The sequence below is a fragment of the Brevibacterium epidermidis NBRC 14811 genome, from assembly GCF_001570805.1.
GTDB classification, from domain to species: Bacteria; Actinomycetota; Actinomycetes; order Actinomycetales; family Brevibacteriaceae; genus Brevibacterium; species Brevibacterium epidermidis.
Genome location: NZ_BCSJ01000015.1, coordinates 230687 through 288357, shown reverse-complemented (window position 1 = coordinate 288357; position 57671 = coordinate 230687). Strand labels below are relative to the sequence as shown.

The 57671-nt window shown below is 64.1% G+C and carries 51 protein-coding genes, 3 tRNA genes and 3 pseudogenes (2 of these 57 running past the window's edge); 33 read left to right on the top strand and 24 right to left on the bottom strand.

The genetic code is table 11. The features are described 5' to 3' along the window. The 3 genes from BEP01S_RS12440 to BEP01S_RS12430 all read right to left on the bottom strand — a co-directional run. Positions 1-1181: the 5' portion of a hypothetical protein gene (locus tag BEP01S_RS12440; RefSeq protein ID WP_244882219.1), read on the bottom strand. Its footprint begins 493 nt before the window's first position; the window shows 1181 of its 1674 coding nt (coding positions 1-1181); its start codon is at positions 1179-1181; its stop codon lies beyond the left edge, outside the window. Between the two features lie 167 nt (positions 1182-1348). After that, on the bottom strand, positions 1349-2314 hold the full coding sequence (locus BEP01S_RS12435) for a tetratricopeptide repeat protein (protein ID WP_062243731.1): 966 nt from the start codon (positions 2312-2314) through the stop codon (positions 1349-1351). A gap of 158 nt (positions 2315-2472) precedes the next feature. Next, a complete protein-coding gene (locus BEP01S_RS12430; protein WP_083532704.1) occupies positions 2473-4092 on the bottom strand; it encodes a DUF8094 domain-containing protein in 1620 nt (539 codons plus the stop codon). A gap of 310 nt (positions 4093-4402) precedes the next feature. Between BEP01S_RS12430 and orn the strand changes: the two genes are divergently transcribed. From orn to BEP01S_RS12415, 3 genes are all read left to right on the top strand, one after another. Then, complete coding sequence (gene orn, locus BEP01S_RS12425; protein WP_062243722.1) at positions 4403-4987, top strand: oligoribonuclease; 585 nt, start codon at positions 4403-4405, stop codon at positions 4985-4987. A gap of 117 nt (positions 4988-5104) precedes the next feature. Further along, a complete protein-coding gene (locus tag BEP01S_RS12420) occupies positions 5105-5476 on the top strand; it encodes an ArsR/SmtB family transcription factor (protein WP_062243718.1) in 372 nt (123 codons plus the stop codon). Further along, positions 5473-7137, top strand: coding sequence for a SulP family inorganic anion transporter (locus BEP01S_RS12415; RefSeq protein WP_062243714.1), 1665 nt, complete (start codon positions 5473-5475; stop codon positions 7135-7137). The genes BEP01S_RS12420 and BEP01S_RS12415 overlap by 4 nt, the downstream gene beginning before the upstream one ends. Before the next feature lie 7 nt (positions 7138-7144). Here BEP01S_RS12415 and BEP01S_RS12410 read toward each other — a convergent pair whose 3' ends face one another. Beyond that, positions 7145-8065 (bottom strand): SCO6745 family protein, encoded by a 921-nt coding sequence (locus tag BEP01S_RS12410; protein ID WP_062243711.1) that lies wholly within the window; start codon positions 8063-8065, stop codon positions 7145-7147. Positions 8066-8360: 295 nt separating this feature from the next. On the opposite strand from BEP01S_RS12410, the gene BEP01S_RS12405 reads away from it, so the two are divergent. From BEP01S_RS12405 to BEP01S_RS12370, 8 genes are all read left to right on the top strand, one after another. Then, the gene (locus tag BEP01S_RS12405) at positions 8361-9356 is read left to right on the top strand and encodes a (Fe-S)-binding protein (RefSeq protein WP_062243709.1); all 996 of its coding nucleotides are present in this window, start codon (positions 8361-8363) and stop codon (positions 9354-9356) included. Next, a complete protein-coding gene (locus BEP01S_RS12400) occupies positions 9353-10876 on the top strand; it encodes a LutB/LldF family L-lactate oxidation iron-sulfur protein (protein WP_235355047.1) in 1524 nt (507 codons plus the stop codon). The genes BEP01S_RS12405 and BEP01S_RS12400 overlap by 4 nt, the downstream gene beginning before the upstream one ends. Further along, on the top strand, positions 10873-11595 hold the full coding sequence (locus tag BEP01S_RS12395; protein WP_083532702.1) for a LutC/YkgG family protein: 723 nt from the start codon (positions 10873-10875) through the stop codon (positions 11593-11595). Before BEP01S_RS12400 ends, BEP01S_RS12395 begins: the two co-directional genes overlap by 4 nt. A gap of 73 nt (positions 11596-11668) precedes the next feature. Then, complete coding sequence (locus BEP01S_RS12390) at positions 11669-12403, top strand: LmeA family phospholipid-binding protein (RefSeq protein ID WP_062243706.1); 735 nt, start codon at positions 11669-11671, stop codon at positions 12401-12403. 66 nt (positions 12404-12469) lie between these two features. Next, a complete protein-coding gene (locus BEP01S_RS12385; RefSeq protein ID WP_062243703.1) occupies positions 12470-14053 on the top strand; it encodes a SulP family inorganic anion transporter in 1584 nt (527 codons plus the stop codon). A gap of 238 nt (positions 14054-14291) precedes the next feature. Continuing rightward, a complete protein-coding gene (locus BEP01S_RS12380) occupies positions 14292-14603 on the top strand; it encodes an antitoxin (protein ID WP_083532701.1) in 312 nt (103 codons plus the stop codon). Between the two features lie 249 nt (positions 14604-14852). Further along, on the top strand, positions 14853-16184 hold the full coding sequence (locus BEP01S_RS12375) for a glutaminase (RefSeq protein WP_062243700.1): 1332 nt from the start codon (positions 14853-14855) through the stop codon (positions 16182-16184). Between the two features lie 168 nt (positions 16185-16352). Then, positions 16353-17174: a siderophore-interacting protein gene (locus tag BEP01S_RS12370; RefSeq protein ID WP_062243697.1), complete on the top strand. Its 822-nt coding sequence runs from the start codon at positions 16353-16355 to the stop codon at positions 17172-17174. A gap of 112 nt (positions 17175-17286) precedes the next feature. Here the strand turns inward: BEP01S_RS12370 and BEP01S_RS12365 are convergent, their stop codons facing one another. The 5 genes from BEP01S_RS12365 to BEP01S_RS12340 form a co-directional block, all read right to left on the bottom strand. Continuing rightward, positions 17287-19446 (bottom strand): choice-of-anchor I family protein, encoded by a 2160-nt coding sequence (locus tag BEP01S_RS12365; RefSeq protein ID WP_083532700.1) that lies wholly within the window; start codon positions 19444-19446, stop codon positions 17287-17289. Between the two features lie 177 nt (positions 19447-19623). Continuing rightward, a complete protein-coding gene (locus tag BEP01S_RS12360) occupies positions 19624-20544 on the bottom strand; it encodes a dihydrodipicolinate synthase family protein (RefSeq protein WP_062243694.1) in 921 nt (306 codons plus the stop codon). A 55-nt stretch (positions 20545-20599) separates the two neighbouring features. Continuing rightward, positions 20600-21445 carry a PfkB family carbohydrate kinase gene (locus BEP01S_RS12355; RefSeq protein ID WP_062243692.1) on the bottom strand — a complete coding sequence of 282 codons (846 nt, stop codon included), beginning with the start codon at positions 21443-21445 and terminating at the stop codon, positions 20600-20602. A gap of 87 nt (positions 21446-21532) precedes the next feature. Continuing rightward, a complete protein-coding gene (locus tag BEP01S_RS12350) occupies positions 21533-22174 on the bottom strand; it encodes a hypothetical protein (RefSeq protein ID WP_157070569.1) in 642 nt (213 codons plus the stop codon). A gap of 622 nt (positions 22175-22796) precedes the next feature. Next, on the bottom strand, positions 22797-23444 hold the full coding sequence (locus BEP01S_RS12340; RefSeq protein ID WP_062244344.1) for an ankyrin repeat domain-containing protein: 648 nt from the start codon (positions 23442-23444) through the stop codon (positions 22797-22799). Between the two features lie 265 nt (positions 23445-23709). On the opposite strand from BEP01S_RS12340, the pseudogene BEP01S_RS17150 reads away from it, so the two are divergent. Then, positions 23710-23941 (top strand): annotated as a pseudogene (locus BEP01S_RS17150) (hypothetical protein); the annotation flags it as partial. On the opposite strand, the gene BEP01S_RS17145 reads toward BEP01S_RS17150, so the two are convergent. After that, on the bottom strand, positions 23938-24129 hold the full coding sequence (locus BEP01S_RS17145) for a hypothetical protein (RefSeq protein ID WP_244882252.1): 192 nt from the start codon (positions 24127-24129) through the stop codon (positions 23938-23940). The pseudogene BEP01S_RS17150 and the gene BEP01S_RS17145 sit on opposite strands and share 4 nt — an antisense overlap. Here BEP01S_RS17145 and BEP01S_RS12335 point away from each other — a divergent pair. Then, positions 24085-26086, top strand: a pseudogene (locus BEP01S_RS12335) (heavy metal translocating P-type ATPase). The gene BEP01S_RS17145 and the pseudogene BEP01S_RS12335 sit on opposite strands and share 45 nt — an antisense overlap. Further along, entirely contained in the window at positions 26070-26381 is a 312-nt protein-coding gene (locus tag BEP01S_RS12330) for a metal-sensitive transcriptional regulator (protein WP_062243683.1), read from the top strand. The pseudogene BEP01S_RS12335 and the gene BEP01S_RS12330 overlap by 17 nt, the downstream one beginning before the upstream one ends. Before the next feature lie 22 nt (positions 26382-26403). Here BEP01S_RS12330 and BEP01S_RS12325 read toward each other — a convergent pair whose 3' ends face one another. From BEP01S_RS12325 to BEP01S_RS12295, 7 genes are all read right to left on the bottom strand, one after another. Next, positions 26404-28281 carry a heavy metal translocating P-type ATPase gene (locus BEP01S_RS12325; protein WP_062243678.1) on the bottom strand — a complete coding sequence of 626 codons (1878 nt, stop codon included), beginning with the start codon at positions 28279-28281 and terminating at the stop codon, positions 26404-26406. A 58-nt stretch (positions 28282-28339) separates the two neighbouring features. Then, complete coding sequence (locus BEP01S_RS12320) at positions 28340-29062, bottom strand: Crp/Fnr family transcriptional regulator (protein ID WP_167348279.1); 723 nt, start codon at positions 29060-29062, stop codon at positions 28340-28342. A gap of 54 nt (positions 29063-29116) precedes the next feature. Further along, entirely contained in the window at positions 29117-29704 is a 588-nt protein-coding gene (locus BEP01S_RS12315) for a class I SAM-dependent methyltransferase (RefSeq protein ID WP_241897420.1), read from the bottom strand. Between the two features lie 77 nt (positions 29705-29781). Next, positions 29782-30687 carry an NADP-dependent oxidoreductase gene (locus BEP01S_RS12310; RefSeq protein ID WP_062243668.1) on the bottom strand — a complete coding sequence of 302 codons (906 nt, stop codon included), beginning with the start codon at positions 30685-30687 and terminating at the stop codon, positions 29782-29784. A gap of 35 nt (positions 30688-30722) precedes the next feature. Then, a complete protein-coding gene (locus BEP01S_RS12305; protein ID WP_062243665.1) occupies positions 30723-31154 on the bottom strand; it encodes a cupin domain-containing protein in 432 nt (143 codons plus the stop codon). Positions 31155-31169: 15 nt separating this feature from the next. Further along, complete coding sequence (locus BEP01S_RS12300; protein ID WP_062243662.1) at positions 31170-33209, bottom strand: heavy metal translocating P-type ATPase; 2040 nt, start codon at positions 33207-33209, stop codon at positions 31170-31172. A gap of 51 nt (positions 33210-33260) precedes the next feature. Beyond that, on the bottom strand, positions 33261-33497 hold the full coding sequence (locus tag BEP01S_RS12295; RefSeq protein ID WP_017791819.1) for a heavy-metal-associated domain-containing protein: 237 nt from the start codon (positions 33495-33497) through the stop codon (positions 33261-33263). A gap of 744 nt (positions 33498-34241) precedes the next feature. Here BEP01S_RS12295 and BEP01S_RS12290 point away from each other — a divergent pair. Continuing rightward, complete coding sequence (locus BEP01S_RS12290; RefSeq protein ID WP_280512736.1) at positions 34242-35714, top strand: recombinase family protein; 1473 nt, start codon at positions 34242-34244, stop codon at positions 35712-35714. 40 nt (positions 35715-35754) lie between these two features. Here the strand turns inward: BEP01S_RS12290 and BEP01S_RS12285 are convergent. After that, positions 35755-35830, bottom strand: a tRNA-His gene (locus BEP01S_RS12285). Positions 35831-36055: 225 nt separating this feature from the next. On the opposite strand from BEP01S_RS12285, the gene BEP01S_RS12280 reads away from it, so the two are divergent. The 6 genes from BEP01S_RS12280 (at position 36056) to BEP01S_RS12255 (ending at position 41157) form a co-directional block, all read left to right on the top strand. Next, the gene (locus tag BEP01S_RS12280; RefSeq protein ID WP_062243656.1) at positions 36056-37744 is read left to right on the top strand and encodes a hypothetical protein; all 1689 of its coding nucleotides are present in this window, start codon (positions 36056-36058) and stop codon (positions 37742-37744) included. Between the two features lie 189 nt (positions 37745-37933). Further along, positions 37934-39511, top strand: a complete 1578-nt coding sequence (locus tag BEP01S_RS12275) for a hypothetical protein (RefSeq protein WP_062243653.1) — start codon at positions 37934-37936, stop codon at positions 39509-39511. 6 nt (positions 39512-39517) lie between these two features. Next, entirely contained in the window at positions 39518-40240 is a 723-nt protein-coding gene (locus tag BEP01S_RS12270; protein WP_062243649.1) for an ASCH domain-containing protein, read from the top strand. A gap of 96 nt (positions 40241-40336) precedes the next feature. Then, the gene (locus BEP01S_RS12265) at positions 40337-40621 is read left to right on the top strand and encodes a DUF3618 domain-containing protein (protein ID WP_062243646.1); all 285 of its coding nucleotides are present in this window, start codon (positions 40337-40339) and stop codon (positions 40619-40621) included. Continuing rightward, a complete protein-coding gene (locus BEP01S_RS12260) occupies positions 40614-40934 on the top strand; it encodes a GroES family chaperonin (protein WP_062243643.1) in 321 nt (106 codons plus the stop codon). Before BEP01S_RS12265 ends, BEP01S_RS12260 begins: the two co-directional genes overlap by 8 nt. 150 nt (positions 40935-41084) lie before the next feature. Then, positions 41085-41157: transfer RNA gene (locus tag BEP01S_RS12255), tRNA-Lys, on the top strand. Between the two features lie 84 nt (positions 41158-41241). Here BEP01S_RS12255 and BEP01S_RS12250 read toward each other — a convergent pair. Further along, the gene (locus BEP01S_RS12250; protein WP_062243640.1) at positions 41242-41880 is read right to left on the bottom strand and encodes a GntR family transcriptional regulator; all 639 of its coding nucleotides are present in this window, start codon (positions 41878-41880) and stop codon (positions 41242-41244) included. A gap of 205 nt (positions 41881-42085) precedes the next feature. Between BEP01S_RS12250 and BEP01S_RS12245 the strand changes: the two genes are divergently transcribed. The 8 genes from BEP01S_RS12245 to BEP01S_RS12210 all read left to right on the top strand — a co-directional run bounded on the left by BEP01S_RS12245 (position 42086) and on the right by BEP01S_RS12210 (position 49883). Then, positions 42086-43390 carry an NRAMP family divalent metal transporter gene (locus tag BEP01S_RS12245; protein ID WP_157070568.1) on the top strand — a complete coding sequence of 435 codons (1305 nt, stop codon included), beginning with the start codon at positions 42086-42088 and terminating at the stop codon, positions 43388-43390. Between the two features lie 2 nt (positions 43391-43392). After that, positions 43393-44178, top strand: a complete 786-nt coding sequence (locus BEP01S_RS12240; protein ID WP_244882217.1) for a LamB/YcsF family protein — start codon at positions 43393-43395, stop codon at positions 44176-44178. Next, entirely contained in the window at positions 44175-44990 is an 816-nt protein-coding gene (locus BEP01S_RS12235) for a putative hydro-lyase (protein ID WP_244882216.1), read from the top strand. The genes BEP01S_RS12240 and BEP01S_RS12235 overlap by 4 nt, the downstream gene beginning before the upstream one ends. Then, a complete protein-coding gene (locus BEP01S_RS12230; RefSeq protein WP_083532699.1) occupies positions 44987-46699 on the top strand; it encodes a 5-oxoprolinase subunit B/C family protein in 1713 nt (570 codons plus the stop codon). Before BEP01S_RS12235 ends, BEP01S_RS12230 begins: the two co-directional genes overlap by 4 nt. Before the next feature lie 3 nt (positions 46700-46702). Further along, positions 46703-48457 carry an acetyl/propionyl/methylcrotonyl-CoA carboxylase subunit alpha gene (locus BEP01S_RS12225; RefSeq protein WP_062243637.1) on the top strand — a complete coding sequence of 585 codons (1755 nt, stop codon included), beginning with the start codon at positions 46703-46705 and terminating at the stop codon, positions 48455-48457. Positions 48458-48595: 138 nt separating this feature from the next. After that, a complete protein-coding gene (gene bcp / locus BEP01S_RS12220) occupies positions 48596-49069 on the top strand; it encodes a thioredoxin-dependent thiol peroxidase (RefSeq protein WP_062243634.1) in 474 nt (157 codons plus the stop codon). Positions 49070-49205: 136 nt separating this feature from the next. After that, positions 49206-49290: transfer RNA gene (locus BEP01S_RS12215), tRNA-Leu, on the top strand. Between the two features lie 128 nt (positions 49291-49418). Further along, positions 49419-49883, top strand: a complete 465-nt coding sequence (locus BEP01S_RS12210) for a GNAT family N-acetyltransferase (protein WP_062243631.1) — start codon at positions 49419-49421, stop codon at positions 49881-49883. A gap of 90 nt (positions 49884-49973) precedes the next feature. On the opposite strand, the gene BEP01S_RS12205 is transcribed toward BEP01S_RS12210, so the two are convergent. The 3 genes from BEP01S_RS12205 to BEP01S_RS12195 are packed head-to-tail and all read right to left on the bottom strand — an operon-like array spanning position 49974 to position 51924. Further along, a complete protein-coding gene (locus tag BEP01S_RS12205; protein ID WP_062243628.1) occupies positions 49974-50603 on the bottom strand; it encodes a maleylpyruvate isomerase family mycothiol-dependent enzyme in 630 nt (209 codons plus the stop codon). Further along, entirely contained in the window at positions 50600-51121 is a 522-nt protein-coding gene (locus BEP01S_RS12200; protein WP_083532698.1) for an ASCH domain-containing protein, read from the bottom strand. Before BEP01S_RS12200 ends, BEP01S_RS12205 begins: the two co-directional genes overlap by 4 nt. After that, positions 51118-51924: a FadR/GntR family transcriptional regulator gene (locus BEP01S_RS12195; protein ID WP_082819402.1), complete on the bottom strand. Its 807-nt coding sequence runs from the start codon at positions 51922-51924 to the stop codon at positions 51118-51120. Before BEP01S_RS12195 ends, BEP01S_RS12200 begins: the two co-directional genes overlap by 4 nt. A gap of 100 nt (positions 51925-52024) precedes the next feature. On the opposite strand from BEP01S_RS12195, the gene BEP01S_RS12190 reads away from it, so the two are divergent. Both BEP01S_RS12190 and BEP01S_RS12185 read left to right on the top strand, forming a co-directional pair. After that, positions 52025-52906: a carbon-nitrogen hydrolase family protein gene (locus BEP01S_RS12190; protein WP_244882214.1), complete on the top strand. Its 882-nt coding sequence runs from the start codon at positions 52025-52027 to the stop codon at positions 52904-52906. A gap of 109 nt (positions 52907-53015) precedes the next feature. Next, on the top strand, positions 53016-54383 hold the full coding sequence (locus tag BEP01S_RS12185) for an APC family permease (protein WP_062243621.1): 1368 nt from the start codon (positions 53016-53018) through the stop codon (positions 54381-54383). A gap of 124 nt (positions 54384-54507) precedes the next feature. On the opposite strand, the pseudogene BEP01S_RS17345 reads toward BEP01S_RS12185, so the two are convergent. After that, a pseudogene (locus BEP01S_RS17345) lies at positions 54508-55065 on the bottom strand (HAD family hydrolase); the annotation flags it as partial. A gap of 163 nt (positions 55066-55228) precedes the next feature. Between BEP01S_RS17345 and BEP01S_RS12180 the strand changes: the two are divergent. Together BEP01S_RS12180 and BEP01S_RS12175 are read left to right on the top strand one after the other, a co-directional pair. After that, positions 55229-55576 (top strand): PadR family transcriptional regulator, encoded by a 348-nt coding sequence (locus BEP01S_RS12180; RefSeq protein ID WP_062243618.1) that lies wholly within the window; start codon positions 55229-55231, stop codon positions 55574-55576. Next, positions 55573-56544, top strand: coding sequence for an HAAS signaling domain-containing protein (locus BEP01S_RS12175; RefSeq protein WP_062243615.1), 972 nt, complete (start codon positions 55573-55575; stop codon positions 56542-56544). The genes BEP01S_RS12180 and BEP01S_RS12175 overlap by 4 nt, the downstream gene beginning before the upstream one ends. Before the next feature lie 29 nt (positions 56545-56573). On the opposite strand, the gene BEP01S_RS12170 is transcribed toward BEP01S_RS12175, so the two are convergent. Further along, on the bottom strand, positions 56574-57671 hold the 3' portion of the coding sequence (locus BEP01S_RS12170) for a class I SAM-dependent methyltransferase (protein WP_062243612.1). The gene runs 207 nt beyond the window's last position; only the last 1098 of its 1305 coding nucleotides appear in the window; its start codon lies off the right edge, out of view; its stop codon occupies positions 56574-56576.

Here is a 57671-nt window from a genome sequence, read left to right as displayed (position 1 = left end):
GTCGGCATCTGGTCGGTCGGGATATAGGACGCCGAGCGCACGAGCGGATCGGACGATGCCGATTCGCGCGTCACCAGCATCACCTGGGTCAGCTGCTTGTCCCCGTCCGTGGACTTCTTGTCTGCGGTGCCGAAAGCGTAGAACCACATCGGGTATTCGGTGAAGCTCGGGCTGCCGGCGACGACCTCGGTGAAGTTCGGTGCGCGCAGCTTCTGCTTCGCCTTGTCCGCGATCTGGATCTGTGCGCGGGTGTGGTCGATGAGCGGTGCCGCCTGGATCTTGTCGAGGTCGGTGCCCTTGTCGCCGAGGGTCTTGTCCAGCGACTCCGTGTAGTTCGTCATGAACTTCCCTGCCTCACCGGGGCGCACCGCGGCGCGCTCGTACGGGGTGACGTCCGGGTTGCTGGGTTTGGCGATCGGCATGTTCGCACAGCCGCTGAGCACGAGTCCCGAGCCCAACATCGCGGCCGTCACCGTCCGAAGGGAGCGACGGTTCCGCAGATCCCGTCGCCGAGGCGGGGCTTGGCTTGCGGTTCCCGGCTGCACTGTCGAGATCGGCTGGGTCGCCGGTCCCGGCTCGCCCTTGCCCGCGCGAGCATCGGTGGATTTGCGGCGGCCACGGCGGGAGTCGTCGTCGGAGCCGCGTCCGCTGCCCGGCCCGTTGCCGTCGTTGGGGCCATCGCCGCTCTTGGGTCCGCTGCTGTCTGGGCGTCCGGCGCCCTTCTTCGGCGGGCGGATGCGTGAGGCCCACCAGCGCATGAAGAAGAACACCGAGAACCCGGCAAGGATGATCGTGCCGGCAATGCCGAGCAGGCTGAGTGCGAACACACCCTTGACGCGCATCTGGAGGCTCACCGTCGTTCCGTCGAGACTGTCATCGGAGTTCGCAGGGGCGATGACGAGCACCTGCGGTTCGGCATCGAGGTCGAAGGTCTTCGCGACCGTCTTTCCCGTGTCCGTGCTGATCCACCAGTCGCGGTCGGCGATATCGGCTTCCGGCTTCTCATCGCCGGGAGTGAACCGGTGGGAGGCAGCCTTCGGGAACGACACATCACTGATCTGCTCCTGCGCCACTCCGTCGAGGTAGCTGTCTGCGTCCACCCCGCTGGCGGTGCCCACGAACAGCTCAGTGCCCTTCGAGTTCTTCGCCGTCACGGTCACGCTCGAGCCCGAATAGGGCACGATCGCTTCATCGAGGACGACGGCGTAGGCCCCGTCCTTGACCTTGAAGGCCGGCGTCTCGGTGATCTCGTCGGTGCCGACGACCGAGAGTGCGGAGATGACCAGTCCGGCGAGCGTGAGTGCCGCTACGCCGAAGAGGATGGCAGTGATGAGTCGGATTCGCTGGATCAGAACAATGCCCTCATGAGTGCGGTCCGTGCCTTGGTCACGGCTGGGTCGTCGGCGCCGAGGACCTCGAAGAGATCGAGGACGCGCAGGCGCAGGGATTCCTTCTCATCACCCGCGGTGGTGCGGATGAGAGAGATGAGTCGGTTGAAGGCGCTGCCGGCATTTCCGCTGGCGATCTCGGCGTCGGCGGCCGCCTTCGCGGCTTCGACGTCCTTGGGGTCGGCATCGGCGGCGGCGATGAGGTCGGCCGGTTCCTTGTCGATGAGGCGACGGCCCAGCCCTGCCCGGGCGAGACCGAACTTCGCCTCTTCGTCGGCCGGAGAGTTCGCCAGGGCGGCCTTGAACAGGCTCTCGGCGGTGTCGAAGTCGCCCTTGGAGAGTGCCTCTTCGGCCTCCGGGTGGGCGGGACCGGCCGGTTCCGGCTCGGCTCCCCCGACGGCCGCATAGCCGGTCACGCCGTTCTCACCGGCGAGCTTGAGCAGTTCGTCGAAGTACGCCTGGACCTGCGGTTCGGGCAGAGCGCTCTGGAACAGCGGCACGGGCTGGCCCTTGATGAGGGCGACGACCGTGGGGATCGACTGGACACCGAAGGCCTGCTGCAGACGCGGGTTCGCGTCGACGTCAACCTTCGCCAGCACGAGGCGTCCCCCATAGGAGGTGACGACGCGTTCGAGGACCGGAGAGAGCTGCTTGCAGGGTTCGCACCATTCGGCCCACAGGTCGATGACGACGGGCACGCGATCGGAGATCGCGACGAGGCTAGTGAAGGTCGATTCATCGACATCGAAGACCAGTCCCGGAACGGCAACCGCGTTCGGGTCCTGACCACCGGCGCCACCTGCGCCACCGGCACCGGGAGCCGCACCGCCGGGCTGCCCGCCCTGGTCGGCAGGCATATTCTTGCTGCGCACTGCCGACAGGTCGAGTCCCTGATTGGGCTGCGCGTTCTCCTGCGAGGGATCCATTGACACGTGGTCTCCTTTGTGACGCGGTCGGTGCGCTCGGCGATAACCGTGACGGCACCTGGTCCATGCTTATCCAACAGAACGTATCAACACCGGTGCGTCCACGGCTATTTCCTCAGCCGTCAGGGAAGGGACGCCGCGGTGTCGACCCTTCCGACTCAGCCTGCTTCGGCTCCGGCGAGAGTCTCGAGACCGCCGATGAGCTTGACCTTGCCGTCCTTGGGCACGAGGAAAGTGAGCACCTGAGTGGTCTTCGTCGTCACCGGTTCCCTGGTCGTTGCGGAACCGACGAGATCCTTCTGCGGCGACGACAGGGTCAGGGTGCCCGTGCGTCCTTCCTTCGACTCGGGACTGATCGTCGACTCGGCGTCGATGACTCCGGTGACGATAGCGGCATCGCCGGCAGTGCCCTGGGCGACGAGCTCCTTGCCCGGGGTGTACTTGTAGTCCACTTCGGCCTTGCCGGCTGCGGCGCTGTCCTTCTGAGCCTTCTGGTTCTTCCAGATGGACTTCGAGAAGTCATCGGAGGCGAACTTCTTCGCTTCCTTCGAGTCCGCTCCGCTGCCGAGTGCCTTCGCGTAGTCGGCGACGGCCTTCTCCGGAGTCGTGGCGAAGCCCTTGGCGCCCGGTTCGAGCATCTTCGCGCCCTGACGCGAGTCAGGCAGCTCGGGCAGCTTCGTGCCGGCCGTCAGCTGGGTCTGCGACCACAGTTTGTAGTTGCTGCGCGGATCCTCCTGGGTCAGCACCAGCAGCTGCGAGTTTCCGCCCGCAGAGGTGATGAGGCTGGTCACGCGCGGCCAGGCATCGGTGGCGGAGGTGTAGTTCGCGACGATCTCTTCGCTGGCTACGGCCGGCGCCATCTTCTGGTCTTCGACCTTCTCCTTGACCTTGTACAGGTCCTCACGCTGTTTGAGGGCGGGACCGGCGGCACGTTCTGCCAGCGCCTTCTTATCGGTCTTCTTGTCCGCGGCCTTGACGTCGGCGGCCACGGAGTCGAGGATCCGCTTCGCCTGGTCGTCGGTGACTCCTGCGGCGGCCGAGCTCGGCGCCTCGGAGGGTTCGGGCTTCGGCAGCTCTTCCGGCCCGCAGGCGCTGAGCGCGAGCACGGGGACGACGGCGAATGCGGTGCCGTATTCGGCGAGCTTGCGGCGGCGTTCCTGACGCGCCTTGCGTCGGTTCGCTTCCTTCTTCGAATTGTTCGCACCGAGGAAGAGGAGGACGACGCCGATGACGAAGACGACGCCGCCGATGATCATCAGCGGGATCGCCCATGGTGTCTCGGCGTGGTTGGGCCAGGTCACGGTCACGGAATTGACCTGTCCGGCTTCGCCGTCGCCGGCGACGAGGAATCCGGTCCGGTTGGCGTCATCGTTCCATTCGAGTTCCACCGAATCGGTGCCGGTGACTTCGGACTGCCAGAGGTCGGCTCCGGCGGGGTCGGGAACCTTGCCCTCACCGTCGGTGCCCTTGACCGTGAGCTTGCCGCCTTCGGCGAGGCCGGTGACGCGGTCATAGGCGGACTGTCCTGCCCAGGCTTCGACGTTTTCGATCGGGGCTTGGGCGATCGTGAGATCACCGCTGCCCTTGACTGTCAGGGTCGCAGGCGTTTCGTAGAGGTTGAGCATTCCGGGGTCGACGATGACTGCCGGTTTGTCGGCGTCGATCTGCGCGGTGGCAGTGATCGTATCCTCCGGCGCCCACAGGGTCTTCTGCAGGATGCCGAGGCCACCGACGACGACACCCACCACCATGAGAATCACAGCGATTGTGTAACGCACGTGCGTACCTTCCCTCAGCCGAGCAAAATGGCACCCCTGGTTCGGGGACTCTTCAAGTTTAGGTCACATGACGGACATAGCCTTTGTGCGCACACTCAGTGTGTGTCGACGTTCACACGCCAACCCTTTCCCTGAACGTCGCCGAGGCGGCCCTCCGACGGCCGTCCGCACTCCGTCCTCCGCCCTCGCCGAGGCGGCCGTGACCCGGCCGTGGATGTGCACAGATTCCACCCCAGAATGTCCCTACCGCCTTTCCCTGCCCTAAGCTGGGCGGGTGAGCAACAACAGAATTGTGTGGATCGACTGCGAAATGACCGGCCTCGACGAGGTGCGGGATGAACTCATCGAGGTGGCTGCGATCGTCACCGACTTCGAGCTCAACCCCCTCGACGACGGAATCGACATCGTCATCAAGCCCTCGGCGGATGCACTGGCGAACATGAACGAGTTCGTCACGAATATGCACACCACCTCGGGCCTGATCACCGAACTCGACGCGGGCACCACCGTCGCCGAGGCGCAGACCCGAGTCCTCGAATACGTGAAGAAGCATGTCCCCGAGTCCGGGAAGGCACCGCTGGGCGGAAACTCGGTCGGCACCGACAAGGTGTTCCTCAATAAGCAGATGCCCGAACTCGTCGAGTACCTGCACTACCGGATCATCGACGTCTCCTCGATCAAGGAACTGTCCAAGCAGTGGTTCCCCCGCGCCTACTTCCAGGCACCGGCGAAGCACGGCGGGCACCGCGCGCTCGGCGACATCATCGACTCGATCATCGAGCTCCAGTACTACCGCCGGGCCGTGTTCTCCGCCGATGGGCCGAGTTCCGACGAAGCGAAGTCGATTGCCGCCGAGGTGGCCGAGAACTACCCGAAGCAGACCGACGAGGACTGACCGCCGCCCGGCGAGGCGATCGTGAGCACAGCCCGGTTCCGCAGCTGCGGAACCGGGCTTTTCATCCCCTGAGACCAGCCGGATCCCAAGCCGGGCATTCGATATGATGATTTCATCATGCCATTGAATCAGCTTCAGCGCCCCCTGTACGAGGTCAAGGCGAACCTCTTCAAGGGCCTCGCCCACCCGTTCCGCATCCGCATCCTCGAGCTCCTCTCCGGCAACGACGAGGTCAGTGTGGCCGATCTGCAGGCCGAGACCGCACTCGAGGCCTCCCACCTCTCGCAGCATCTCGCGGTGCTGCGGCGCCACCGTCTCGTCGAATCCGAACGTCGAGCCAGCCATGTCTACTACCGTCTGGCCGACCGCCGCACCGCAGAGCTCCTCGCGGTGGCCAGGAGCCTGCTGCTGACGATGCTCGAAGACGATGAGCAGCGGCTCGCCGAGGCCCGGTCTCTGCCGACAATCCCGGGCGCGGAAACCGCATGAGCCCCGCATCGCTGCTGCGCCACACCCGGTCTCTGCTGCCGTCGCTCGCCGACTACCGTGAGACCCGCCGCTCCTGGCCGAAGGACCTGCTGGCCGGTGCCACCGTCGGCATCGTCGCCCTGCCCCTGGCTCTGGGCTTCGGGGTCAGTTCCGGGCTCACAGCCGAACAGGGACTCATCACCGCGATCGTCGCGGGCTTCCTCGCCGCGGTCTTCGGCGGATCCCACCTGCAGATCTCCGGTCCCACCGGCGCCATGGCCGTCGTCCTCGTGCCGATCGTGGCCAGCCACGGCGCCGAGGCGGTCATCGCCGTCACTCTCATCGCCGGCCTCATCGTCGTCGCCGCCGGTCTGCTGCGTCTTGGCCGAACCGTGTCGTTCATCCCGTGGCCGGTGATCGAGGGATTCACTGTCGGCATCGCCGCGATCATCTTCCTCCAGCAGGTGCCGTTCGTGACGACCCCTGATGATCTGGCTCCGGGTGAAGTGAGCACGAATGCCTTCGCCGCCGCCGTGCAGCTCGTGTCCTCGGCGGACTGGTCGTATCTGCCCTATTCTCTGGGCGCCGTCGCGATCGTCGCCGTCTGCATGGTGGTGGCGCCGAAGATCCATGAGTCGATTCCCGGATCGCTCGTCGGCATCATCGTCGTCACCGTGCTCGCCGGAATCGTGCCCAACCCCTTGGCCACGATCGAAGCAATCCCGCAGTCGCTTCCGGCCCCCAGTCTGCCGGTCATCGATCCTGCCGCCCTGCCGACTCTGCTGCCGGCGGCGGGCACGATCGCCGCACTCGCGGCCATCGAATCGCTGCTCTCGGCCAGGGTCGCTTCGTCGATGTCCGACGCCGGCGCGTACCAGCCCGACCGTGAGCTCGTCGGTCAGGGCGTCGCTTCGATCGGGTCCTCGCTCTTCGGCGGCATTCCTGCCACCGGTGCCATCGCTCGCACCTCAGTGAACATCCGTGCCGGCGGTCGCACGCGCTTGGCCTCGATCGTTCACGCGCTCGTGCTGCTGCTCATCGTGTTGGTGGCAGCGGCGCCGGTGAGCAGGATTCCGCTCGCGGCTCTCGGCGGAGTCCTCTTCGTCACCGCGGTGCGGATGGTGAACGTCGATACGATGCGCTCGATTCTGCGGTCGACGAGATCCGATGCCTTCGGGTTCATCATCACCGCGCTCATCACCGTCTCGTTCGACCTCATCGTCGCTGTGGGCATCGGTGTCGTCGTGGCAGCGGTCTTCGCTCTGCGGAAGCTGTCATCGATGACGTCCGTGCGCATCGAACGCCTCTCGGAATCGGAGTCCGCGGATCCGAGTGACGAGAGGATCGCGATCGTCCATTTCCGAGGACCGCTGTTCTTCGCCTCGGCCGATCGCATCTCGAATGAGGTTCTGGACCTCCGGGGAGTCGAGGTCGTCGTCCTGCGCATGTCGCAGCTCGAACTCGTCGACGCCACCGGCGCCCACATCCTCACCGATATGGTCACGGCTTTCGAGCGTCGCGGGATCACGGTGCTCATCAAGGGAGTCAGGGACAGCCAGGCCGGTCTGTTCGAACAGGTCGGGGTGCTCGCCGCACTGCGCCACCACCGGCACCTCTTCGACGAGCTGCCGGCCGCCCTCGACCATGCCCGCTCGCATGTGGAGCGGGCACGGCAGAGCTGACGGGGTTTCAGCCGGCCTTCTTCTCGGGGCGGGCGAAGATGTTCGACGGGAAGGCACCGGACTTCGCGATGACGCGCAGCAGGTCACGGCTCGGCGAGAGCAGCGATTCGATCGTCTCGTCATCGAGGACCGACCATGCGGCCACGACTGTGCCGTCGGTGAGGACTTCGACCTGTTCCTTCAGGTCACGTCCCGCCTCGGTGATGGTGGGAAGGTCAAACCCGCGGTCGTCCTTGTCCACGGTGATCAGCCCCGCCTCGGCGAGCCTGGTTTGCGCGGTCTGCCATTCCTCGTCGGTGTAGCCGCGGGTCTTCTGCGCGGCCCGGGGACGGAATCCGGCGCCGGTCGCGACGTCGAGCATGAGGGCGTCGATTCCGGGCACACCGGCGGTGACGAGGGAGGCGACGTGGCCGTCGCCGCGGAATTCGCGGGCCACGGTCGCCACGTCCCACATCTTCTCGAACGCGGTGGTCGCCTGGTGGCCGCCGATGACATCGGCGGTGGCGGCGGCCAGGGTGCGGCCGGAGAAGTCCATGGTGGCGAGCACGGGAGCCAGCGTCTCCGTCATCTGGGTGGCCGCCTCGGTGAGCAGGGCGATGTCGTCACGGTCGCCGAAGAGTTCGGCCATAAACGCGCTCACGGCGTCGAAGCGGGCCTGGACCATCTGCTCCGGGGTCACGGTCTCCCACAGGCGGGGCAGCATATCGGCGACGAAGTTCGGGGAATAGTTGTAATACGCGGCGCTGACGACTCCGGGATTCACCCGTCCCAGCGGAGCCGAACGGGCGGCCATATTGCCCTCGACTCCGGGTTCGAGTCCGTACTTCGCGTATTCGGCGCCGACCGTCTGCGAGAAGTAGATCGACGAGTGGAATGAGTTGATGCGGGCCGAGACCGCTCTGATGTTCTGTGTGCGCTGGGAATCCATATCGTCATCCTATGGGCGGTCCCGTCCCAGGTAAATGGGTATGCGTGTCCGTCGTCGCCGGGAGATTAGCGCAGTGTCATAGGACCTAAATCGCTCCGTCCTCCCCCGAGGCGGCTGGACTTCGCCGTCGATCCGCCTACCGGCGCGCACGTCCGATCGTGCACATTTGCCGCGTCAGACCCCGGTGCTACGGTCTGAGCATGGAGTGACACGGACCGTTAGCGATCACGGCATCGTCCTGGTCGGCCAGCGATCCCGCCAACCGCATTTGCACAGCGTCCGGCTTGGAGGTCAGATGAGGATCGCACTGTTCGCCACCTGCATCGTCGATGCGATGTATCCCGAGGTTGCGCAGGCAACCGTGAGGATTCTGCGCCGGCTCGGCCACGAGGTGATCTTCCCCGAAGGTCAGTCCTGCTGCGGGCAGATGCACATCAACTCCGGAAAATTCGCACAGGCTGAACCGGTCATCGCCAATCACGTCCGCGCCTTCACGAGCACCGAATGGGACGTCGCCGTCGCCCCCTCCGCCTCCTGTGTGGCCTCTCTGAGCCACCAGCAGCCGATGGTCGCCGAGCGGATGGGCAATGATGCTCTGGCCTCCGAAGCCTCCGAGGTGGCCGACCGCACCTATGAACTCACCCAGTTCCTCACCGATATCGAAGGCGTCACGGATGCCGCAGCCGACCTCGGCTCGTACTTCCCGCACCGAGTCACGTATCACCCTTCGTGCCACGGAATGCGGCTGCTGCGCCTCGGCGACCGGCAGTCCTCCCTCGTCCGGTCGGTCGAGGGCATCGACTTCGTCGAACTGCCCCTGGCCGATTCCTGCTGCGGGTTCGGCGGCACCTTCTCCGTGAAGAACCCCGAGGTGTCCTCGGCGATGCTCGCCGACAAGGTGCGCACGATCCAGGCGACCGAAGCCGATTTGTGCACCGGCGGCGACGCCTCCTGCCTGCTGCACATCGGCGGCGGAATGTCCCGGTTCGAACGCACCGGACGCTTCGACGGCGCCCCGGACGTCACGGCCATCCACGTCAAGGAGACGAGCACGACCGATGCTCAGGGACACACGACCGAGAGACTGACCACGGTCGTCGGCGCCGACGATGACGACCACCTCACCCCAGGCCAGCGAGGCACCGCTCCGGCCGAGCCGAGCCGGACCCAGTCCGGGTTCCGCGTCGGTCAGGCCGCGGTCCATTTGGCCCGGATCCTCGCGTCGACGAAGGATGACCCGTTGCGGGTGCCGAGCGAAGGAGCAGAAGTGAGCGGAGGGAGCCTGCGATGACCTTTCTGGGAATGCCGCTGCTGCCGTCGAAACGACGCAGCGATCTGCCCGCCGGGCAGGGCAACATCATCGAAGCCGAGGCCTTTCCCGAGGCCTCACACGAACATCTGAGCAACCAGCAGCTGCGCAACAACATCGGCCATGCGACCTCATCGATCCGATCCAAGCGCGCCGAGGTCGTCTCCGAGCTCGACGACTGGGAAGCCCTGCGCGATGCCGGTGAAGCCACGAAGAACGAGGTGATGGCGAACCTGCCCGAATACCTCGAACAGTTCGAAGCCGCGTTCACCGCCGCCGGCGGCATCATCCACTGGGCCCGTGACGCCGATGAGGCCAATGCCATCGTCACCGAGCTCGTCGAGGACAATGCCCCGGTGCTCGACAACGGTCGCCGCGAGGTCATCAAGGTCAAGTCGATGGCCACTCAGGAAATCGGGCTCAACGAACACCTCGAGACCGAGGGCATCGATGCGTTCGAGACGGACCTGGCCGAACTCATCGTCCAGCTCGGCGAGGACAAACCCAGCCATATCCTCGTTCCCGCCATCCACCGCAACCGGGATGAGATCCGTGAGATCTTCATGGACAAGATGCCCGACGCCGGAGAGCTGACGAACGAACCGGCCGTCCTCGCCGAGGCGGCCCGCCGACATCTGCGCCACAAATTCCTTACCACGAAGGTCGCGATCTCCGGAGCGAACTTCGGCATCGCAGAGACCGGCACCCTCGGCGTAGTCGAGTCCGAAGGCAACGGGCGGATGTGCCTGACCCTGCCGGAGACGCTCATCACCGTCATGGGCATCGAGAAGCTGCTGCCGAAGTTCGCCGACCTCGAGGTGTTCATGCAGCTGCTGCCCCGGTCGTCCACCGGCGAGCGGATGAACCCGTACACCTCGTTCTGGACCGGTGTGTCCGAAGGCGACGGTCCGCAGAACGTCCACCTCATCCTCCTCGACAACGGACGCACCCGAGCGCTGGCCGACGAGCACGGACGAACGGCTCTCAACTGCATCCGCTGCTCGGCCTGCATGAACGTCTGCCCCGTCTACGAACGCACCGGCGGCCACGCCTACGGCTCGACCTATCCGGGACCGATCGGCGCGATCCTGTCCCCGCTGCTCACAGGAGTCGAAGAGCAGGGCAACGGTTCGCTGCCGTACGCCTCGAGCCTGTGCGGCGCCTGCTACGACGTGTGCCCCGTGAAGATCAACATCCCGGAGATCCTCGTCCATCTGCGCAACGAGGATGTCGAAGCCAACCACTCCCCCGTGTCCTCCCAGCTTGACGCCGCCCTCACCGGTGCGTCCTGGATGATGGGCGACGGAAAGCGGATGGCCGCGGCGGAGAAGGGACTGCCCCTGGCGCACAAGGTCACCGGCGGTGAGCAGATCAACGACCTGCCCGGAATCGCCGGCGCTTGGACGTCGAGCCGTGACATTCCGGCCCTGCCGGAGAAGAGCTTCCGGCAGCTGTGGGCCGAAGAAGAAGCCGACGGCCAGGACGAGGAAGGACAGCGATGACCGACACCGCCCGCGAGGAGATCCTCGCCCGCATCAGTGAAGCACTCGGTCGCCGCGGCGGCGGGGAATACGTGTCGTCCTCACCGAAGTCGGCGACACCGGGCCGGGTCGGCACGGCGGACTCGGATTCCGGTGGGGCCGCCTCGGCGAAGGATGCTGCCACGGCCGCGGACTCCGGTTACCACCATAAGGGTGCGCACACGGGTGAGGACCTCGTCGAACTGCTCATCGACCGCCTCGTCGACTACAAAGCGAACGTGCACCGCGCCGATGGTGACCCGAGTGCCACGATCGCCGAACTCATCGGCGATCATTCCTCGGTCGTCGTCCCCCGCGGTCTCGACGAGTCCTGGGTGGAGGGCTTCTCCGGTGAGGTGCGGGTCGATGCCCCGGGTGAGGAGCTCACCGTCGACGAACTCGATGGTCAGGGTGCGGTGGTGACCGCCTCGGCGGTGGCGATCGCGCAGACCGGGACGATCGTGCTCGACAGTTCGCCTGCCTGCGGACGACGGGCGATCACGCTCGTGCCCGACCATCATGTGTGCATCGTCCGCGTCGACGACATCGTCGACATCGTCCCCGAGGGGATCGCCCGCCTCGACGCGCACGCACCGCTGACGTTCATCTCCGGGCCTTCGGCCACGAGCGATATCGAACTCAGCCGGGTCGAAGGTGTGCACGGTCCGCGCACTCTCGACGTCATCATCCTCAACGGATGAGCCGACCGGGAGCTGTCGGTTCTGCCGCGCCGAAGTGTGCGAACGCCTCGGCGAGTGCGGAACAATGGAGTCCATGACCACGGCGCAGACTCTTCAGTATCCGCGGCCGGATGACCGGCCACGACGTCGCAGCGGGCGGACGAAGCTCATCGTCTCCGCCGTCGTCATCGTCATCACTCTCATCATCGGAGTGATCGCGGCCGACCGCATCGTCGACTACACCACGGAGCAGCGCATCGCCGATGGACTGGCCGGCTACGGTGAGTCCGAGGTCTCCGTCGAAGGCTTCCCCATCCTCACGCAGCTGGCCTCCAAAGAGCTGAACTCGGTGCATGTCACCGCTCACGAAGCGACCTATGAGGGCGTCGACTTCACCGATGTCGATGCGAAGCTCTATGACGTTCCGACCAGCGGGTCGAAGCCGATCGGCACCGTCGACGGCACTGCGGTGCTCCCCCACTCGACGCTTGATGAGCTTGCCGCGGAACATGCGAACCTGCCCGAAGGGATGTCGTTCACGACCGTCGATGGCGAGCTCTTCCTCAAGGGCTCGATGCTCGGTCAGGATCTGCTCGTGGGCATCGACCCGAAGACCGACGGCAGACGGGCCGTCGTCGATGCGACCACGATCAAGCTCGGTTCGGCGGAGTTCTCCCTCGACCGCCTGCCATCATTCCTCACCTCGGCGATCTCCGATATCGTCATCGACCTCGACTTCCTGCCCGCTGGTCTCGAGCTCACGGACATCACCGCCACCGACTCGGGACTGCAGGTCCGCCTCCACGGATCCGGGGTCAGCCTGCAGTGACAGGCGGGGAAGCCTGGCGGCAACGGTCGGGTCGGGCCGCCTCGGCGATCGGGTAATGTTCCGGTCGTGACGACTCCCATCCCCGCCGAAACCGCCGACGATTCCCGTCGCTACCGCCCCGATCCGACCGTCCTCGCCGCACTGACCTCGCCGAGGCTGCTCACTCGTGAGGTCTTGGCCGGGCTTGTCGTCGGTCTGGCCCTCATCCCCGAGGCGATCGCGTTCTCGATCATCGCCGGGGTCGACCCGAAGGTCGGGCTGTTCTCCGCGTTCATCATGGCGATCTCGATCGCGTTCCTCGGCGGGCGACCGGCCATGATCTCGGCGGCGACCGGAGCTGTGGCGCTCGTCATCGCCCCCGTCGCTCGCGAACACGGGATGGACATGTTCATCGCCACCGTCATGCTCGCCGGAGTCTTCCAGATCCTGCTTGCCGTGGCAGGAGTCGCGAAGCTCATCCGCTTCATCCCTCGCAGCGTCATGGTCGGGTTCGTCAACGCCCTGTCGATCCTCGTCTTCGCGGCCCAGGTCCCCCACGTCATCGGGGTGCCGTGGATGGTCTACCCGCTCTTGGCCATCGGCATCGTCGTGCTCATGTTCATGCCGAAGCTGACGAAGGTCGTGCCGGCACCGCTGGTCACGATCGTGCTCATCACCGGCATCGCCATCGTCTTCGCCATCGATGTCCCCACCGTCAGCGATCAGGGCGAGCTGCCTCGCAGCCTGCCCGAGCTCTTCATTCCGGACATCCCGCTGACTTGGCAGACCTTCACCACGATCGCGCCCTATTCGCTGGCCATGGCTCTGGTCGGGCTGATGGAATCGCTCATGACGGCCAAACTCGTCGACGAGATCACCGATACGCACTCGAACAAGACACGTGAGTCCTGGGGTCAGGGTGCCGCGAACATGATCTCCGGACTCTTCGGCGGCATGGGCGGGTGCGCAATGATCGGGCAGACGATGATCAACGTCCGTGCCTCGGGTGCGAGGACCCGGATCTCGACGTTCATGGCCGGAGCGTTCCTGCTCATCCTCGTCGTCGTGCTCGGCGACATCGTGGGCATGATCCCGATGGTCGCTCTCGCTGCCATCATGATGATGGTCTGCGTCGACACCTTCGACTGGCATTCGATCCGCCCCTCGACGCTGCGGATGCTGCCGAAGTCCGAGACCTTCGTCATGATCGCCACCGTTGCGGTCGTCGTCGCCACCGGCAATCTCGCCATCGGCGTCGTCGTCGGAGTGTTCGTGGCCAGTGTGCTCTTCGTTCGGCGGGTCGCCCACTTCGTCACCGTCGAACGCACGGTCACCGTGCCGGATATCGGTGTGGATGCGGATGGTCCCACCGGCACCGAGGCGGGGCGAGACGAAAATGCTTCCACCGCCGAGGCGGTCGCCCGCTATGTGGTGCGCGGCGAGCTGTTCTTCGCCTCCTCAAACGACCTGACGACTCAGTTCAGATACACGCACGATCCCGATCACGTCGTCATCGATATGACGGAATCGCACGTCTGGGACGCGTCAACCGTTGCCGCCCTCGATGCGATCGTGACGAAGTACGAGGCGCAGGGCACGCGTGTGGAGATCACCGGAATGAACGCCTATACCGAAACTCTGCATGCTCGGCTCTCCGGTGGTCTGGGCTAGTGCCTGGCGATGCTGGGGTAGCGTCCTGCGGGCAGGGTTAGTGTCCGGCGACGCTGCGTAGACGGCATCCACCCCGAGTTCCCCCGATAAGTGGGGCCAGATTGCCATTTTCGCGGCAGAAACGTGCAATCTGTACCCACTTATCTCTCGCTGACGCGGGTGCATTCCCACAGCCGGGTCTCAGCCGCCCTGCGTAATGTCGGCGGTGACACGTCGACCAACTGAGAAGGACCGTGCCATGGCATTCGACAAATTCCTCGACAAAGCCAAGAACCTCGCCAATGACCCCAAGGTCAAGGACAAGCTCAATTCGGACAAGGCCGAGAAGGTCACCGATTCCGTCCTCGACAAGGCCGCCGGTGTCGCCGACTCCCTGACCGGAGGCAAGCACTCGGACAAGATCAATAAGGCCCGGGATGCGGCCGATGACGCCATCGGCAATGACCGTGGTCAGAACGGTGGCACTGATCGCGGAGACGATCAGGCCGGTGGTGCGAACCGAGATGACAATGGTTTCGACGGCGACAATGGACCTGCCGGAAACCGCTGACCACTGATCTTCTGCTTCAATTGATCGAGCCCCTGCCGAATGTGGCAGGGGCTCGATCTCTGTTCGGCGAGGCCCCGCCGGTGGAACGACCGCTGCGGTCGGCGCCGATGTTGTGCCACGTCAAGACCGGTTCGGCAGAACTGTCAGCTCAGTCACTGAAGCACGGCGCGCGGCGGAAGAGTGTGTGAGAATGGCAGTCTGCGTCAAGCCGCGCTGTGCCGACCATCCACTACTGCCACAGGAGGTGCCATGCGATCGCCCATTCCGGATTTCCTCGATGAGACGCTTGATCGTTTCCGTCCCGACCGGTCCGGTGAGAATGCGGACTACATCCCGGCTCTCGCTGCCGCCGATCCGGAGAAGCTCGCTATCTGCATCTCCACCCTCGACGGCATCGAATACACCTCCGGCGATGCCGAGCATGCGTTCTCCATCCAGTCGATGTCGAAGCCGTTCATCTACGGCCTCGCCCTCGAACAGGAGGGCCTGGCGGGAGTCTTCGAAAAGGTCGGCGTCGAACCCAGCGGGGAGAAGTTCAACGAGCTCTCCCTCGACAAGAAGTCGGGTCGGCCGCTCAACCCGATGATCAACGCCGGAGCGATGACCATCCACTCCATCCTCGGCGATCCGGGAGCGAGCCTGGCCGAACGCACCGAGATCGTCCGCTCCGGCCTCTCCCGCTTCGCCGGGCGGGAGCTGACCATCGACGAAGACGTCGCCGACGGCGAATGGCGTGAGGCCTACCGCAATGTCGCAATCGCGAACATGCTCCGGTCCTACGACATCTTCTACGACGACCCCGACGAGGTGGTCCGCGGCTACATCGAACAGTGCTCGATCCTCGTCACGGTCAAGGACCTCGCGATCATGGCCGCCACCCTGGCCGGAGGCGGCCTCAACCCGCTGACCGGCGAACAGGTGCTCTCCCCCAGGGTCAACCGGCATGTGCTCGCGGTCATGATGACCTGCGGCATGTACGACGCTGCGGGCGACTGGATGACGGAGATCGGGATGCCCGCAAAGAGCGGCGTCTCCGGCGGAGTTTTCGGAGTCATGCCCGGTCAGGTCGGCATTGCGACCCTCTCTCCGCGCCTGGACAGACACGGCACGAGCGTGCGCGGGGCCAAGATCTTCCGAGACCTCTCCGACCGGTTGAGCCTGCACATCATGGATGCACCGGAACCGGCCCGTTCGATCATCCGCCGCGACCGCCGCTTCGTCGACAGCGAGGGCAATATGGTCCGCATCTGCAGCCTCCAGGGACTCATCCAGTGGAGCGGGTCGGAGAACGTCCTGCGCGCGATGGACGAACCGGAATCGCCCACGGACACTTTCGTGCTCGACCTGCGTCGGGTCAATGAGATCAACTCGGTGGCCAGGTACATGCTCACCGAGGCGCTGTCCCGCCTCGAGGACGACGGCATCCGCGTGGTGCTCATGGATCCCGACGACTTGATGCAGTGCAAGGGTCCGAATTCGGCGCTGCCGGGCGTGGAGATCCTCGATTCGCTCAAATCGGTCAAGGGACTCAAACGCGTCCGCGACGATCGCCGCCGGGAGATGGCCGAACGCATCAGGTAGTTCAGTCGGGCCGGGCGGAGTCGGGTCTCCCGACTGGTTGAACCCGTAGGGTGGGCACTGAACGGCATTTGGTAAGGTGAGCCTAACCGAATTCCTGCGCCGAGGCGGCTCCGCCGTCCGGACCCGGCCTCGAGCCCGCAGGGGTACCCCGCTTGAGAAAGGCCGTTGATGACGACCGCACCGAACACCCCCGAGCGCACTGCCCGACCTGCCCGCGCACAGGCGATCCTCACCGTCCTCGAGGTCACCGAGGTCACCCCGCACCTGGTGCGGATCCGCTTCGGCGGTGATGACACCTTCGACAACATCACCGTCAACGATGCGACCGACAAGTACGTCAAACTCCTCTTCGCCGACTCCGCCCACGGGCTCGTCCCGCCCTATGATCTCGACGAGCTGCGTGAGCAGGCTCCGGAGAAGCTGCCGAGTCGCCGCACCTACACGGTCCGTGAGATCGACGTCGACGAGAAGTGGCTGAGCATCGACTTCGTCATCCATGACGATGCCGGGATCGCCGGCCCCTGGGCGAAGAACGCCGCTCCCGGTGACAGGCTCGTGCTCTTCGGAGCCGGCGGCAAGTACGCTCCCGCCGCCGAGTCCGATTGGCACCTGTTCATCGCCGACCTGTCAGCGATTCCCGCAGTGAGCACGGCCCTCGAGGCGATGCCTGCCGATGCGCGCGGAGTCATCATCGCCCATGTCGCCGAGGCGGCCGACCGGGTTCTGCCCGAGGTGCCTGCCGGCATCGAGGTGAAGTGGGTGGACTCGTATGACGAGCTCATCAGCAGCGTCCAGGAATTGGAGTGGCTTGCCGGCACCCCGCAGGTCTTCGCCCACGGCGAGCGCGAGGCGATCAAGTCGATCCGCAAGGTGCTCAAGGAACGCGAAGTGCCGCGCGAGGCACTGTCGATCTCGGCCTACTGGGCCGATGGCCGTGCCGAGGACCAGTTCCAGGCCGAGAAGCGCGAACCCATCGGCAAGATCGACTGAGTCGAGCGTCCGCCTCCGAGACACCCACATTCACCGACCGCTCATGCTGCCGTCGAACGCTCACCGCATAACGCGGTACAGCGACGGCACCATGAGCGGTCGGCGTTTGGTGTCAGCGGCGGCGGCGCGTCAGCAGGAAGGCTGCGACCCCGATGGCGATGAGTCCGAGGGCGATGCCGCCGAGGATGAGGTACTGACCAAGGTCAGCGCCTGTGCGCGGCAGCGGGTCCCCATCGGAGTCCGCAGAGTCCTCGGAGCCTTCCGCAGAACCCTCGGCGTTCGCGGTGTCTTCGGCACCGTCGGCGGACTCATCGGGTCCGGACGACGCACTCGAACCGGCGGTTCCCGCGTCGGAGTCCAAGCCAGTGCCGTCGGCGTCGGAATCCGAGCCGGTGCCGGCTGAATCGGAACCGGTACCGCCGGCGTCCGATCCCGCGTTGGATTCGCTGCCCGCACCATCGGCGCCGGCCGCGGCGTCCGCACCGGCACCCGCATCCTCGTCAGACCCAGCGTTCTCGTCTCCGTCGTCTTCAGCGCCGTCATCTCCACCGCCGTCGGCCAGGTCCGCCACCGAATACAGGCTCGTGGTTCCTGAGACCTCATTGCCGACGACGAGCGCAGCCTCACCCGTCGGCGACTCATCGGCGCCGAGGAACGTAATGCCCTCCGGCCCGAGGTCTCCGGCGCCCGCGAGCAGCGCACCAGGATCCGAGACATCTCCGATCTCGTCCTCTACGGAGACAGAGAAGTCCCGATTGTTGAAGTAGGTCGCGAACTTCGGGGCGCTCGGGTTGCTGAGGTCGAAGGCGGCGATTCCGCCGATGCGCTCGAAGCCGACGAACGCGTAGGTCGTCTCCCCCACCTGGCCGATGGTCAGTGCCTCGGGCTCTGGCCCCTTGTCGTCGCTGCGTCCTTCGAGGTTCGACTCGGAGTGGTTGGAGTTGAAGAATTCCGGCACCGCCTCGGCGGTCAGCTGTTCGAACTCATCCCCCGAATCGGCGACGAGCTTCCCATCCGTCGTCCACACGGAAAACGACCGGCCGCCGAAAGCCACGAGCTCCTCGTAGCAGTCCCCGGCCTCGTTCAGGCCCAGATCCGTGATGATGTTCAGTCGTCCGAGATCCTCATCGCCGATTTTGTCCGCCAGCGGCGAGGTCTCACAGACCGGTGCCAGCCCGTCCTCGCCGAGGTCCTTGACCCTGGCCGCATCGACGAAGTCGCCCCATTCGCGGGAGTCGCCCTCGTTCGCGGTCACCAGATAGTCGGTGCCACCCGAGGTGAACGTCGAGATCGTGTCGGGCATATACGCGCCCTTGAGACCTTCGTGTTCCGTGATGTTCACGGTCGGGGCATCCTTGGGATCGCGGTCCGAAGCATCAAGTCCGTTGCCCGCCTGACCATGGTCTTTCAATCCCAGCGGCAGGATCTCCTCCACCGTCGCCGAGGCGATATCGACGACCGCGATCGCGTTCGCCTCCTGCAGGGTGGCGTAGGCCTTGTCACCGGCTACGGTGATGTATTCGGGTTCGAGGTTGCGCGAGACCGGCAGGTCATCTTCGGGTGTGGGTCCGAAGATCCGCACATCTTCGGGCAGGGTCTTCGCCCCGCCCTCTTCGAATTCGTGGAAGTCCGCGGTGTGCACATCCGACTCCGACGACGCGGCCACCTCGGCGGGCAGGTCGATGACGGACACCGAGCCTTCGGGATCGGTCGAGAAATCGTCGGCCGGCTCGCCCTCGTTCGCGACGAGGGCATGGGTGCCGTCCGGAGTGACCGTGACCATGTCGGGCAGAGAACCGACCGGAACCTCGCCGAGGATGTCCGCCGTGGGGTCGTTCGCGTCGAAGAACATCACGGTGCCGGGCTTCGTCTTGTCCTCGTCTTCGAGGGCGATGACGCCGAGGCCGTCCTCGCGGATGGAGATCGAGTTCGCGACGCCGGTGCCGGTGATCTCGTCGACCTTCTGCGGTTCCGTCGGTTCCGAGGCGTCGATGACGTCGACGGTGGCGGACTGAGCGTTGACGGTGAAGACCGTGTCGCCGTGGGCGGCGGTGATCTCGGCGGCGGACTCATCGAACTGACCGGTCTCGTGGGATCCGAGGAAGTCCATCTCGATCTGCGCATCCGCGGCCGAGGAGCTGATGGGCTCGTCGACTTCTGCAGCGTGCGCGGGACCTGCTTCGGTCGTCGCACCGCCGACGGTGAAACCGGTGGCCAGCAGGAGTGCGGCCGCCGAGGCCGTGAGCGTCTTCGCAGACAGGGGGTTCGTCATCGAGTCTCCGGGGTCGAAAGGGCGTCGCGGGCCGAATTGCCCACAATCACCTATTCCTAGACACCCGGAATGGACCGGTTCCGAACCGCAGATGGACGGATGGTGAACATGCTCACCTGCAAGGCGATCCGGCACGAACCAGCGATCACGCCGGAAAGGGTGGCGAAAGGGTCGTGGTCAGGCGAGATCGAGGTGGTCGGCCACCTCGGCGACCTTGCACTTCGCTGCCGCGTCGAGATCACGGACCGGCAGCGGCAGACTGTTCGGACCCACGAGGTCGAGGTGTTCGGCGATGGCAGCGGTCACGCGGAGGCTGCCCCCGAACTGCGCGAACAGATCCCACAGCGGCTGCAGCTCAGCGGAGAGGTCGCGGGCGAGTTCTGCGTTGCCGAGGTCGGCTGCGCGGGTGATCTCAAGTGTCTGGTCGGGAAGGGTGCCGCCGATGACCGTGTACCAGGCATCGCAGCCGGCGATGAGGCCTTCGGCACCATGGGCGTCGCCGGAAATGCCGATCGTCACCTCGTTGCCGATGGCTGCGCGGATCTGGCCGATGCGCTCATCCCACTCGGCAGGTGAGGCAGGTTTTCCGGGGATCTTGATCGAGGCGATCCCGTCGAGGGCCGCCAGACGTGCGTAGAGCTCGGTGGTGAACGTGAAGTGTGTGGTGCCGGGATTGTCATAGACGACGATGGGCAGGTCAGTGGATTCAGTGACCGTGCGGAAGAGCTCGAACACTTCATTCTCGGTCAGCGGCTGGTAGCTCACCGGCGCCAGCAGCAGCCCCTGAGCTCCGGCGGCCTCGGCGGAGGCGACATTGGCCAGAACGTCTTTCGTTCGCAGTGCCCCGACCCCGATGAAGACCGGGATGTCGAGAGCGGATTCGACGGCTACCTCGGCCACCCGGGCACGCTCGTCGAGGTTGAGATACGCGTACGAACCGGTCGAGCCCAACGCCGTGATCGAGTCGACTCCGGCAAGGACGAGACGTTCGATGAGTCCGATGAAGGCGTCCTCGTCGACGGCTTCGTCCTTCAACGGAGTGAGCGGGAAGGCGCTCAGTCCGGTGAACAGGGACGGGTCGTGATTGGGGGCGTTCATCGTCGGGCCTCCTGGGGTTGCCGCTGTTGGGTCCGTGTGTGTTCAGTCTGTCAGGTCAGTCGAGTGCTGACAGATAGGTCTCAAACCGATCGAATTGCGGTTGCGCCGAGGCGACTTCCACGACCGCGGCGCCGACGGCATTGGCTGCCCGCAGCGCGCGTTCCGGTTCGAGTCCGCTGGTTAACCCCAGGGTCAGAGCAGCGCAGTAGGCGTCCCCGGCGCCGACGGTGCTCACGGGTTTCGCCGGGACTGCCTCGGCGAAGGCGATCTGCTCACCGCGGGCCAGCAGCGCTGATCCTTTCGCCCCATAAGTGACGGCCACGAGCTTCGCCGTCTGCAGTTGCGGCAGCTGGGAGTGTTCGTACTCATTAACGATGATGAGATCGGCACGGTCGACTACCTCGGCGGGCAGAGGAAGTGCGGGGGCCGCATTGACGGCGAGGAACCCGGGCACGCGGTTCGCGAGTTCGCTGATGAGGTCAAGCGAGATCTCGAGTTGCGTGAGCACGGCTTCGTCCGCGCCGAATTCGATTCCGTCGAGACTGACTGAAGCATTCGCGCCTTCGCACACGGCGATCTGATTCTCACCGTCGGCGTCGACCATAATGAGCGCAGCTCCGGTCTCGGCGGCCACCTCGGCGATGTCGTCGGTGTTCACTCCGGCTGCGCGGAGGGCGTGCAGCATCGCCCGCCCGTCGGAGTCTGCACCGACCGCGCCGATCATGCGGGTCCAGGCGCCGAGGCGGGCGGCAGCGGCGGCCTGGTTCGCGCCCTTTCCGCCGGGCGATCGGCTGAGACGGCCGCCTCCCACGGTTTCGCCGGCGGCGGGAAGTCGGGTGGTGGTGGCGGTGAGATCGGCGTTGATGCTGCCGACGACCGTCAGGGAGCAGTCGATGGTCATGGCTCCATTATCGACGATCGGCTGCCGAACTATCGACGATCGGACACCGACAGCGGAAGAGCGGACAGGACGATGCCGAGGGGGCCGCTAGTCGACGTGCTCGACCGTGAGAGAGTCGCGGATGTCGAGAACCACCTGCGGGAACTCTTCTTCAGCAGGAGAGGTCTTGATCGCGATTGACAGCTGAGTCCCGTCCACGTCCAGAAGTCGATGCTGTTCCCGCGTGTGGTAGGTATCGAAGTCGTCGATGTACTCAAACCCGGGCGCATCGTAGCCGCCGATTGAGATGGTCTCGAGAGTGTCATAATCCAAGTAGTTGGTTCCGAATACTTCGCACTTCTTCGACGACAGGTTCTCGGGTGTGCACTCGTGCGGCCACCCATCGCGCACCTCGACCTGGAACCACTCATCTTCGCTGACTTCATTGGACGTGTACATGATCACGCCCCTCTTGACCCTGTCTCCCGGACCCCAGGAGTACCACGATTCTGGGGCCGTGATCGTCACTTCGGCAGTGCCGTCCTGGTTGGCTGCAGTGAGCTTCTCCGTCAGCGCCTCCGACGAATCAGCCCCTCCTTCTTTGGAACCGTTGCCGTCGGTGGCGGAATTGCCGGGGTCGGAAGCTTCGCTGGCGTCGTCTGAAGTGCCGGGGTCGTTCGCGCCGCATCCGGTCAGCGGCAGCAGCAGAATCGAGCAGGCGGCAATCACGAGAGAAGTAGTTGTTCGCACGAGCGGACCCTATCAAGGATCCGACGTCCACACGAATGCAGTGGACCGCCGGGGCACGCCGGCTTGTGACAAACAGAGGATTCGAGCCCACAACGGCGCCCGACAAAACAAAAACGCCCCACGATCCCTGATTTCTCAGGGATCGCGGGGCGATCTCTTCGGGGTCCCTGCGTAGAAAGTTCTCAAACCCCACCCCGAAGCTGAAATCGTTGATTTCTCGCTGGAAACGAGGGGTATACCGGGTATCGCAGCGGGCCGATAATACCCCGATTCACGACGTACGAGGGCCTTGCGTAAGGAGGATTGGAAAACCTCAAACCTTTCTCACCCCCGCAGAAGTAGATCGACTTGTCGACGATTACCTCACTGGTTTCAGCGTCGGATACCTCGCTCAGAAGTATGGTGTGCACCGTGCAACCGTCTCGAAGCATCTCACCCGGAGCAACGTCGTGCGCCGCCAGCACGGCCTCACAATCGAGGAAGCCGCAGAGATAGTGAAGCTGCACGGCGGTGGCATCTCAATGCGCGCTATCTCACGCACTCTCGGTGTCGACCGTAAGCAGGTTCGCATCTCCTTAGTCGCAGCTGGTGCACTCGTCGATCAAGCCTCGACCATGAGAATTTAAACGAAGCCTTCCTCGACAAGCACACAACCGCTCTCGGTAATGACATGGGCCTGGCCTGAACCGTCAACGACTCGGCTCCAACTCTCAACCAGCAATCGACCCGTGAATATCGACATCGAGAAGCCGCCGTACATACCTGGATAACCAAAGTACAGATTGTCCAATGTCTCCAACGCGATGATCTCGGAAGGGATTGGCCGAATCTTTACGGGCTCCAAAGACTCGGTACGTTCCTGAATCAGTTCAGATAGGTGCTTGTCCCATGCAGCAAACTTTCGCAACTGGTTGTCGCTCAGATCACGCACGGTCAGAGCATCAGCAAGATGCTGATGATTGCGTTTCAAAGCAATAACGATTGGACGATCGCCTTCAGCGTTCCGTAACGAACGCCATGCTCCGCGGCGGATGAGTTCATCCACGACCTCCGATGAGGCGCCGAGCCAAGCTGCCTGGTGAAGTGGTGTGAACCAAGAGTCACCAGCGATTCTCCATTGATTTACGTTCAGAAATCGCTCTCGATCAAGAAGACGAAATAACGCCTCCCAATTGCCGACTTTGGCAACGTCCGCAAGACGGTTGATGTTGTCGACGTGACTCTCCCTGAGAAGTCCCGCCTCTATCACGCCTGGCCAATCAACTTCCAACTGCCACCCTACGCTCGACATTCGGACGGTGTAACCGGAACTACTGCTGCCGGAGGGAGTGCTGCACGGATAGGTGACAGTTCTAGTCATGCCGCCAGTGCGACGGCACTCGATCTCCTCTGCAACCCGTCAGACTTTGACCGAACCTTTTTCGACCGGCGCACGGCAAAGTAGCGCTTGGTACTTCTCAACAGCTTCTGCCATTCGCTCTACAAATCTGGGTCGGAAGACGAACTGCTTGAAGGTCGGTGAGTAAAGGCAGTAGCGCGGCGATCTGCGGAGCGCTGTCGATGTGATCCGACTCTGACGCAAGACGCTCGGCACCATCAAGACGAACCTGTCTTGGGCGTTCGCCTATAACGTGGCAGCGATTCCGGTCGCAGCGTTCGGTATGCTCAACCCAATGATCGCCGGCGATGGCGTTCTCGAGCGTCTTCGTCGTTGGCAACAGCCTGCGTCTGCGCGGCTTCACGTCCATCACCAAGCAGGCTGCCTAGCACACCGGGCCCGGTCGCCCAGCCGAGAGGAGACACCCATGACGAAGCCACACTCGGGCCACGGGCACGACCACGGGCCTCACAGTGGCCACGAGCACCACGAGCGCACTGGGCACGAGGATCACGGTGGTCACGCTGGCCATATGGGCCACTGCGGTCACGGCGGCCACGGCGGCCACGGCGATCATGTGGCACAGTTTCGGCGCCTGTTCTGGGTGAATCTCGAGCTCGCGGTGCCAGTCGTCGCGTTCTCGCCAATGTTTGCCATGATCCTCGGCTATTCAGTACCAGGCTGGGCCACGTGGATCGCACCTGTTATCGGCACCGTGATGTATGTCTGGGGCGGCTCCCCATTCTTGACGGACACGGTGAGCGAAATCAAGGCCCGCAAACCGGGCATGATGCTGCTGATCGCCCTGGGCATCACCGTGGCCTTCCTCGCATCGTGGGGCGCAACACTCGGGCTGTTGCATCACGAGCTCGAATTCTGGTGGGAACTCGCGCTGCTGGTGGTCATTATGCTGCTCGGGCACTGGATCGAGATGCGTTCGCTCGCCCAGACCACTTCTGCGCTCGACTCCCTCGCGGCGCTTTTGCCCGACGAAGCCGAGCGGGTCGAGGGTGAAACGGCCGTCACGGTGAGCCCGGCGGAGTTGCGCGTTGATGATCTCGTGATCGTGCGCCCGGGCGGCAGCGTGCCGGCCGACGGCATGATTGTTGACGGACGTGCGGCCATGGATGAATCGATGATCACCGGCAAATCGCACCCCGCGACCCGCAGCGAGGGCGATGCGGTGACCGCCGGCACGGTCGCGACCGATTCGGGGCTGCGGGTCAGAGTCACCGCCATCGGAGACGACACGACACTTGCCGGCATCAACCGACTCGTCGTCTCGGGCGCAGCGCATCGCCGACCGGGCTGCAGGGTGGCTGTTCTGGTTCGCCCTCGCCGCAGCGGTCATCACCGCGATCGTTTGGATGCTCGTGGGCGACCCAGATGCGGCCGTGATGCGCACCATTACCGTGCTAGTGATCGCCTGCCCGCACGCGCTCGGCTTGGCGATTCCGCTCGTGGTTTCCATCGCCACCGAGCGCGCGGCTCGCGGCGGGGTGCTCGTGAAAGATCGTTTCGCGCTCGAGACGATGCGCCAAGTCGACGCGGTGCTCTTCGACAAGACGGGCACACTCACCAAGGGCGAACCGGTTGTCACCGGTGTCGCGCCAGTCGGCGATGTTGACGAGCACGCCCTGCTGGCCCTGGCTGCCGCGGCCGAGGCCGACAGCGAGCACCCCCTCGCCAAAGCGATCGTCGCCGCGGCGAGCGACCGAGGCCTCAGCCTTGCACCCGCCACCGGGTTCTCTTCTTCACCGGCGGTTGGCGTCACCGCCACCGTGGCCGGCCACGAGATTCGGGTCGGTGGGCCCCGGCTTCTGGAAGAAACCGGGCAGCCCGAGATCGGTGCAGCCGATGCCTGGCGGGCCGAAGGTGCCATCATTCTGCATGTCGTTCGCGACGGAATCATGATCGGCGGGCTGAAGCTCGCCGATGAGATTCGCCCGGAGTCGCGCGATGCCCTCGCCGCACTGCATCGGCTCGGTGTTGAGGTCGTGATGATCACCGGTGACGCTGCAGCCGTCGCGGGGGAGGTTGCTCGCGAACTCGGTATCGACCGTGTGTTCGCGGGCGTGCGCCCCGAAGATAAGGCCGCGAAGGTGGCCGAGTTGCAGCACGAAGGCACGGCTGTCGCGATGGTCGACGACGGCGTCAACGATGCCCCCGCCCTCGTGCAAGCCGATGTTGGTATCGCTATCGGGGCGGGCACCGATGTGGCGATCGCGTCGGCAGGGGTGATCCTCGCCAGCTCTGACCCCCGTTCGGTGCTCTCAGTGATCGAACTCTCACGTGCTGCCTACCGCAAGATGAAACAGAACCTGTGGTGGGCGGCGGGGTACAACTTGATTTCGGTGCCGCTTGCCGCCGGTGTGCTCGCCCGCGTCGGGTTCGTGCTGCCGATGTCGGTCGGAGCGATTCTGATGTCGCTGTCGACGATCGTCGTGGCGCTGAATGCCCAGCTCTTGCGCCGTGCTCGAACGCACGAACTGACCTCACGCAGCCCAGGATCAGCACATGTCATCAACCACTGAATCGCACGCGTCGCACCACGGGTATATCGGCGATAAGAAGCGCTACCTGCAGCGCATGAAACGAATCGAAGGTTTGGCCCGGGGCATCGCGAACATGATCGACGAAGAGCAGTACTGTATCCACATTCTGACCCAGGTCAGTGCGCTCACCCGCTCGCTGCAGGGGGTGGCGACGGGGCTGCTCGATGATCACCTGAAGCACTGTGTGCTCGATGCCGCCAAGCTTAGCGACGAGGCCGCCCACGAGAAGATTCAGGAGGCCACTGCCGCGGTCAACCGGCTGATCCGATCGTGACTGTGTGAGTCGGCCTCGCGGGTTAGCCTACCGGCACTTCCCGCCGAGCAGGGCTCTCGCGCCGCGCACCCCGGTGCGCTCGGAGCGCGCGGAGCGCCGACAGAATGGCCGCAAGGTCAACAATCTCTTGCAGCAGCGCTCCCACCACCGCCGGCAAATAGCCGAATGCGGCGACGAGCATCAAACCGACTGAGATGATGATGCCCATCCAGATCGACTGCAGGGCGATCTGCACCGTGCGCCGCGAGACATAGGCCACATCTGCCACTCGCGCGATGTCGTTCGAGGTGATCACCGCCGCTGCTGACTCGCTCGCGACCGTTGCACCCCTGCCCGCCATCGCAACACCGACGTCGGCGGCCGCCAGCACCGGGGCATCATTGATCCCATCGCCGACCATGAGTACGGGTCTCGGCCGCATCGCCTGCACAATCCGCACCTTGGTCTGGGGAGTGGTCTCAGCGTGCACCGTCTGAATGTCGACCGCGTGTGCGACAGACTCCGCGGTCGACGTGATATCACCGGTCACCATCGCGATCTCGGCCACGCCTGCTCGGCGAAGACGGGACACCGTGTCTGCAGACTGCTCACGAATCGGGTCGGACAAGATGATCACTCCGGCGAGCTCGTCACCGACCGATACGTAGACGGCCGTCTCCCCAGCTGAGAGTACGGGTCGATCGATCGGCCCGGTCACCTCTTCGATAAATGAGGGCTTGCCCACTCGCACCGAGGTGCCGTCTGCCAGGGAGGCGAGGACACCGTTTGTTGCCACCTCGTCGGCCGTCACCACTTCGGGAAGCTCAAGTTGCTGTGTGCGTGCCGATGCCACGATCGGATCGGCGAACACGTGCACGGAGTACTGCTCGGCGGCGGCCGCGAGCTGCAGCGTCTCGTCTACGGTGAGAGCAGCAGGGTGAATCTCGACGACGTCGGCTTTACCTTCGGTCAAGGTGCCGGTCTTGTCGAATGCGACTGCACGGACCCGGGCGAGCACCTCTAACACGCCACCGTCTTTGATGATGACGTTGAGCTTTGCCGCGGAACTCATCCCGCCCATGAACGCGACCGGGGTGGCGATGAGCAGCGGGCACGGCGTCGCCACAACGAGTACCTCGGCAAATCGCACCGGGTCCCCGCTGAGAAACCACGCGAAGCCCGCAATCAGCAATGACACAATGGTGAACGGCACCGCATAACGGTCGGCGAGTCGCACCATCGGTGCCCGGGAGTCCACGGCCTCCTCGACCAACCGTACGATCGAGGCGTAGTTCGAATCGGCTGCCACCTTCTGCGCGCGCATCGTGAAGCTCGTCGTGCTGTTGACCGTTCCAGAAAGCAGTGGGTCGCCCGCGTGGTAGTTCACCGGGATCGGCTCACCGGTCACGGATGATTCATCAATCGTCGCGTGATCCGATAGGAGCACCCCGTCGACGGGGAGGATCTCTGAGGAGCGCACCAGCAGTTCGTCGCCGACTTTCACCTCTTCGATCGCGATGCGTTCGACCTCACCTGTTACCGGGTGGATTCGACCCGCGAATGCTGGGGCTCGGTTCAACAGTTGGTCGAGTTCTCGGCTCGCGCGGCGAGCGGCGAGGTCTTCGAGTGCTTCCCCTCCGGTGAGCATCAACGCGATGATGAGCCCCGCGACATATTCCTGTACGGCGAGTGTCGCGATCATGGCGATGACCGCAAGGATGTCGAGCCCCCAATGCCCGCGCATCAGATCTTTGAACATGTCGATCGCGGTGATCACGATCACGATACCGAGCACCAAGTATGCGGTGACCCCGAGAGCCATCTCTGCGCCGGTCAGCCAGAGCATAACCCCGGTCGCCAAACCGACGAGCACGAACATCATGAGCTTGCGGGTGCGAAGAAATTCCACCGTCGATGACATTGCGTGTGACGCTTCCGAGGTACGTGGGGCGATGGTCTGGGCTGGCACGGTGCTGTTCTCAGTCTCTCTTCGAGAGGGTTGAGAGTGCGGTGAGCGCGGTCACATCAGTGATCGTGATCCGCCCCTGTTCCTGTTGTGAGATCACCCCGGTGTCGGTGAGTTTGCGAAGTTGCCGACTGAGGGACTCTGGTGTCGTGGACAGGAGCGAAGCGATGTCCTTCTTTGCGAGCGGCAGCGTCACGTCGGTGGCTCCTCGCGGCCCTGGCGTCGCAGGGAGCGAGAGCAGGTAATCGGCGAGACGAGAGCTCACGTTTCCCGAGATGACAGAAGCCAGTCGCGCCTCAGTATCATCCAAGCGCTGACTCACTCCTTGCAGCATGCGCAGCCCGATGCTCGGATGCTTCTCGACGAGACGCCCGAGATCGGCATGACGGAACACGCACAGTTCGGTATGCACGAGCGCTTCTGCTGCGTGATCGGGTCTCGTGCCGGTGAGAAACGCGGATTCTCCGATGAAGTCGCCCGGCCCGAGGACCCGGATCACCTGCTCGTGCCCAGCCGCACTTGTGCGAGCGATCTTCACCTGACCGGTGTGCACCACCATCAACTGCGACATATCCGAGCCTGCTGTATACGCCTGCTCGACAGCGTCTAATCGGACGGTCCGTGCAAATCCCGCAACTTCCACTTGCTGCGCATGTGTGAGCCCTTGAAACAGTGGTACACGGGCCACGCAGAGATCATTTGCTGGATCAGCATCCACATCGGTTGAAACAGCCAACGGCGTCCTTCCTTTCCCTTCTAGTATAGCGACTCGTGGCACAACACCCGCGCTTCAGCTGAAGCCAGGGGTGGCGCGTGCAGTGATGTACGCGTGGGGCGTCCGCGGGTTCGAGCGCTGCCCGATCACCTCGAACCCGGCGTGGGTGAGGGCTTCGACCATTTTGTTCATCGGCCACCGGTATGCGGCGGCGATCGGATGGTCGAATGCCTCTAGCCGCGGCCCCGCGAAAAAGGACATCAGCAGCGATCCGCCGTCACCCAGCCGAGTGCGCAGTGTTGCGAGCGCGTGTAGGAGCTCTTCTGAGCTCATGTGAATGGTCGAATACCAGGCGAGGATCCCGCCCCAGCGGATCTCGCAACGGGCGAGATCTTCGATGGAATCGTGATGGAACACAACCGCGGGATGTCTGGCTCGGGCAATCGTGATGAGGCGATCCGATGGTTCGAGCCCTTCCACCGTGTGTCCGAGGCGTGCGAGGTGACCGGTCCAACGCCCGGTACCCGCGCCGACATCAAGAATGGGGCCATCGACTGCCGCGGCCCACGGCTCGATGACCGCACGGTCAGGGTCATCCGGTGAGATCTCGGCGCCGAGAATGCCCTCGATATCAACCTCAGGCGACCCGTATGCATCGGCCACCCGGTTTATTGAGGCCACAGGATCAGACGTCCGTGCTGCTGTGAATACGGCGTCCGTCGGTGCCTCAGGCCGCTGGGTCATGGTTCGATGATCACTTTGCCGGCAGTGTGCCCAGCCTCCACCATGGCGACGGCTTCCGCAGCCCGATCGAGACTGTACCGGTCCGTCACCTGCGGGTCGACGAGACCGTACTGGGCGACGCCGGTGACCTTCTCGAGCCCTTCACGCGTGCGCACCACCGCTACGCCACCGAGTTGCTGCACGGTGGTCGGGTCTGCGGTACTGATGATGACGCTCGGGTTTTTGGCGACGACCGCGAGATCACGAAGCGCCTGCCCACCGACCACGTCGATGAGCACATCAACACCCTCCGGCGCGATGGCACGCACCCGGTCAGCCGCACCCTCCCCGGAGGCAACGAACGTCGCGCCGGTCGACTCCACCAGTTCCTGCTTCGCTGCACTGGCCACACCGATGACCGTGAACTTGTGCACATTGCCGATCTGCGCCGCCATCAGCCCGACCCCACCTCCGGCGCCAAGAATCAGCATCGTCTGACCAGGTTCCAGCTCGATCTGATGCGTCACGTCATACGCAGTCGCCCCTGCGACAGGCAGTGCTGCAGCGTCAGCAAAGGAAAGCTCTTCGGGCTTCTGGACGGTTTGTGCCGCATCCAACACCGTGTGCTTCGCGAACGTTCCCTGTCCTTTGGCCGCGAGGCCGAGCACCATGTCACCGACAGCGAAGCTCTCGACCTCTGCGCCTACGGCGGTGACGACACCGGAGGCCTCTCGGCCCATCGGTGCGGGAAGCGGCCAGTGGGAGCCCATCTGCCCCGCACGGATCTTCCAGTCAGCAGGGTTCACCCCGGCCGCTTTCACTTCGATCGCGAGCTCTCCAGGCCCAGGCGCCGGAGCGGGGCGTTCAACGAGTTCCTGCGTCTCGGGGCCGCCATAGGCGGCGAAGACCAGCGCTTTCGACATTATTGACTTCTCCTCATTCTCCAGGTGAGTGACACTTACGTGGTTGCCTGTGGCGGAGCGTCTTCACCCGAAGCCTCTGCCGCATCAGCGAGTTCCTTCGTGGCATACTCCGCGTCAATTGCGTGCTCCGGAGGTGAATAGACGGTGTAGAGCACCAAAGGCTCATCGCCAGTGTTGCGGAAGTTGTGGCGAGTACCGGCCGGGACAGCGCACAGGTCGCCAGCATCAACGGTGTGCGTCTCGCCGTCAAGGTCGGCCTCTCCGCTGCCCGACACAAAACTCAGCAACTGGTCGGTGGTGTCATGCACCTCGTCGCCGATCTCCCCGCCCACCGGAATCGTCATCGCAACGAGTTGGGAATGCTTTCCCGTCCAGAGCACCTGACGAAAATTCATGTTTGCTTTCGCGACCTCGTCGATGATGAAGTGCGTCGCCTTCTCGCCGACGCTGAACTGGTTCTCACTCATGTGTGTGGTCCTTTCTTAAGATGGAAGTTCGGATGAACTCTCGGCCGTGGCTGGTTCGACCGGGCGGCCTGTTTCATGTGCGGCTCGGGCGCGTTCACTCCTCGACAACGCAGTGGCTCCTTGGGTGTTGCGCAGCAGGCGCATCGCGTTGAGGATTACGATGAGCACCGATCCCTCGTGCACGAGCATGCCGATAGCCATCGTGACACCCCCTGCGAAGACCCCGACGAGCAGCACGACAACGGTGATGAGCGCGATCCAGATGTTCTGGCGCATGACGTTCACGGTGCGTTTGGCGAGGCTGATTGCTTCGGGCAGTTTCAAGAGGTTGTCGCCCATCAGGGCAATGTCTGCCGTCTCCACGGCCACCGCTGAGCCCGCTGCACCCATGGCAACACCAATGTCGGCGGTCGCGAGGGCCGGGGCGTCGTTCACGCCGTCGCCCACCATCGCGACCGTGTGCCCCTCGCGCTGCAACCGCGCGACAGCGTCGAGCTTGTCCTCGGGTAGCAACGAAGCATGGATCTCATCGATACCGACCGCCTCACCGATGGCTTCGGCGACAAGGCGCGTATCTCCGGTGAGCATCACCACCTTCTGCACCCTGCTAGCGTGCAAGCGCCTGATCATCTCGGGGGCATCCTCGCGGATCGTGTCTGCGACACCGATTACGCCAAGCACTCTCTCATCGACCGCGACAATCATGGGGGTCTTGCCTGCCGCTGCCAGTTTGTTCGCAGCCACAGCCGCCCCCGCGTCGTTCACGATCCCGTACTGTTCGAGCAGCGGCACGTTACCGATGAGTACCCGCTTGCCGTGAGCGTCGGCCACGATCCCCTTGCCCACGACCGGTGTGACCGATCCCGGAAGGCCCTCGGGGGCCACTCCTTCTTCTCGTGCGGTGTCGAGGATCGGGCGGGCAAGTGGGTGCTCGGACCCTGCTTCTGCGGCGGCTGCCCAGCGAAGCACCTCGCGCCGATCCGCTTCAGGATTGAGCACAACGATGTCGGTGAGTACCGGGCGGCCCTCGGTGAGAGTCCCCGTCTTATCGACTGCGACGGCCGAGATCTTGGCCGAGGTTTCGAGGTACTCGCCGCCCTTGATGAGAATCCCGTTGCGGGCCGAGCGGCCGATTCCCGCTACGATCGCCACGGGAATCGAGATGACGAGCGCGCCCGGGCAACCGATCACGAGCAACGTGAGGCCGAGCACTACGTCACCAGAGATGAGGCCCGCCGCAAGCGCGAGTACCATCACCGCGGGCGTGTACCACTTCGAGAATCGGTCGATGAATGCCTGCGTTTTCGCTTTCGCATCCTGCGCTTCTTCGACACGGTGAATGATGCGCGCGAGCGTCGTGTCGGCTCCGATGCCGGTCGCCATGACCTGTAGGAATCCGCCCCGCGAGATCGTGCCCGCAAACACGTGATCTGACTTCGTCTTTTCGACCGGGATCGACTCACCCGTGATCGATGCCTCGTCGATCGCTCCGGTGCCTGACACGACCTGCCCGTCGACGGGAACTTTCGCTCCGTTCTTTACGAGCACGATCTCGCCCATGCGCACCTGATGTGCGGCGATCTCGACCTGCTCACCGTCGCGCATCACGACTGCAACGTCGGGGGCCACCGCGACCAACTCAGCGAGCGCTGCACGGGTCTTGTTCATCGTGCCGGCTTCGAGTGCGTGACCGATCGCGAAGAGGAACGTCACGGCGGCAGCTTCCCAGAAGTTGCCGATGAGTGTCGCGCCGATCGCTGCAATCGATACGAGCAGGTCGATACTGATGAACTTTACGAGCAGTGCCCGGACGGCCTTCACGACGATTCCGTACCCCGCGACAATTGCTGCGGCGAGCATGAACGCGTTCGCAAGGGTAAACACATGACCAGAACCGTGGGCGTGTTCGCCAGCGTCGATCCACCATTGCGGACCGACCGTGACGTTCCAGCTGCTGCCGAAGAGCTTTTCGACGCCGAACGACACGAGAATGAGGAGGCCCGAGACAACGGGAATGAACCAGTTGCCATACCGCCACTTACGGAACTCGTTCACGAATGTGCCGCCTTTCGAATTGGTGAACTTAGTGCGTTAGGAGCCGTTTGGCTAGAACGCGGAGGCCTTCGACTTATAGCCGGCCTTATCGACAGCAGCAATGAGATCGTCGACGGAACTTCTTGTCTCATCGTGGTCGATCTCAACGCGACCCGAGGCGAAGTGCACCGTCACGTTCTCGACGCCATCGAGCTTGCCGACCTGCTTCTCGATCTTGGTCACGCACGACGGGCACGAGAAACCCTCGGCGCGCAGCAGAGTGTGGGTGGTGTCAGTAGCGTTCGCCATGATGAGTCCTTTCGCTTCACCCCGAAACGGGGATCGACCAGGAGGTTCCTGGCCTTCACGACCCAGACTATTGTGTTGACAGAGCCTCAGCCTTGACCTAGATCAAGTCGTGCTCGGAGCTCCTCTCTGTGGCTCACCAGCTACTTGGGTGCTGTGAGTCGCTTCTTGGTTGATCTGCTGGGCGCCATGAAGGTCTACAAGACCGAACTGATCCGTCAGCAAGGCCCTGGCGGACGGTCGAGCAGGTCGAGCTTGCGACCCTCGAATACGTGTGATGGTGGAACCATGAGCGGCTCCACGGGGAACTCGATATGCGTACTCCGATCGAGGTCGAACAGGCGTACTACGCTGAAACCGAGACGCTTCTGTCACCGACCGGCTGACAGGGAAACCGGTCGGAACAAGAACCAGGCCAATCCAAAATGCTTCTTCCTGCCAAGCGTAGAGACCAAGGCGCCCGTCTTCGAGCGGATGCAAAGGAAGAGCTGCACTCAGCTCGGGCTGCACCATCATCGGCATCGTGTGCATATAACTGATATTGCCATTACCCTCCGACATTCTTGGATTGAGTGCGTGGGATTCTGTTTTCGGTTGAGCGACTATTTGGAATTTCGGGTTCCCAGCGCACAAGCCTTCGGCGTATGCTGAGGGCAGGCGGCCTCTACCTGCTACGTCATCGCCACAATCGGTGGCACAACTCAACGGCCTTGGCTGAACAGTTTTCTTCCTCCTGTCGCCCTCGACTTGGAGAGGACTGTCACCTTTCTTTGCATCAGTCCCGTTATCGAAGAGTTTGTTGATGCTGGCGAATCTGCGCGCAAGGCAGACCGGCCCGAGCTGATGCGAATGATCAAGTATGTCGCTGAACATCAGGTCAACTACTGCATCGTGCACAAAGTCGACCAACTCGCGCGCAACCGGGCCGACGATGTAGCCATCCATCTCGCGCTACGCGACGCAGGGGTCATGCTCGTTTCTGCTAGCGAGAACATTGACGAGACCCCGTCGGGCAAGCTGCTACACGGCATCATGTCATCGATCGCCGAGTTTTATTCGCGAAACCTCGCTACCGAAACAGTGAAGGGGCTCACACAGAAAGCCGCGCAGGGTGGCACCACGAATCGAGCACCGATCGGCAATGTGAATGTGGGTGTGCGCGACGAGCGCGGCCGTGAGAACCGTACCGTGCAGGTCGACGAAGAGCGTGCGCCGCACATTACGTGGGCGTTCCAGGTGTACGCATCGGGCAGGTGGACGCTCTCTCAGATCCATCGCGAACTAATCGCCCGTGGGCTCACCACCCTGCCGACACCGAAACGTCCCTCGAAGCCGATCGCGATCTCAACCCTGCACCGATTGCTCTCGAACCCGTATTACAAGGGAGATGTGAGGTTCAAAGGTGCAACCTACAAGGGCAGCCACGAAGCGATCGTGCCGAAAGAGGTCTGGTATCAGGTGCAGGCAGTGCTCGACGCACACAAGTCCGCGGCTGATGCGACCCAAGTGCATGACCACTACTTGAAGGGCACGGTCTATTGCGGCCAGTGCGGCGAACGCCTGATTATCACCAATGCGAAGAACCGGCACGGCAACGTCTACCCGTATTTCGTGTGCTCGGGAAGGCACTCGGGAAAGACCGAGTGCACGAGTCAGGCGATGCTCATCGAAGATGTTGAGCGGCTCATCGAGAAGTACTACGAGATGATCGAAGTGTCACCTGGGCTGCGGCAAGACCTCGCCGGGAAGATCCACGCCGACTTCGATCTGCTCATGGCGAACGAGACGAAAGAACTGTCGCGGCTGACGAGCGAGCGCGACCGTCTTGACGATGAGCGAATGAAACTGTTGCAAGCCCACTATGCGGGGGCGGTACCGATCGACCTGTTGAAGCAGGAGCAAGATCGCATCGCGAACCAGATCGGTGACATTCAACACCGGCTCGAAGCGCACCATGACGAGTATGCGTCAGCCCGGGCGAACCTCGATGATTCGCTCGGGTTGCTCGCCAACATCGTCAGCATCTATCAACGTGCTGATGACGCGAACCGGCGGCTGTGCAACCAGGCGTTCTTTCATCGGATCTTCATCGAGGAAGAAGGAGATGTGCGGGTCGAGTACGAGCGCCCCTTCGGTTCGCTCTGCGACACGGAGGAGCAGATGAACGCCCTGAACTGGGCCGCTGAAGCGAAAAAGAAGGGAGAGGCTCAAACCGGATAAAGAGTGGTTACTCTTGTCGAGGGTTTGAACCTCTCCCATTTGGGGTGAGTAACGGGACTTGAACCCGCGACATCCGCGACCACAACGCGGCGCTCTACCAGCTGAGCTATACCCACCACATGCGCTGCACTTCACGTGCAGACAGCAAGATACATCTTAACCGCACCACTTGACCCGGGCAAACCAGAACCGCCCTTGAGCCTCAATGAGACACAGATCTCATTACGTGCAACGATTCAGTAGCGATCTATAACGGTTTCGGAAAACTGGTAGGAGCACCCCTCCACATTCATTAGTATTGACACGGCCCTGTCCTCGATAATCTTCAAGGAACCCTGTACATGCCTCGTGCGTTGATCTCCGTCTCAGATGACGGGTTCACCTACACCACCCTCAACGGGGCGACGAGTCGCTATTCGGACACCGGGCAGGCCATCACTTACCTCGGCGACTATGCCAAGGCGACCGAGACTCCCCTGGCCGTGACGATCGACGACGGTACGAAGACGACCGAGATCGGCATCGATGCGACAGGCAGGGTCGGGGCCGCCCCCAAACAAGACACCACCGCCGAGGATGTCGCGGGCGAATCGTCTACCGCTTCGGCTGCGGGTGGTTCAGTAGATGGTTCGACAGATAGTTCGGCTGAGTCGACCGGACAGACCGGGCATTCGGAGAATGCCGACCAGAGCACGAACGGCCAGGCCGCAGGTGGGCAGAACGGATACGCTGCCCAGGACGATTCAGCAGGGTCGAACGGCGACAGCTACCCGATGGGCACACCATTCTCCGGGCCGGCCGCACCGGCCACTCCGACGGTGAAGAAGACACCGGTACGTAAACGCTCGGCTCGCAATCGCCCGCAGCGACTGAAGAAGATCACCGTCCCCGGGCTCGTGCTTATCGGTCTGGCAATCCTCATGATCGGCGCTTTCGTCGTTCCCAACATCGTCCCCGTCGACTCCCCTGACACCCCGCAGACGATCGGTTCGGAACAGCAGGTCAATCCCGCATCCGAACTCTCCGTCGACAAGACCAAAGACATTGTGCCCAGCTACGACAATTCCCCAACGTGGGAAGCCAAGGTGCCCAAGCGCGCCTCGGTGACGGCTTCCGATCGCGGAGTCCTCCTCGTCAACGACAACCGCCTCGAAGTCCTCGACGCAGACACCGGCAAGTCCCGATACAAGACCAAGATCGACGAATCCCCGACCTTCGCCGTCGACACCGTCATCGATGGGCAACCGGCGCTGCTGTGGCAGTCGGGCAATACCGCCGAGGCGCTCTTCGACGGAGAGTCGGAGCCGAAGAGCTACCAGCTTCCGGAGAAGGCACGCATCACTTCGGCCGGCAAGAGCGTGCTCATCAAATCAGGCAACAAACTCTCGACCTTCGGTGCCGATGGCTTGGAGAACGTCCCCACCCCGCAGGCCGGTTCGACACCGATGGCCATCGACAACGATGAGCTCTTCAGCTCGGACTGGAACGGTCCGGTCAAGGCGAAGAACATCAAGTCCGGCGAGGAACGCAGCATCGATCTCGAAAGCCCCGGCGACGAGCTGAAGATCATCGACTGGATCTCGGCCGGCCACGGCAAGGCGATCACGCTGTGGGGCGAACAGGGCGCTTCGACGAATTCAGGTCACAGGATCCAGCTCGTCGTCCACTCCCTCGAAGACGGGTCGATCCTTTCGACCGTGACCACGACGACCGACATCGTCGGCGAGAAGTCCTGGGTGCGCGGACAGGCCGGAGAACGCGCCTACATCGGCCCCTACCTCTTCGACCTGGAGTCGGGCCTGCTGCTCATGGACGTCTCCAGCCGTGACATCCATCTCTCCGAGCCTCGCGGTTCCATCGTCCCCTGCACGATGGATACGAACACGTCATGCCTCCTCGCCGGCAAGCAGGCATTCAAGACGGATACCGATCTGCTGGCGGTCGTGGACAAAGGCGAGAAGGCCCTGGTGCTCGGCGACGACTCGACCGTTCGGGCATATCCGAAGAAGTCCGAAACTCAGGATCGCTGATTCCCTGAAGGGGTTGCAGGCGACTGCTCGCCGGCCCCGAAGCGCGGTCCTGTCATGGATCCCGCGCCACGGCGAAACACGCCAGCGGCTTTAACACATCTGGTCGAGACATTAAGATAGTGCCCGATGTGTCTGAACGTCATGTCCCCTTGACCAATAAAGTCGGAATCCCCACCGCGAAGGAACGTAGTGCCAGTCTCACACAGGTTCAGCCGCAGAGCCGCCGCAATCGGCTCCGCGCTTGCCCTGGCAGCACTACCGATCTCGGCGACTGTCACGCCTGCATTCAGCTCGCCGATTCCCACGGTCGATGCCAGTTCGAACCCCGACGCCGATGCTTCTGCGGGAGCCGATTCAACTGCCGGCGCAGATTCCTCTTCCAGCGATGACGCTGACACAACAGCAGACGGCACTGACGGCGCCGAGGCGGAGTCGAGCAGCGCTGACAACGGCGTGACCGAGGTCGATGGCGACGAGGAAGAAGGCGACAAAGCCTGCAAAGATCAGGATTGGACCTCAGACGAACCCTGCGCGATCGACGGTGAACTCACGGCCGACTGGCACAAGATCGGCAATGAGATGTCCGTTCCAGAGAACGATCAGGATGCCCCTGACGGCACCTTGCCGAAGAGCTGGGTCGGTAAGTCTTTCAAAGCCCCGGAACAGTCGATGAAACGCGTTCCGGCACAGTCATCCGACGACACTGCCTCTGACTCGACCGCGGACGAATCGGACACCGACGACAGCGGACAGTCCGTCGACGAGGCGACTGCTGAATCAGCACCCTCGGAATACCACTTCAACGACAAAGGTCAGATCGTTGCCGAAGGTCAGACCGAGCCGATGAACTTCGAGAAGTTCGCTCCCTCTGGACCGGACCCCGCGTGGACGTTTGAGGTCAAGGACGGCACTATCGTCGTCACCGAAGGACAGCCCTACCCGGACGACGACGGGTCCGAAGCATCCAGCGACCCGGACGGATCCACTTCGGACGATTCAGAGGCCGGTGCCGACGGCGGGTCGAAGGACACCGACCCCGCTCCGACGGCGGACGGGTCGACCTCGTCGGACGGTTCCGACAGCGACAGCAGCGAATCTGCCGACACGGACGGCGTCACAGCCGATGACGGTTCCGCGAGCGACGCCGGCACGGACGGATCGTCCTCGGACAGCGACACCTCTGACGACAGCACCAGCTCGACCGATAGCACCACCTCGTCGGATTCGGACTCGACGGAACGGGCAGATACGTCTGCCGACGGGGACTCCGACGGCAGGGAATCTGATTCCGATACCGGTTCGGGCTCCGACGGCTCTCGCAGCAGCGATTCCGACAGCTCGGATTCCGGCGAGGACGACGAGAAGGATTCGGACGGTGCCGGTTCGTCGGCCGGCACTTCAGACGCCGACGGCACCACCCCGGACCCGTCAAACGGCAACGGTTCTCCCGACTACGAACGCGAAACCATCCCCGGCACCGCAGGTGATGAATTTCTGCCCGGAGATGACGAGGGCGCAGAACGCCCCGACTATTCGGATCCGGTTCCTCGCAACCCAGACGAACAGACGCCCAAAGACGATACGGACCTCATCACGGGTGGCGATCAGCCGTCCCCGAGGGCCAATCAGAATCCAGCGACCTCGTTCGGCGAATCCATCATCTCCACGATCGTCAGCTCCTGGCCCATCTTCGTTCTCGCCGCCTCCGGTATGGCAGCAGTAGGGTTTATCATCTACCTCATGGGACGCCGCGGAAAACAGGACTGAGGCCGAATGGGCCTCTTCGACTCAGAGCTGCGCGTAATCGCCGCCGCTAAAGAACTCGTACGCAGCCTCAGGCCGGATGAAAACCACACCGTTGCCGCTGCCGCCATGGACACTGTCGGGCGAATCCACACCGGTGTCAACGTCCACCACTTCAACGGTGGACCCTGCGCGGAACTCGTCGCGATCGGCACCGCCGCGGCCGCGAACGCCGGTCCGCTCGTCACGATCGCCGCGGTCGGCGACCAAGGCCGTGGGCTGCTGGCTCCGTGCGGACGATGCCGACAGGTCCTCCTCGACCTCCATCCCGATGCCCTCGTCATCGCTCCGGCTGACACCACGGGCGAACCGTCGATCGCCACGGTCCCCGCTCTGCTCCCCCACTCTTACCGACATCCGGATTCTGCACCGAAACGACTGCTGAGGTTCCACGCTCGCTACTTCGACGCCGTCACGAATGGGACGAAGACGCTGACGGTGCGGTGGAACGAAGGCCACCGCACGGGTCCGGCTCTGGCGTACTTCGAGAACACCGAACATGGCACCCTCCCCGTGGAAGTCGCCTCGGTGATGGTGAAGCGAACCGACGAACTGCAGCCTGAGGATCTCGACCTCACCCGCCAGAGTGGATTGGAGCGGTATATCGCCAATGTCCGCAGTCACTACCCAAACATGCCTGCGGCCGCGAACGTCGAGATCGTAAGATTCCGTCGAACCGCGGCCGATATCTGACACTCTCTGGGCCCAGCCGCTAAGCTGGACAGCGAAGCACTGTGACAGAAGGCCACAGGCGCAGGAAAGCATTCTCGACCGGGAGGACTCGACCCGATGACTGACAACGTCTACACCTCAGATGTGACCGTCGACCAGGCAACAACCGCACAGCTCGCAGAGTCGATCCGACTGCGCGAGGAGCGCATCGCCGAGAACATCGATGAGCTCGTCGGCCGCATCCACCCGAAGGTGCTGGCGACTCGGGCCGTCAACAAGGCGAAGTCCGGAGTCGTCGAAGAAGACGGTTCGCCCAAACCCGAGATCATCGCCCTCGGCGGCGGTCTCGTCCTCGGCGTGGCCGCCCTCGTCGTCGGACTCTCCGGTCGCAAGCGTGGCTGAAGCCGCCCTTCCGATCCGGATGCTCCATGACCGGATCCTGCTCGAACCCAGTGCGGAAGCCGGGGAACGCAAATCCTCAGCGGGCATCGTCATTCCCGCCACCGCCAGCATGGGCAGACGCCTCGTGTGGGGCCAGGTCGTAGCGGCGGGCCCGCACGTACGGCAGGCCAACCTCGGTGACACCGTCCTCTACGATCCGGAGGAACTCGCCGAGGTGGAGCTCGAAGGACGCGCGTATGTCCTCCTGCGTGAACGCGATGTCCACGCGATCTCCGAACCGGCCGAACAGTCGAGCTCCGGGATGTACCTGTAGGGATCCTTTGGGGTTCGCAGCCCCATGGAAAGGGACTCTGACCTGGGGCTTGCGACCTTCATCACAAAATCGAGTGTGGGCCGATCTCGGTTTGCATGATCGGTCGACACCTGAGTAATATTAATTCTCGTTGCGCAACAAGCGCGGCATGCGCCTCTAGCTCAATTGGTAGAGCAACTGACTCTTAATCAGTGGGTTCCGGGTTCGAGTCCCGGGGGGCGCACAGCACAGAGAGAACCGCTTTCGACTTCGGTCGGAGGCGGTTCTTTCGCATTCACGCGAGTCTTGGTCGCTCAGTCCTGGCTGCTCAGTCCTGGCCGGCGCGGGCGTAGGCACCGAGCACCTGACGCTCGGAATCCCCGAGATACGCGCCGAGGATCTTCGCCGCAGCCGCTGAGCCCTCTGTCCGGTAGACCTCGATGACTTCCTTATTGCGAGAGATGAACGGCGCGTGGAGGAAGTCGAGGACCTCGACCTTGAGGAATGCCAGCCGCAGCTCAGCGAGCACATTCGAAAACGACTGCATCAGCCGCCTGCTGTCCGACAACGAGACCACGGCATTGTGGAACCCCATGTTCGCCGTGCCGACTTCCAGCCAGTTCTCTTCGGCAGCGAACTTCTCGGCAGCCTCGACGGCCGCCTCCATCCTCACGGCGTTCGGGTGATTGCGCGGCGCGTACTCGAGCACCGAGCACTCAACATGATGACGCACCCGGTAGATGTCGACGACATCAGCGGTGCTCGGTGACGCCACTGAGACGCCTCGGTGCGGGATATGCGTGACCAGGCCCTGCTCACCGAGCACCCGGAACGCCTCACGCAGAGTATTGCGCGAAACATCAAATTCCTTCGCCAGCGCGGTTTCGGACAGCCGCTCACCGGGGCGCAGCTCTCCAGCGATGAGGCGGTCAGTGAGCCTGTTGACCAGGGACGAATCGTGATTCACCTCTCCATTCTACTGAAACAGCACACCGAACTCCCATCCGTCAGTCGACAAAGAGACGAGGAAAGTGTGACCCCCGTCTATTTTTGTTGAACACTGAGTGCTAGATTGTTTACCACTTCACGTGCGCCAGGACACAGTCATCGCTATCCACACCCCATCGACACACACGAAGGAACAACTGACCACCAGACAGTCGGAGACTCCTATGTCACACGCACCGGAATCCCAACCGCCGGAACCCTCTGCTACGGATGGGACCGCCTCGGGCCTTGAAAATACCAAGAGCGAAATCGGCTCCAAGATCAGCCGCAGCGCGATCATCGGCGCCATCTTCCTCATGGCCACCTCGGCGATCGGTCCGGGCTTCATCACCCAGACCGCCACCTTCACGGCTCAGATGGGTGCGGCCTTCGCCTTCGCGATCTTCGCGTCGATCCTCATCGACATCGCCATCCAGCTCAATATCTGGCGCATGGTCACCTCGTCAGGCAAACGCGCCGCCCAACTGGCCTCCTCGGCCGTGCCGGGTTCGGGCATCCTCCTGTCCATCCTCATCGTCGTCGGCGGACTGGCCTTCAACATCGGCAACATCGCCGGCGGCGGCCTCGGTCTCAATGCGCTGCTGGGCATCGACCCGAAGCTCGGCGGACTGCTCACCGGCGTCCTGGCGATCGGCATCTTCCTGTTCAAACGCGCCGGAAAGGTCGTCGACGCCGTCGTCCTCGTCCTCGGCATCGGAATGATCATCCTCACCTGTGTCATCGCCATCGTCTCGAACCCCCCGGTCGGTGAGGCGCTCAGACAGTCGATCGCGCCCGATACCATCAACTTCGCCACCGTGACCACGATCGTCGGCGGCACCGTCGGCGGCTACATCACCTACTCGGGTGCCCACCGGTACCTCGACTCCGGCAAGACCGGCCCGGAGAACGCCGGTTCGGTCATGCGCTCGGCGCTGTCGGGCATCATCGTCACCGGCGTCATGCGCTACGTCCTCTTCCTCGCCATCCTCGGCGTCGTCGCCTCCGGTGTCGCCCTCGACCTCGACTCGAGCGTCGCGAACCCCGCCGGCCAGGCCTTCGCCGCAGTCCTCGGCGAGGCGGGAATGCGCATCTTCGGCGCCATCTTCTGGGCCGCGGCACTGAGCTCGGTCATCGGTGCCGCCTACACCTCGGCGACGTTCCTCTCCGCGTTCTCCAAGCGCCTCGAAGGCGGTTGGCCGCTGCAGCTGGCGACCGTGGCCTTCATCGTCGTCTCGCTCATCGTCTACCTCGTCCTCGGCACCGCCCCGGCCACGCTGCTCGTCTTCGTCGGCGGCTTCAACGGCCTCATCCTGCCGATCGGTCTGACGATCTTCATGTACATCGGCTGGTTCAGGCCCCGCCTGCTGCGCACTGACTCGTACCCGAAGTGGTTGCTCATCATCGGCACCGCGGCAACACTGGTCACGTGGTACACGGCCACACAGTCCATCGGCCCCATCTTCGCCATGATCGGAATCGGAGGGTGACATTGTCCACCAACAGCGAACTGAGAATCGACCTCAACTCTGACCTCGGGGAGAACGTGCCCGACCGTGTCGTCAGCGACGATGCGGCCATGCTCGGCCTGGTCACCAGCGCCAACGTCTCCTGCGGGTCCCACGCCGGCAATCCCGAGGGCATCCGCTCCACCGTCGACGCCGCTACGAAGGGCGGAGTCGTCATCGGGGCCCACCCCGGATACGACGATTACGAAGGCTTCGGCCGTCGTGCGCTCGACGTCCCGGCAGCCACCCTGCAGGCCCAAGTCGAATACCAGATCGGTGCACTCATCGGACTGACCACGGCCGTCGGCGGAACCGTCTCCTACGTCAAACCCCACGGCGGTCTCTACAACGCGATCGTCCACGACGAGGCGCAGGCGAAGGTCGTCGTCGACGCCGTCAAGGCCATCGACGACTCCCTGGTCTTCCTCGGACTCGCCGGCAGCGTGGCCAACCGCGTCGCCGCCGAGGCCGGGCTGACCGTCGCCGCCGAGGCCTTCGCCGACCGGTCCTACAACCCCGACGGCTCCCTGGTCTCCCGGTCCGAGCCGAACGCGGTCCTCCACGACCCCGAGGCCGTGGCCGCCCGCGTGCTGCGCCTCGTCCAAACCGGACAGGTCGAAGCCATCGACGGCAGCCTCGTCAACGTCGACGCGCACTCCATCTGCTTCCACGGCGACAGCCAAGGATCCATCGACATGGCCCGCGCCGCCCGTGATCTCCTCGAATCCGAAGGCGTCACCATCGCCGCATTCGCCGGAGCCAGCCGATGAGCACTGCCACTTCGGCCACCACTGCCATGAACACGATGCGGGCGGCAGGCGCGGAAGCGCGCGCACGCATCCGGGCAGGATTCGACGGTCCCACCTCGGGGATGGCGCCGGGGCTCGTCCAGGCGAACCTCATCTCCGTGCCCGCGGAGTGGGCCTTCGACGTCCTCCTGTTCACCCAGCGCAACCCGAAGCCGTGCCCGGTCGTCGACGTCCTCGAACCCGGACAGCTGGCCTCAGCGCTGGCGCCCGGCAGCGATATCCGCACCGATATCCCCGGCTACCGGATCTGGGAGAACGGCGCCCTGACCGGCGAGGTCACCGACGCCACCGAGGTGTGGGAGAAGCACCCGGACCTCGTGTCCTTCCTCATCGGCTGCTCGTTCACCTTCGAAAATGGGCTCACCGAGGCGGGCATCCCGATCCGCCACCAGGAGGGCGGTCGCAACGTGCCGATGTACCGCACGTCAACGGCCTGCCGTCCGGCCGGTCGGGTCAGCGGAGACATGGTCGTGTCGATGCGTCCGATCCCGGCCGCCCAGGTCGCCGAGGCGGTGCGCATCACCGACCGCTTCCCCGCCGTCCACGGCGCCCCGATCCATATCGGCGAACCCTCCCAGATCGGCATCGCTGACCTCGATGCCCCGGATTTCGGTGACGCCCCGGTCATCGAAGACGGTGACATCCCCGTCTTCTGGGCCTGCGGAGTCACCCCGCAGGCAGCTATCCAGGCATCGGGAATCCCCTTCGCGATCACCCACTCACCTGGGAAGATGTTCATCACCGACGAACCGGAAGACACCTACCGCCAATGACCTCGACCCCGCTGGCCGACTCCCTGACCTTCCACACCGCGTCCAGGCGCCACCTCCTCGTCGAGTGCGCCGACCTGACCGCGACGATGGCTCTGCACCACAGCCTCGAAGCCGCTGATCTGCCCGGCGTCACCGAGCTCATCCCGGCCGCGCGCACGGTGCTGCTCAGCTTCGATCCCGCACGCACGAGCGCCGAGATCCTCGCCGAGGCGGTGCGCGGGCTCGGGCACACGGAGTCGGTCTCGGATACGGCTAGGGAGGTCACGATCGAGGTCCGCTACGACGGCGAGGACCTCGCCGAGGTGGCCGACCTCCTCTCCGTCTCCCCCGCCGAGGTCGTCAAACGCCACCAGGCCGCGACCTGGCAGGTCGCGTTCGCCGGGTTCGCCCCCGGCTTCGGCTACCTCGCCGGAGACGACGAGCTCTTCACCGTTCCCCGCCGCTCGTCCCCGCGCACACGTGTGCCAGTGGGCTCGGTGGCACTGGCCGGTGAGTTCACGGGCGTCTACCCGCGCTCCTCCCCCGGCGGTTGGCAGCTCATCGGACGCACCGATGCGAAACTATGGGATCTCGACCGACAGCCCCCGGCACTGTTCGTGCCCGGCACGATCGTGAAGTTCGTCGAGGCCGAACGGGAGATCGTCGACGTTGCGGCGAACGGTTCGGCCGCAGGTGCGGCAGGTGCGGCAGCAGATTCGGCGTCGGATTCTCCGTCTGCTTCGGCTGAGGCAACGTCCGACACTGATGAGGCGGCGAGCACTGTTGGCCCGCACTCCCTCGAGGTCCTGCGCCCTGGGCTGCAGCTGCTCGTCCAGGATCTCGGCCGGCCCGGTTTCGCATCGATGGGTGTCTCCGCTGCCGGTGCCGCCGATCGCAGCGCGTTGACCACTGCCAACCGGCTCGTCGGCAATGCCGAGACCGCTGCCGGCCTGGAGAGCTTCGGCGGCGGAGTGCTCCTGCGCTCAACCGGCGACGGCGTCGCCGCTGTCACCGGGGCCACGGGAACGATCACCGTGACCGCTGCCGATGGCACGGTTCTCACACCCCGCCTCGGCGAGGCCTTTGCCCTTGCCGACGGGGACGAACTCGAACTCGGACCCGCCGAGCGCGGAGTCCGCCGCTATCTTGCTGTCCGCGGTGGAATCGATGCCGAAACGGCTCTGGTCAGCAGCTCCGCTGACACCTTGGCTGGGCTCGGTCCGGCCGCTGTCGATAAAGGCACCACGCTCAGTGTGCACGATCCGCGGACGGCGCCCCACCTCGTCGATCCTGCTCCCGCCCGACCGAGGGACCTGCCGCAGGCGGGTGAGACCGTGGAGATGACGGTGACTCTGGGTCCACGCGAGGACTGGTTCACCGATGCCGGGGTCGAGACGCTGCTGTCACAAGTTTGGACGGTCACTCACGAATCGGACCGGGTCGGACTGCGCCTGTCCGGGGAGGTTCCGCTCGAGCGTGCCCGCACCGGGGAGCTGCCCAGCGAGGGTGCGGTCACCGGTGCCCTACAGGTTCCGCCCAACGGTCAGCCGGTGCTCTTCGGTCCCGACCATCCGCTCACCGGCGGCTACCCGATCATCGCGAGCGTCGATGATCTCGACCTCGCCGCGCAGCTGCCTCCGGGCGTGAAGCTGCGCTTCACCACCTCTGCCCGACCGACGCCGAATACCCGTCCGGCCGAGGCACCCCGCACCAACGACAACGAAGGCTGAACAATGTCGAGAATCCTCATCGCCAACCGCGGCGAGATCGCCGTCCGCATCATCCGCGCCTGCGCCCAGCACGGGCACACCTCGGTGGCTGTCTACGCTGATCAGGACGCCGATGCCATGCATGCCCGGCTTGCCGACGAAGCGTTCGCTCTGCCTGGGACGACAGCGGGTGACACGTACCTCAACATCGATGCGATCCTCGCCGCAGCGAAGTCCGCCGGTGCCGATGCCGTCCACCCCGGTTACGGATTCCTGTCCGAGAACGCCGATTTCGCCGCCGCCGTCGAAGCCGCCGGCCTCATCTGGATCGGTCCGACCGCGGACACGATCACGACCCTCGGCGACAAGGTCACGGCCCGTCAGCTCGCGCAGAAGGTCGGCGCTCCCCTGGCACCGGGCATCGACCGTCCCCTCGAGAACGCGGCCGAGGTCGAGTCCTTCGCCGCCGAGGCGGGGCTGCCGATCATCATCAAAGCCGCCCACGGTGGCGGCGGACGCGGAATGAAGATCGTCCACGAGCTGTCCGAGGTAGCCAGTGCCTTCGAATCGGCGACCCGTGAGGCCGTCGAGGCCTTCGGTAGGCCCGAGTGCTTCGTCGAGAAGTTCCTCGAGCGTCCCCGCCATGTCGAGGTCCAGATCGTCGGCGACGGTCAGGGCCGTGTTGTGGCCGTCGGCGACAGGGACTGCTCGGCGCAGCGCCGCAACCAGAAGCTCATCGAGGAAGCCCCGGCTCCGGGGCTGACGGCAGAGCAGCGGGAGCGTCTGCACCGTTCAGCCGAAGCAATCTGCGCCGAGGTGGACTACCGCGGTGCCGGCACCGTCGAATTCCTGCTCGCCGCCGACGGAACCATGACGTTCCTCGAGGTCAACACCCGACTCCAGGTCGAGCATCCCGTCACCGAGGTGACCTCAGGGGTCGATCTCGTCGCCGAGCAGTTCCGCATCGCCTTCGGTGAGGGTCTATCACTGGAATCGACTCCTGAGCCGGTCGGGCACGCGATCGAGCTGCGCATCAATGCCGAGGATCCCGGCCGCGGCTTCCTGCCGACGCCGGGACGCATCGACGTCCTCGATGTGCCCGGTGGACTCGGTGTGCGCTGGGATTCCGGTGTGCGTGCCGGTGACACCGTGCAGCCGGCCTTCGATTCCCTCTTCGCGAAGCTCATCGTCCACGGTCCCGACCGTGAGCAGGCGATCGCGCGCACCGTGACAGCGGCGAAGGAGCTCAATGTCGAGGGTCCGGCCACAGTGGTGCCGTGCTCCCTGGCGATCCTCACCGATGAGGCGTTCACCGGTCTCGGCGTCGACGGTGTCGAGGGTGTCGACGGCATCCACACGCAGTGGATCGAAGCCGAGCTGCTGCCGCGCTTCGCGACTCAGGACCGCCCGGCCCCGGTCGCCGATGGCGAGATGCAGCGCATGTCGATCGAGATCGACGGGAAGCTCACCACGATCGGACTGCCCGCCGGACTGCTCGCTGCCCTCGGCTCGGTCGGTGGGACCGGTCAGGGCGGCGAGGCCGGAAACGGTGGGGCCGCCTCGGCGAGTGCCGGGGATGTCACCGCACCTGTGCCGGGCAGCCTAGTTGACTTCCTCGTCGACGACGGGGCCGAGGTCGCTGCCGGCGATGAGGTCGCCGTGCTCTCGGCGATGAAGATGGAGACCCGGGTCGAAGCCCCGGTCGCGGGAACGTTCCGCCGAACGGCGGCCGTCGGCGATGTCGTGGCCGTCGGGCAGGCCATCGCACGGGTCGAATAAGACGTCGGGCCGCCTCGGCGAGGGACACCGACAGGGCCTGCGCCCGGACTGCGGCGGCACCGGTCGCGACAACGGAATAGAGTGGTGGGCAGCAATGGTTGTCCACTATGGAGACCGACCCCACTAGGAGGAGCATTCATGTCACGTCTGTCAGTCGGCGACACCGCCCCGGGTTTCACCCTCGTCAACCAGGACGGGAAGTCCGTCAGCCTCAGCGATTTCCGAGGTCAGCGCGTCGTCGTGTACTTCTACCCGGCAGCAATGACCCCGGGATGCACGACCGAGGCCTGCGATTTCCGGGACTCGCTTGCCGCACTCAAGGCTGCAGGGATCGCCGTCGTCGGCATCTCCCCGGACAAGCCGGAGAAGCTCCAGCAGTTCATCGAGAAGGAAGGCCTGAACTTCGACCTGCTCTCCGATGAGGACAAGACGATGATGACCGAGTGGGGCGCATTCGGCGAAAAGAAGAATTACGGCAAGGTCGTCCAGGGAGTCATCCGCTCGACCGTCGTCGTCGATGCCGAGGGCAAGGTCGAACTCGCCCAGTACAACGTCAAGGCCACCGGACACGTCGCCCGCGTGCGCAAGGAACTGGGCCTCGACGCGGCCTGAGTCTGCTGCAACTTGAGCGTCGGGCGGGCCGAACTGCCCGTGCTCAACGTGAGCATCGGGGCGGTCCGAGTTTTCAACAACTCGGGCCGCCCCTGCTAATCTTGAGGACGTTGTGGCCGCGTGGGCGGCCGCTTCAGCGCGAGTGGCGGAATTGGTAGACGCGCTGGATTTAGGTTCCAGTGTCTTCGGACGTAGGGGTTCAAGTCCCCTCTCGCGTACCACGGTCCCCGGCACGGAAGTCAACAGGCTTCTGCACCGGGGACTTTTCCGTCCTCACATCTGTACACGGAACAGATGCGGAGAACGTAATGTGGTCATTGGTGTACCGAACCTAGTGAGAGGACTGCCGATGACGACGTCCCCGGCCCCGACGATCCGACCCACCGCTCCTGCCGACGAGGCCCGGTGGAAGGAGCTCTTCCGCGCCTACCGCGAGTTCTACCGACTGGAGCCCTCCGAGGAGATCGTCTCCCGCGTGTGGTCGTGGCTGACCGACCCCGCACACGAGTGCCAGGGACTCGTCGCCGAGGCTGACGGGACCATCGTAGGAATCGCCGACTATCGTCGCTTCTCCCGTCCCTCGACCGGCAGCGTCGGAATCTGGCTCGACGATCTCTTCACCGATCCCGAGGCGCGCGGCCGAGGTGTCGGCCGTGCCTTGATCTCCCGGCTGCAGATGATCGCCGCGGCCGAAGGCTGTTCCGTGGTCCGGTGGATCACCGCCGATGACAACGCCCAGGCTCAGGTGCTCTACGACGACGTCGCGAAGAAGACGAACTGGCTCACCTACGACGCCCCGCCGAAAGAATCGTGAGCACTGAGTTGCCGAGTGAGGAAAGGCCGAGCTCGGTGGAGCGGGAAGAACAGGCAAGCTCAGCGAACGCCGGTGCTGACCGCTGAGGTTTCAGTCCATCCGCTGCCGGAGTTCGGCGACTCCGCTCCCGGTCAGATCTGTCAGTGATTCCGGTCGACCGGCCATGGCCAGGACGAGGTCGAGGACACGACCGGTCACCTCCGGCCCGCTTCCGGATTCGAAGTCGGCGTCGACAGAACTGAGCTTCAGCCCTTTGACCAGGGCCTTCGAGTTCACGGCGAAGTCCTTAGAGGCGAAGTATCGGGCCACCTCGACTGTCGCCTCGGCGTCGGGGGTCAGGTCGCGTTCCAGCGGTCGTGCGATGTCCTGTCCGTGGACGATGACTTCGCCGAGGAAGGCCGGGAAGTCTTTGGTCGGCGCGATAGTCAGTGGGATTGCGTTGTGGAACTTCGCAAGGGTCTCCTCTGTCGAGTCACCGAGGTGGCGTTCGAGCAATCGCGCGTTGTGTTTTGCAGGGTCGAATCCTGCCCGGATGATGCTGCGGATCCAGGCCCATCTCCCGGTGTTGGCTGCGGCTGTCAGGTGGGCGACAACCTGCTCGACCGTCCAGTCTGCACACTGAGTGGCGAGCGCCCACTGCTCGGGTTCGAGTGTGGTGAGCAGATCGGCCAGGCGCGCGCGTTCCGTGTGAATGAGGTCCCAGTATTCGGTTTCGTTCATCTGTTCGTCCCCTGTGATTCGTCACCCGAGACGCTGACGCGCCCCTCGTCTTCTAAGTCGAACAGCAACCGGAAGCGTTCGCAGACGACCGGCATCTCGGGCGCGAATCCGCGTTGACCATACTCTTGCCAAAAGCGCTCATGGATCTCGCGCCAGGCAGCCAGGGTTCGATCGCCCTCCCCTTCCGCATGGGCATGCTCGGCGGTCACTTCGGAGAACGGGACGATGTCGATCGCCGTGGTCTCAATGAGGGCGCGCGGCCGACCTTGGCCGTCGAGGATGATGCTCACCTCGCCCATCTCGGGGACGGATTCTCCGTCGGCTTCGATGTCCCACAGCGCCGAGGCGGTGCCGGTCTTGGTCCCGTCCAGAACGAGGGCGAGAAGCTCGTCCGCATCTTCCTTCGTCGCCCCGAAGGCCCATGCTTCAGGGCGCTGTTCCGGCAAGTCAGGGAGTTGGCAACGGGCACGTGACCAAAATGAATCGAGTTCGACTTCCCGCCGTGCGATGACACTCATTCGTCGGTCTCCTCGAGACCGACGAACATCTCTCGCCGCAGCGCATCGACATGGAGGCGGGTGACCTCGACAGCAGCGAGCGGGTCATGATCGCGCAGCGCAGTCACGAGCCGCCGGTGATGATCACGGCCTTCCTCGAGCTGCTCCTGCGGGTAGGGCACGAAGTACTTCGTCAGCCCCCCGTAGCAGGCCAGGTAGGTCGGCACTTCGGGCAGACCGCTGATTTCGGCGACGAGCCGATGGAAGCGCGTGTCCGGGATGTGGTGCTCGTGCCAGTCAGCGGCGTCGGCCGAGGCTTGGATGAGGGAGTCAAGCTCATCGCATTGTTCAGGCGTCGCCTGTAGGGCAGCCTCGGCGACGATGGCCGATTCCATCAGGCTGCGCTGGTCGATGAGCAGGCGGATCGCGTCCGCGTCGGCCCGGTAGGCGGTGACGGCGGAGTCATTGAGATGCGGCGGATCGTCGGCGACGAAGGTGCCGCCGCCACGGCCTCGCCTACGCACGAGGACTCCGTCATCGACGAGACTTTCGAGCCCCCGCCTGGCCGTGATGACGCTGACTTCGAGACCTGCTGCCAGCAGTTCGGTCTTCGGCAGTTTGCTGCCTGGCGCGAGCAGAGCGTGCTCGATGGACAGCAGCACTCTGGCTCGGACGGTGTCGACGGCGGACAGGCGGGTGAGCTCGGCGGCTCCGGGCGCAGCGAACAGAGTCCGGTCGATCTCTCGCGCCTGCGCAGAGTTCACTCCGCCTCGGCCCGGATCCGCTCCTCCGCGATCGGATGTCGAAGAATTTCTCGCCGCCATGTCTTGAGTCTAACGTCACACAAGCCTATAGTGATCAAACTGATCAATTTAAGCGGCAGTGGACGACGCGGCCGCATCGACCCAGCCGAAGGGACCAGCCGTGGACACCAGCGAAATGGCAATCGGGCTGGCTCAGCGAGAGCCGCTGACCGGACCGGATCCGCTTGCCAGCTTTCGCGCGGACGTGGCGGCCACCTCGGCGAGGTTTCCCGAACTCGGGATGATCGTCTACCCCGAACTCCACCTGCACAGCGTCGACGACTTGCCGGCCGACGACCGGGCGGACGCGCTGCGGCAGAAAGCTGTGGCCCTCCACTCGGAGTTCGTGGCCGAGATCGGCCGCATCGCGGCCGAGCACAGTGTCTGGCTGTGCCCGGGCAGCATCGGTGAGATCTCTGATGACGGCAGCTTCTACAACACTCAACTGCTCTTCTCCCCCACCGGCGAGCTCGTCTCCAGCTACCGAAAAATGTTCCCGTGGCGCCCATTCGAGCCACATCGACCGGGCACTGAGTTCGTCGTCGCACCGACGCCCGATCACGGCAGCTTCGGCCTGTCGATCTGCTACGACGCATGGTTTCCCGAGCACTCACGGCACTTGGCATGGATGGGCACCGACGCGATCCTCAATATCGTCAAGACGACGAGCCAGGACCGTGAGCAGGAACTGGTTCTGGCGCGGGCAAACGCGATCGTCAACCAGGTCTATATGCTCAGCGTCAACTGCGCGGGACCGGTCGGTCGCGGGCGATCAATCGCCGTCGATCCCGAAGGGTTCGTCCTCGGCGAGGCGGGGCTCGGCGAAGACACGCTCATCGTCCGCGTCGATCCCGACCGGGTGGCGCACGTCCGCGAGGTCGGAACTGCGGGCACGAATCGCATGTGGTCTCAGTTCAATACCGATGACGACCCGATTCCTCTCCCCCTCTACGGAGGCAGCCTCGACCCAAAGCGATGGTCCCCCGGACACGGCATTCCCTGAGCCCGCCGCCGGACCGAACAGCCCTCCACCCCTGACAGCAACCTCAATTCAATCCAGCACAGCAGGCACAACTGCTACCCGGAATTCTGACATCGACAATGGAGCGATCATGTCCGACACCGTCACACTCAACCGCACACTCAAACTGCCGTCTCTGGTCATCTTCGGCCTCGCCTATCTCACCCCGCTCATCGTCCTCGGCATCTTCGGCGTCATCGCCTCCCAGACGAACGGTGCGAGCGCGAGCGCCTATCTGATCGCGCTCGGTGCGATGCTCTTCACTGCCAACAGCTACGGTCGCATGGCCGCGGCCTATCCGGTTGCCGGATCGGCCTACACCTATGTGCGCAAAACGATCGACGGGCGCATCGGGTTCCTTGTCGGATGGGCGACGATGCTCGATTACCTCTTCCTGCCCATGGTCATCTGGCTCATCGGCGGCTCCTACCTGCAGGCGCAGTTCCCGGCGGTGCCGATGGCCGTGTGGATCATCGGCTTCATCTTCCTCACCACGGTGCTCAATGTCGTAGGCATCAAGGTCGCCGATCGAGTCAACCTCATTCTCATGTCGTTCCAGATCCTCGTCATCGTCTTCTTCGTCGCCCTGTCGCTGGCCGATGTGTTCGGCTCGGACGGCGGTGCCGGACTGATCAGCGCGGCCCCGTTCACCGGTATCGACTCGACTCTCGTAGCCATCGGCGGCGGCGCCGCGGTCGCCGCATATTCTTTCCTCGGATTCGATGCCGTCACCACCTTCACTGAGGAAACCATCGATCCCCGTCGCACCGTACCGAAGGCCATTATGCTCATCGCGCTCATCGGCGGCGGCATCTTCGTCGTCGTGGCTTACGCAGTGCAGCTCGTCCACCCCGGTGGAGTGTTCGAGAATTCCGACGCCGCAGCGTTCGAGATCGCCAAGAGCATAGGCGGGCACCTCTTCGGCGCGATCTTCCTCGCCGCCCTTGTCATCGCTCAGTTCACGTCCGGCATCGCCGCCCAGGCCGCAGGCAGCCGCCTGCTCTATGCGATGGGACGCGACGGAGTGCTTCCGCGCAGCTTCTTCGGCAAGCTCAGCCCACGCTTCCACACTCCGGTGCTGTCGCTCCTGGCCATCGCTGCGATCGGCCTCATCGCGACCTTCATGAACGTGGCCACCTCGACGTCGTTCATCAACTTCGGCGCGTTCCTCGCCTTCATCATGGTCAACGTCTCGGTCATCGTCTATTGGGTTCGCGAGCGCCGAGGCGGCCGGTCACTCAATGTCTGGCTGTACTTCGTCTGCCCGATCATCGGCGTCCTCGTCATCTGCTTCCTGCTCACCCAGCTTGACGTCCACGCGATCACACTCGGTGCTGTCTGGCTCGTCGTCGGTGCCGTGATCCTCGCAGTGACGACGAAGGGATTCCGCACCCAGCCGTCAGAGCTCGCCGTCGATTCGGTCGATTCGGATCTGCCGGAAGCTGCACAGCAGGTCTGAACGGAGCGACGATCTTCTGCGCGGAGCCGACCGGAAACGACGGCGGCTCCGCTCTGTCCGTCCTTCGAAGAAATTCTTCGATAGCCTCGATCGTCGTTGGGTTGTCGCGATGCACGATCGCGTTCATGCCCACGGCGTGGGCACCCTCACCGCAGATTTCGTGGTCGTCGATGAAGAACACGTCTTCCGCATCGGCACCCATCCACTCGAGCGCATTCTCATAGGCCTCCGGTTCTGGTTTGAGCAGGCCGGTTTCATGACTGTAGAGGATCGGGTCGAAGACTGCGCTGAAACCGAACCGCCGCTCCTCCTCACTCCGGGCCCCGTCCACCGAATTCGATAAGATCGCCACCCCGGCGCGTGACCTGAGCGCGGATGCATACTCGAACAGCTCAGAATTGAGCCGGCCGCAGTACTCATCCCACATCTCGGCCTCCATCGCCTCGGCAAAAGACGAATCCTTGTCGAGCGCTTGGCCGATCCTCGCCCAATAGTCGGCCCGAATGCCCGGATGGCGAGAGATGTCGGGAAGTTCCGCTGCAGTCAAACGCGCCCGATATTCCTCGAGGGAGAAGCCCGACAGCTCCTGCCACCTAGCCCGGAATGTCGTGCCCCAGGCGTCATCGTCGACGACCTCGAGGACTCCCCCGATATCGAAGAGCACCCACTTTCTCGACTCCATGCGACAAGATTACCTGCCGATCTCAACGCGGCCCTTCGGGTGAATGGCCCCGTTGAAGGCAAATAGCCCCGTTTCAAACTTGGGCTGCTCGCCCTGAGCCGGGCCGAAACAATTCATACCCCACCTCTTGTAATAGTGTGTGTCACACACTATCGTGTGATGCATGAACGAGGACGCACAGAAGGCATTGGCCACACACGAACAGGAGCTGCGACGCGGCACCGTGGTCTTCGCCAGTCTCGTCGCCTGTCGACGGCCGCAGTACGGCTACTCGCTGCTGACGACGCTGACCGAAGCAGGCATTCCCACCGAGGCCAACACCCTCTATCCCCTGCTGCGACGGCTCGAGAAACAGGGCCTGCTGACGGCCGAATGGAATACCGAACAAGCCCGCCCCCGCAAGTACTACACGCTCACCGACAGCGGCGCCGAAGTCGCCGCCGCACTGCACAGCCACTGGCTCGAACTCAACTCCAGCATCACCAAGCTCTGGAAGGACGGCACACCATGAGTGCGCTCACCGAAATCTACGTCGACAACGTCACCCGCCACCTCCCCGAGGACTCCCGTCCCGACATCGCCGCCGAGATCACCGCGACGATCGACGATATGGTCGACGCCCGCCTCGGCGAGGATGCGGCCGCGTCCCCGGATCGCACGGCCGCCATCGAACGCGAGGTTCTCGAAGAGCTCGGTGATCCCGTCGCGCTGTCGCGGGAGTATTCGAACTCCCCGCAGCACCTCATCGGCCCCAACTCCTACTCGCTCTATATCTGGTCGCTGCGGTGGGTTCTGCCCATCGCGGGCCTTATCGCCCTGGTCAGCAATGTCATCGTCACCTTTGCCACGGACCCGCAGACGCACCTCGGCGCGGCCATCGGACCGGCGATCGGCAACACCGTCACCGCTCTGCTGACCGCATTCGCCGTCATCACGATCATCATCGCTCTCGGCGACCGCAGAACGGACGGCGGCGCTTCCTCATCGATGAAGAAGCGACAGCCTGGCACGTGGTCCGTCGATGACCTCGACCGACGTGATTCCCACAGCAAGCAGATCCGCGCCGAGGCGGCCCTCGGGTTGGTCTTCATCGTCGTCCTGGCAACGATCCCGTTCATCCCGACGACCCTGCTCTACGTCGGCCACCTCAATGAGGGCGGCACGTTCATCAACCCGGACCTCGGCGTCGGTTGGCTGGTCGGCTACTGGGCGTTCCTCGCGCTCATGGCCGTGGTCGAGATCATCAAGTTCACGACCGCCTCGGCGAAACCGACAGTGGCACTCATCGGCGGAATCATCGATGTGGCCATGGCCGTCTTCCTCACGATTGCCCTGCTCACCCAGCCGGTCCTCCACCCCGAGCTGACGAACACCGCCAACGCCGACATCCAGCAGATCATCACGGTCATCGCGATCTGGATCATCACCGTTTGGGATCAGGTGAGCACCTGGCGGATCTATCGCCGAAACCGTCGCTGAGACTGCATCGGCCGGGGCGACAGTCGGGCTCAGCGGCGGCTGGAGATGACCGTGAACTTCTTGTTCCGGGCCAGCTGCTCGCTGGGTCCGATGATGCCCTCGAGGCGGTCCCGGTAGCGCAGGTGAGTATTGAACACTGTGATCACCTGTCCGCCAGGCGCCAGATGCGATGCGGCCGTGGCCATGAGGGCCTCGGCCGTGTCCGTCTCGATCGTCGTGCCCTGATGGAACGGCGGGTTGAGCACGATGAGGTCGAATTCGCCCAGTGCCGCTACGTCCGAATCCTCGTGGTCGGCGGCATCGCCGAGGACGATGTCGACGTCGACTCCGTTCGCCTCCGCTGTGGCCCTCGCCGAGGCGACCGCCGCCTTGGACACGTCCACCCCGGTACCTCGCAACGCCCCCGTGGCACGCATGGCAGCGGTGAGCAGCCATCCGTTTCCGCACCCGAGGTCGAGGATGGACTCCGGCTTCGACACGGCTGCCGAGTCGGCAGCAGTGCCATCGTCGCCGGCAGCAATCGGATTCGCTGCGGTGGCACTGCCGGGCAGTGTCTCGATGAGCGCATCGAGGAGCAGCGTTGAGCCTTCGTCGCTGCGCACTCCGGAGAAGCAGGCGCCATGCGCTCTGACCTCGAGGTCTCCGACCCTCGGGTGGGTGATGACGCCGCGTTTCGGGAAGCTCGGCAAGCTCGGCGCTGACAGCGGTCGGCTGCCGATGATCATGCGGTGCTTGCCGACTCCCGGTGAGACGTCGACCCGCCCGAATCCGCGCGCGAGCTCCTTATTCACCGCACGGCTCATCGAGTCGCTGCGGCCGATGACGATGATCGCGGACACGTGTGGCTGCAATGCAGCGATGGATTCGGCCAGAGCGCTCGTGGCCTTCGGTGCGTTGATGACTGCCCACGTCTCCGGGTTCCCCTCCACCGCCGAGGCGGCCCGACCGGCAGCGGAATGCGCGGATTCCGTCTGGCCGAGGTCAGGGATTTCGGGGACGTCGGCGATCGACGCGGCAGCCCGGGATTCGTCGATGCGATCGTGGTGGACGGCCACCTCGGCGAGAGGGCGCAGAAGCGCGGTCTGGATTCCCTTCGCATCATCGACCACGATGATCCGATGTGGGAC

Coding starts and splice junctions, on each gene's coding strand:
- BEP01S_RS12365 (WP_083532700.1), bottom strand. CDS start 19,446: ATGACGAACCCCCTGTCTGCGAAGACGCTCACGGCCTCGGCGGCCGCA.
- BEP01S_RS12360 (WP_062243694.1), bottom strand. CDS start 20,544: ATGAACGCCCCCAATCACGACCCGTCCCTGTTCACCGGACTGAGCGCC.
- BEP01S_RS12225 (WP_062243637.1), top strand. CDS start 46,703: ATGTCGAGAATCCTCATCGCCAACCGCGGCGAGATCGCCGTCCGCATC.
- BEP01S_RS12395 (WP_083532702.1), top strand. CDS start 10,873: ATGACCGACACCGCCCGCGAGGAGATCCTCGCCCGCATCAGTGAAGCA.
- BEP01S_RS12380 (WP_083532701.1), top strand. CDS start 14,292: ATGGCATTCGACAAATTCCTCGACAAAGCCAAGAACCTCGCCAATGAC.
- BEP01S_RS12415 (WP_062243714.1), top strand. CDS start 5,473: ATGAGCCCCGCATCGCTGCTGCGCCACACCCGGTCTCTGCTGCCGTCG.
- BEP01S_RS12400 (WP_235355047.1), top strand. CDS start 9,353: ATGACCTTTCTGGGAATGCCGCTGCTGCCGTCGAAACGACGCAGCGAT.
- BEP01S_RS12310 (WP_062243668.1), bottom strand. CDS start 30,687: ATGTCGAAAGCGCTGGTCTTCGCCGCCTATGGCGGCCCCGAGACGCAG.
- BEP01S_RS12420 (WP_062243718.1), top strand. CDS start 5,105: ATGCCATTGAATCAGCTTCAGCGCCCCCTGTACGAGGTCAAGGCGAAC.
- BEP01S_RS12235 (WP_244882216.1), top strand. CDS start 44,175: ATGAGCACTGCCACTTCGGCCACCACTGCCATGAACACGATGCGGGCG.
- BEP01S_RS12205 (WP_062243628.1), bottom strand. CDS start 50,603: ATGAACGAAACCGAATACTGGGACCTCATTCACACGGAACGCGCGCGC.
- BEP01S_RS12180 (WP_062243618.1), top strand. CDS start 55,229: ATGAACGAGGACGCACAGAAGGCATTGGCCACACACGAACAGGAGCTG.
- BEP01S_RS12355 (WP_062243692.1), bottom strand. CDS start 21,445: ATGACCATCGACTGCTCCCTGACGGTCGTCGGCAGCATCAACGCCGAT.
- BEP01S_RS17145 (WP_244882252.1), bottom strand. CDS start 24,129: ATGATCGCCGTGGCCGCCGTGGCCGCCGTGACCGCAGTGGCCCATATG.
- orn (WP_062243722.1), top strand. CDS start 4,403: ATGACCGGCCTCGACGAGGTGCGGGATGAACTCATCGAGGTGGCTGCG.
- BEP01S_RS12390 (WP_062243706.1), top strand. CDS start 11,669: ATGACCACGGCGCAGACTCTTCAGTATCCGCGGCCGGATGACCGGCCA.
- BEP01S_RS12405 (WP_062243709.1), top strand. CDS start 8,361: ATGAGGATCGCACTGTTCGCCACCTGCATCGTCGATGCGATGTATCCC.
- BEP01S_RS12305 (WP_062243665.1), bottom strand. CDS start 31,154: ATGAGTGAGAACCAGTTCAGCGTCGGCGAGAAGGCGACGCACTTCATC.
- BEP01S_RS12185 (WP_062243621.1), top strand. CDS start 53,016: ATGTCCGACACCGTCACACTCAACCGCACACTCAAACTGCCGTCTCTG.
- BEP01S_RS12410 (WP_062243711.1), bottom strand. CDS start 8,065: ATGGATTCCCAGCGCACACAGAACATCAGAGCGGTCTCGGCCCGCATC.
- BEP01S_RS12210 (WP_062243631.1), top strand. CDS start 49,419: ATGACGACGTCCCCGGCCCCGACGATCCGACCCACCGCTCCTGCCGAC.
- BEP01S_RS12370 (WP_062243697.1), top strand. CDS start 16,353: ATGACGACCGCACCGAACACCCCCGAGCGCACTGCCCGACCTGCCCGC.
- BEP01S_RS12295 (WP_017791819.1), bottom strand. CDS start 33,497: ATGGCGAACGCTACTGACACCACCCACACTCTGCTGCGCGCCGAGGGT.
- BEP01S_RS12280 (WP_062243656.1), top strand. CDS start 36,056: ATGCCTCGTGCGTTGATCTCCGTCTCAGATGACGGGTTCACCTACACC.
- BEP01S_RS12270 (WP_062243649.1), top strand. CDS start 39,518: ATGGGCCTCTTCGACTCAGAGCTGCGCGTAATCGCCGCCGCTAAAGAA.
- BEP01S_RS12435 (WP_062243731.1), bottom strand. CDS start 2,314: ATGGATCCCTCGCAGGAGAACGCGCAGCCCAATCAGGGACTCGACCTG.
- BEP01S_RS12325 (WP_062243678.1), bottom strand. CDS start 28,281: ATGTCATCGACGGTGGAATTTCTTCGCACCCGCAAGCTCATGATGTTC.
- BEP01S_RS12375 (WP_062243700.1), top strand. CDS start 14,853: ATGCGATCGCCCATTCCGGATTTCCTCGATGAGACGCTTGATCGTTTC.
- BEP01S_RS12200 (WP_083532698.1), bottom strand. CDS start 51,121: ATGAGTGTCATCGCACGGCGGGAAGTCGAACTCGATTCATTTTGGTCA.
- BEP01S_RS12330 (WP_062243683.1), top strand. CDS start 26,070: ATGTCATCAACCACTGAATCGCACGCGTCGCACCACGGGTATATCGGC.
- BEP01S_RS12230 (WP_083532699.1), top strand. CDS start 44,987: ATGACCTCGACCCCGCTGGCCGACTCCCTGACCTTCCACACCGCGTCC.
- bcp (WP_062243634.1), top strand. CDS start 48,596: ATGTCACGTCTGTCAGTCGGCGACACCGCCCCGGGTTTCACCCTCGTC.
- BEP01S_RS12195 (WP_082819402.1), bottom strand. CDS start 51,924: ATGGCGGCGAGAAATTCTTCGACATCCGATCGCGGAGGAGCGGATCCG.
- BEP01S_RS12265 (WP_062243646.1), top strand. CDS start 40,337: ATGACTGACAACGTCTACACCTCAGATGTGACCGTCGACCAGGCAACA.
- BEP01S_RS12245 (WP_157070568.1), top strand. CDS start 42,086: ATGTCACACGCACCGGAATCCCAACCGCCGGAACCCTCTGCTACGGAT.
- BEP01S_RS12175 (WP_062243615.1), top strand. CDS start 55,573: ATGAGTGCGCTCACCGAAATCTACGTCGACAACGTCACCCGCCACCTC.